57 protein-coding genes and 1 other RNA gene (2 of these 58 running past the window's edge) are annotated in these 56,652 nt (G+C 54.3%); 28 read left to right on the top strand and 30 right to left on the bottom strand.

Annotated features, from left to right (window positions below; genetic code table 11):
• A protein-coding gene (locus L2731_RS17155; RefSeq protein WP_249254639.1) for a Dam family site-specific DNA-(adenine-N6)-methyltransferase crosses the window boundary here: on the top strand, positions 1-723 show its 3' portion. 117 nt of this gene lie to the left of the window's left edge; 723 of the gene's 840 nt are visible here — the last part of the coding sequence; its start codon lies beyond the left edge, outside the window; the stop codon is at positions 721-723.
• 74 nt (positions 724-797) lie between these two features.
• Here the strand turns inward: L2731_RS17155 and L2731_RS17150 are convergent, their stop codons facing one another.
• The gene (locus L2731_RS17150; protein WP_249254638.1) at positions 798-971 is read right to left on the bottom strand and encodes a DUF2970 domain-containing protein; all 174 of its coding nucleotides are present in this window, start codon (positions 969-971) and stop codon (positions 798-800) included.
• A gap of 8 nt (positions 972-979) precedes the next feature.
• Positions 980-1,324 (bottom strand): hypothetical protein, encoded by a 345-nt coding sequence (locus L2731_RS17145; RefSeq protein ID WP_249254637.1) that lies wholly within the window; start codon positions 1,322-1,324, stop codon positions 980-982.
• A 211-nt stretch (positions 1,325-1,535) separates the two neighbouring features.
• Between L2731_RS17145 and rpe the strand changes: the two genes are divergently transcribed.
• The 3 genes from rpe to trpS are packed head-to-tail and all read left to right on the top strand — an operon-like array spanning position 1,536 to position 3,912.
• Complete coding sequence (gene rpe, locus L2731_RS17140; protein WP_160798695.1) at positions 1,536-2,210, top strand: ribulose-phosphate 3-epimerase; 675 nt, start codon at positions 1,536-1,538, stop codon at positions 2,208-2,210.
• Between the two features lie 2 nt (positions 2,211-2,212).
• Entirely contained in the window at positions 2,213-2,908 is a 696-nt protein-coding gene (locus L2731_RS17135; RefSeq protein WP_249254636.1) for a phosphoglycolate phosphatase, read from the top strand.
• Positions 2,909-2,913: 5 nt separating this feature from the next.
• Positions 2,914-3,912, top strand: a complete 999-nt coding sequence (trpS, locus tag L2731_RS17130; RefSeq protein WP_160798697.1) for a tryptophan--tRNA ligase — start codon at positions 2,914-2,916, stop codon at positions 3,910-3,912.
• 62 nt (positions 3,913-3,974) lie between these two features.
• Here trpS and L2731_RS17125 read toward each other — a convergent pair whose 3' ends face one another.
• Complete coding sequence (locus L2731_RS17125; RefSeq protein WP_249254635.1) at positions 3,975-4,850, bottom strand: LysR substrate-binding domain-containing protein; 876 nt, start codon at positions 4,848-4,850, stop codon at positions 3,975-3,977.
• A 126-nt stretch (positions 4,851-4,976) separates the two neighbouring features.
• Between L2731_RS17125 and L2731_RS17120 the strand changes: the two genes are divergently transcribed.
• On the top strand, positions 4,977-5,846 hold the full coding sequence (locus tag L2731_RS17120; RefSeq protein WP_249254634.1) for a DMT family transporter: 870 nt from the start codon (positions 4,977-4,979) through the stop codon (positions 5,844-5,846).
• A gap of 21 nt (positions 5,847-5,867) precedes the next feature.
• Here L2731_RS17120 and dolP read toward each other — a convergent pair whose 3' ends face one another.
• The 4 genes from dolP to L2731_RS17100 form a co-directional block, all read right to left on the bottom strand.
• Positions 5,868-6,437 carry a division/outer membrane stress-associated lipid-binding lipoprotein gene (gene dolP / locus L2731_RS17115; protein ID WP_249254633.1) on the bottom strand — a complete coding sequence of 190 codons (570 nt, stop codon included), beginning with the start codon at positions 6,435-6,437 and terminating at the stop codon, positions 5,868-5,870.
• A complete protein-coding gene (locus L2731_RS17110; protein ID WP_249254632.1) occupies positions 6,434-7,027 on the bottom strand; it encodes a phosphoheptose isomerase in 594 nt (197 codons plus the stop codon). The genes dolP and L2731_RS17110 overlap by 4 nt, the downstream gene beginning before the upstream one ends.
• A 68-nt stretch (positions 7,028-7,095) precedes the next feature.
• Positions 7,096-7,440, bottom strand: a complete 345-nt coding sequence (locus L2731_RS17105) for a YraN family protein (protein WP_249254630.1) — start codon at positions 7,438-7,440, stop codon at positions 7,096-7,098.
• The gene (locus tag L2731_RS17100) at positions 7,437-9,311 is read right to left on the bottom strand and encodes a penicillin-binding protein activator (protein ID WP_249254629.1); all 1,875 of its coding nucleotides are present in this window, start codon (positions 9,309-9,311) and stop codon (positions 7,437-7,439) included. Before L2731_RS17100 ends, L2731_RS17105 begins: the two co-directional genes overlap by 4 nt.
• Positions 9,312-9,399: 88 nt before the next feature.
• On the opposite strand from L2731_RS17100, the gene rsmI reads away from it, so the two are divergent.
• Together rsmI and rnpB are read left to right on the top strand one after the other, a co-directional pair.
• Positions 9,400-10,242, top strand: coding sequence for a 16S rRNA (cytidine(1402)-2'-O)-methyltransferase (rsmI, locus tag L2731_RS17095; protein WP_249254657.1), 843 nt, complete (start codon positions 9,400-9,402; stop codon positions 10,240-10,242).
• A gap of 59 nt (positions 10,243-10,301) precedes the next feature.
• Positions 10,302-10,647, top strand: an RNA gene (rnpB, locus tag L2731_RS17090) — RNase P RNA component class A.
• A 93-nt stretch (positions 10,648-10,740) separates the two neighbouring features.
• Here the strand turns inward: rnpB and L2731_RS17085 are convergent.
• The 3 genes from L2731_RS17085 to L2731_RS17075 all read right to left on the bottom strand — a co-directional run bounded on the left by L2731_RS17085 (position 10,741) and on the right by L2731_RS17075 (position 14,733).
• Positions 10,741-11,547, bottom strand: a complete 807-nt coding sequence (locus L2731_RS17085) for a substrate-binding periplasmic protein (protein ID WP_249254628.1) — start codon at positions 11,545-11,547, stop codon at positions 10,741-10,743.
• An 81-nt stretch (positions 11,548-11,628) separates the two neighbouring features.
• Positions 11,629-13,329: a ShlB/FhaC/HecB family hemolysin secretion/activation protein gene (locus tag L2731_RS17080; protein WP_249254627.1), complete on the bottom strand. Its 1,701-nt coding sequence runs from the start codon at positions 13,327-13,329 to the stop codon at positions 11,629-11,631.
• Between the two features lie 183 nt (positions 13,330-13,512).
• Positions 13,513-14,733 (bottom strand): threonine/serine exporter family protein, encoded by a 1,221-nt coding sequence (locus L2731_RS17075; protein ID WP_041511790.1) that lies wholly within the window; start codon positions 14,731-14,733, stop codon positions 13,513-13,515.
• Between the two features lie 232 nt (positions 14,734-14,965).
• Here L2731_RS17075 and L2731_RS17070 point away from each other — a divergent pair, with 232 nt between their 5' ends.
• The 3 genes from L2731_RS17070 to L2731_RS17060 all read left to right on the top strand — a co-directional run bounded on the left by L2731_RS17070 (position 14,966) and on the right by L2731_RS17060 (position 18,256).
• Entirely contained in the window at positions 14,966-15,361 is a 396-nt protein-coding gene (locus L2731_RS17070; protein ID WP_239853157.1) for an MAPEG family protein, read from the top strand.
• Positions 15,362-15,501: 140 nt separating this feature from the next.
• Positions 15,502-17,823 carry a YgiQ family radical SAM protein gene (locus L2731_RS17065; RefSeq protein WP_249254626.1) on the top strand — a complete coding sequence of 774 codons (2,322 nt, stop codon included), beginning with the start codon at positions 15,502-15,504 and terminating at the stop codon, positions 17,821-17,823.
• 73 nt (positions 17,824-17,896) lie between these two features.
• Positions 17,897-18,256, top strand: coding sequence for a YkvA family protein (locus L2731_RS17060; protein ID WP_249254625.1), 360 nt, complete (start codon positions 17,897-17,899; stop codon positions 18,254-18,256).
• 37 nt (positions 18,257-18,293) lie between these two features.
• Here the strand turns inward: L2731_RS17060 and L2731_RS17055 are convergent, their stop codons facing one another.
• A complete protein-coding gene (locus tag L2731_RS17055; RefSeq protein WP_249254624.1) occupies positions 18,294-19,244 on the bottom strand; it encodes a cysteine hydrolase family protein in 951 nt (316 codons plus the stop codon).
• A 126-nt stretch (positions 19,245-19,370) separates the two neighbouring features.
• Between L2731_RS17055 and L2731_RS17050 the strand changes: the two genes are divergently transcribed.
• Positions 19,371-20,279: a LysR family transcriptional regulator gene (locus L2731_RS17050; RefSeq protein ID WP_249254623.1), complete on the top strand. Its 909-nt coding sequence runs from the start codon at positions 19,371-19,373 to the stop codon at positions 20,277-20,279.
• 10 nt (positions 20,280-20,289) lie between these two features.
• On the opposite strand, the gene L2731_RS17045 is transcribed toward L2731_RS17050, so the two are convergent.
• The 7 genes from L2731_RS17045 to L2731_RS17015 all read right to left on the bottom strand — a co-directional run bounded on the left by L2731_RS17045 (position 20,290) and on the right by L2731_RS17015 (position 29,075).
• Complete coding sequence (locus L2731_RS17045; protein WP_249254622.1) at positions 20,290-22,188, bottom strand: methyl-accepting chemotaxis protein; 1,899 nt, start codon at positions 22,186-22,188, stop codon at positions 20,290-20,292.
• A 75-nt stretch (positions 22,189-22,263) separates the two neighbouring features.
• Positions 22,264-23,352: a porin gene (locus tag L2731_RS17040; protein ID WP_249254621.1), complete on the bottom strand. Its 1,089-nt coding sequence runs from the start codon at positions 23,350-23,352 to the stop codon at positions 22,264-22,266.
• 139 nt (positions 23,353-23,491) lie between these two features.
• Positions 23,492-24,472, bottom strand: a complete 981-nt coding sequence (locus tag L2731_RS17035) for a formate dehydrogenase subunit gamma (RefSeq protein WP_249254619.1) — start codon at positions 24,470-24,472, stop codon at positions 23,492-23,494.
• Between the two features lie 67 nt (positions 24,473-24,539).
• Positions 24,540-25,151: a TorD/DmsD family molecular chaperone gene (locus tag L2731_RS17030; protein ID WP_249254617.1), complete on the bottom strand. Its 612-nt coding sequence runs from the start codon at positions 25,149-25,151 to the stop codon at positions 24,540-24,542.
• On the bottom strand, positions 25,151-25,696 hold the full coding sequence (locus L2731_RS17025; protein WP_239853125.1) for a 4Fe-4S dicluster domain-containing protein: 546 nt from the start codon (positions 25,694-25,696) through the stop codon (positions 25,151-25,153). Before L2731_RS17025 ends, L2731_RS17030 begins: the two co-directional genes overlap by 1 nt.
• Positions 25,697-25,706: 10 nt before the next feature.
• Positions 25,707-27,920, bottom strand: coding sequence for a molybdopterin-dependent oxidoreductase (locus L2731_RS17020; protein WP_249254616.1), 2,214 nt, complete (start codon positions 27,918-27,920; stop codon positions 25,707-25,709).
• A 189-nt stretch (positions 27,921-28,109) separates the two neighbouring features.
• A complete protein-coding gene (locus L2731_RS17015) occupies positions 28,110-29,075 on the bottom strand; it encodes a LysR family transcriptional regulator (protein ID WP_249254615.1) in 966 nt (321 codons plus the stop codon).
• 548 nt (positions 29,076-29,623) lie between these two features.
• Between L2731_RS17015 and L2731_RS17010 the strand changes: the two genes are divergently transcribed.
• From L2731_RS17010 to L2731_RS16975, 8 genes are all read left to right on the top strand, one after another.
• Positions 29,624-30,319, top strand: coding sequence for a 4Fe-4S dicluster domain-containing protein (locus L2731_RS17010; protein ID WP_160798716.1), 696 nt, complete (start codon positions 29,624-29,626; stop codon positions 30,317-30,319).
• Between the two features lie 9 nt (positions 30,320-30,328).
• Positions 30,329-33,367, top strand: a complete 3,039-nt coding sequence (locus tag L2731_RS17005) for a molybdopterin-dependent oxidoreductase (protein ID WP_249254613.1) — start codon at positions 30,329-30,331, stop codon at positions 33,365-33,367.
• 171 nt (positions 33,368-33,538) lie between these two features.
• The gene (locus L2731_RS17000) at positions 33,539-34,135 is read left to right on the top strand and encodes a hypothetical protein (RefSeq protein WP_249254612.1); all 597 of its coding nucleotides are present in this window, start codon (positions 33,539-33,541) and stop codon (positions 34,133-34,135) included.
• Positions 34,136-34,674: 539 nt separating this feature from the next.
• On the top strand, positions 34,675-35,001 hold the full coding sequence (locus L2731_RS16995; protein ID WP_249254611.1) for a hypothetical protein: 327 nt from the start codon (positions 34,675-34,677) through the stop codon (positions 34,999-35,001).
• Positions 35,002-35,043: 42 nt separating this feature from the next.
• Positions 35,044-35,601 (top strand): GNAT family N-acetyltransferase, encoded by a 558-nt coding sequence (locus L2731_RS16990; protein ID WP_249254610.1) that lies wholly within the window; start codon positions 35,044-35,046, stop codon positions 35,599-35,601.
• Between the two features lie 648 nt (positions 35,602-36,249).
• Entirely contained in the window at positions 36,250-36,579 is a 330-nt protein-coding gene (locus L2731_RS16985; protein ID WP_249254608.1) for a hypothetical protein, read from the top strand.
• A gap of 158 nt (positions 36,580-36,737) precedes the next feature.
• Positions 36,738-37,103 (top strand): hypothetical protein, encoded by a 366-nt coding sequence (locus tag L2731_RS16980; RefSeq protein WP_249254607.1) that lies wholly within the window; start codon positions 36,738-36,740, stop codon positions 37,101-37,103.
• A 110-nt stretch (positions 37,104-37,213) separates the two neighbouring features.
• On the top strand, positions 37,214-37,408 hold the full coding sequence (locus tag L2731_RS16975; protein WP_249254606.1) for a hypothetical protein: 195 nt from the start codon (positions 37,214-37,216) through the stop codon (positions 37,406-37,408).
• A gap of 662 nt (positions 37,409-38,070) precedes the next feature.
• Here L2731_RS16975 and L2731_RS16970 read toward each other — a convergent pair.
• From L2731_RS16970 to L2731_RS16955, 4 genes are all read right to left on the bottom strand, one after another.
• Positions 38,071-38,649, bottom strand: coding sequence for a lipid-binding SYLF domain-containing protein (locus L2731_RS16970; RefSeq protein ID WP_249254605.1), 579 nt, complete (start codon positions 38,647-38,649; stop codon positions 38,071-38,073).
• Between the two features lie 121 nt (positions 38,650-38,770).
• A complete protein-coding gene (locus tag L2731_RS16965) occupies positions 38,771-40,849 on the bottom strand; it encodes a S9 family peptidase (RefSeq protein WP_249254604.1) in 2,079 nt (692 codons plus the stop codon).
• A gap of 101 nt (positions 40,850-40,950) precedes the next feature.
• The gene (locus L2731_RS16960; protein ID WP_249254603.1) at positions 40,951-41,829 is read right to left on the bottom strand and encodes a hypothetical protein; all 879 of its coding nucleotides are present in this window, start codon (positions 41,827-41,829) and stop codon (positions 40,951-40,953) included.
• A gap of 168 nt (positions 41,830-41,997) precedes the next feature.
• Positions 41,998-42,399, bottom strand: coding sequence for a nitrous oxide-stimulated promoter family protein (locus L2731_RS16955; RefSeq protein WP_041511807.1), 402 nt, complete (start codon positions 42,397-42,399; stop codon positions 41,998-42,000).
• 323 nt (positions 42,400-42,722) lie between these two features.
• On the opposite strand from L2731_RS16955, the gene L2731_RS16950 reads away from it, so the two are divergent.
• From L2731_RS16950 to L2731_RS16920, 7 genes are all read left to right on the top strand, one after another.
• Positions 42,723-43,577, top strand: coding sequence for a hypothetical protein (locus L2731_RS16950; protein WP_249254601.1), 855 nt, complete (start codon positions 42,723-42,725; stop codon positions 43,575-43,577).
• Positions 43,578-43,939: 362 nt separating this feature from the next.
• Positions 43,940-44,248, top strand: coding sequence for a hypothetical protein (locus L2731_RS16945; protein WP_249254600.1), 309 nt, complete (start codon positions 43,940-43,942; stop codon positions 44,246-44,248).
• A gap of 17 nt (positions 44,249-44,265) precedes the next feature.
• A complete protein-coding gene (locus L2731_RS16940; RefSeq protein WP_249254599.1) occupies positions 44,266-45,720 on the top strand; it encodes a protein adenylyltransferase SelO in 1,455 nt (484 codons plus the stop codon).
• A gap of 70 nt (positions 45,721-45,790) precedes the next feature.
• Positions 45,791-46,096, top strand: a complete 306-nt coding sequence (locus L2731_RS16935) for a DUF3630 family protein (protein ID WP_249254598.1) — start codon at positions 45,791-45,793, stop codon at positions 46,094-46,096.
• Positions 46,093-47,094, top strand: coding sequence for a serine/threonine protein kinase (locus L2731_RS16930; protein WP_283165119.1), 1,002 nt, complete (start codon positions 46,093-46,095; stop codon positions 47,092-47,094). The genes L2731_RS16935 and L2731_RS16930 overlap by 4 nt, the downstream gene beginning before the upstream one ends.
• A gap of 128 nt (positions 47,095-47,222) precedes the next feature.
• Positions 47,223-47,834, top strand: a complete 612-nt coding sequence (locus L2731_RS16925; RefSeq protein WP_011864071.1) for a thiol:disulfide interchange protein DsbA/DsbL — start codon at positions 47,223-47,225, stop codon at positions 47,832-47,834.
• A 337-nt stretch (positions 47,835-48,171) separates the two neighbouring features.
• Positions 48,172-48,384: a DUF1107 domain-containing protein gene (locus L2731_RS16920; protein WP_011864072.1), complete on the top strand. Its 213-nt coding sequence runs from the start codon at positions 48,172-48,174 to the stop codon at positions 48,382-48,384.
• 82 nt (positions 48,385-48,466) lie between these two features.
• Here the strand turns inward: L2731_RS16920 and L2731_RS16915 are convergent, their stop codons facing one another.
• Positions 48,467-48,673, bottom strand: coding sequence for a cell division protein ZapB (locus tag L2731_RS16915; protein ID WP_041511814.1), 207 nt, complete (start codon positions 48,671-48,673; stop codon positions 48,467-48,469).
• A gap of 195 nt (positions 48,674-48,868) precedes the next feature.
• Positions 48,869-49,141 (bottom strand): Rho-binding antiterminator, encoded by a 273-nt coding sequence (locus L2731_RS16910; protein WP_249254597.1) that lies wholly within the window; start codon positions 49,139-49,141, stop codon positions 48,869-48,871.
• Between the two features lie 110 nt (positions 49,142-49,251).
• Here L2731_RS16910 and L2731_RS16905 point away from each other — a divergent pair, with 110 nt between their 5' ends.
• Positions 49,252-50,025 (top strand): DUF1223 domain-containing protein, encoded by a 774-nt coding sequence (locus tag L2731_RS16905; RefSeq protein ID WP_249254596.1) that lies wholly within the window; start codon positions 49,252-49,254, stop codon positions 50,023-50,025.
• A gap of 40 nt (positions 50,026-50,065) precedes the next feature.
• Here the strand turns inward: L2731_RS16905 and L2731_RS16900 are convergent, their stop codons facing one another.
• Entirely contained in the window at positions 50,066-50,656 is a 591-nt protein-coding gene (locus L2731_RS16900; RefSeq protein ID WP_249254595.1) for an outer membrane beta-barrel protein, read from the bottom strand.
• A gap of 177 nt (positions 50,657-50,833) precedes the next feature.
• Between L2731_RS16900 and L2731_RS16895 the strand changes: the two genes are divergently transcribed.
• Positions 50,834-52,183: an esterase/lipase family protein gene (locus L2731_RS16895; protein ID WP_249254594.1), complete on the top strand. Its 1,350-nt coding sequence runs from the start codon at positions 50,834-50,836 to the stop codon at positions 52,181-52,183.
• Positions 52,184-52,405: 222 nt separating this feature from the next.
• Here L2731_RS16895 and L2731_RS16890 read toward each other — a convergent pair whose 3' ends face one another.
• The 5 genes from L2731_RS16890 to L2731_RS16870 all read right to left on the bottom strand — a co-directional run.
• Positions 52,406-53,149, bottom strand: a complete 744-nt coding sequence (locus L2731_RS16890; RefSeq protein ID WP_249254593.1) for a cupin domain-containing protein — start codon at positions 53,147-53,149, stop codon at positions 52,406-52,408.
• A gap of 170 nt (positions 53,150-53,319) precedes the next feature.
• A complete protein-coding gene (locus L2731_RS16885) occupies positions 53,320-54,384 on the bottom strand; it encodes a hypothetical protein (protein ID WP_249254592.1) in 1,065 nt (354 codons plus the stop codon).
• A gap of 163 nt (positions 54,385-54,547) precedes the next feature.
• On the bottom strand, positions 54,548-55,681 hold the full coding sequence (locus tag L2731_RS16880; protein WP_249254591.1) for a hypothetical protein: 1,134 nt from the start codon (positions 55,679-55,681) through the stop codon (positions 54,548-54,550).
• Positions 55,682-55,722: 41 nt separating this feature from the next.
• On the bottom strand, positions 55,723-56,091 hold the full coding sequence (locus L2731_RS16875; protein WP_249254590.1) for a cytochrome c3 family protein: 369 nt from the start codon (positions 56,089-56,091) through the stop codon (positions 55,723-55,725).
• Positions 56,092-56,096: 5 nt separating this feature from the next.
• Positions 56,097-56,652, bottom strand: the 3' end of a protein-coding gene (locus tag L2731_RS16870) for a flavocytochrome c (protein WP_249254589.1). The gene runs 962 nt beyond the window's last position; 556 of the gene's 1,518 nt are visible here — the last part of the coding sequence; its start codon lies beyond the right edge, outside the window; the stop codon is at positions 56,097-56,099.

Here is a 56,652-nt window from a genome sequence, read left to right as displayed (position 1 = left end):
GGCTCGGTATTTCTAAATACCCATTACAAGCGCTATCTCTTGTGCGATATCAATCAGGATCTGATCAATCTTTATCAGATAGTGCAATCCACACCGGAAAAATATATCACCGAGGCGAAGGCGATGTTTGTCGAAGCCAAGAATGATAAAGAAGCCTACTATCAGGTGCGCAGTGAATTCAATCAGACCCGGGATCCCTTCCTTCGCTCAGTCTATTTTCTCTATATGAACCGCCATGGGTTTAACGGTCTGTGCCGCTACAACTCCAAGGGCGGCTTCAACGTGCCTTTCGGTTCATACAAGAAGCCCTATTTCCCTGAAGAGGAGATCAAGGCCTTCGCCGAAAAGGCGCAGGTGGCCGAGTTTAAGTGTATAGGTTACGAAGAGGCCTTCGAGCTGACTCAGCCAGGCGATGTGGTCTATTGCGACCCGCCTTATGCACCACTCTCCACCACCGCAAGCTTTACCACCTATGTGGGCTCTGGCTTTAGCCTGGACGATCAGGCGTTGCTGGCGCGTAAGTCTCGTCATACGGCGATCGACAGAGGCATCCCCGTGCTCATCAGCAACCATGATATTCCCCTGACGCGGGAGCTGTACCATGGCGCTAGATTCGACACCATTCAGGTGCAGCGCAATATCAGCCAAAATGGCAGTAGTCGTAAGAAGGTCGATGAGCTGATGGCCCTGTATGATGACAGCTATCATAGCGAAAACGATTAAGCCCAAGCTAAGGCATTAGTTAAGGTATTAATTAAGGCATTAGCTAAGGTTTAGTTAAGACGGTTAACTGAGTGCTAGGCCAGCACGAGTTTCACGATAAAGATGAGTGAAACGACCAGGGCGATGGCCAATAGAATCCCCATCACTATAAAGGGCAGCGGCGAGCTAGACTGAAAGTCACGTATGCGGTTTTGCTCTGTCTGCACGCCAAAGAAGGCGGCTAGGGTGCTCAAAAAGAGTTGCAGCAAGAGGTTGCCTAGAGGCGCTGTTTGCTGGTGGGGGTGACATCATCCATGGGCGTGTCTTGATGACCATGGAGCAGTTCGAGCAGATCGACAAAGTGCAGTTGATTAGAACGGCTTCGGCCCGTCAGCCAATTGCTCCAGCTGACATTATCTGCCTGTTCGGCACAGCGGTTATTGGGATGACTGGCTGGGAGAGAGGAGTTGTAGCTGGTGTTGCTATCGCACACGCAGGCCAGGTTGGTTTCATTTTCACTGAGACTCTGAACGCCAATGGCAGTAAAACCAACAACGGCGGCTGTGACGGTAAATACCGTTGCCGATTTCATCTTGGCTGAAACTTTGGCCTTATCTCTCATCTCTACATCCTGTGAATATGGAAACCCCTAATCAGCGCATTATAGCAAAGGCGTTTATATTTTGAACATAATTTTTCGGTGAGGCTATTTGCCACAGGTGAAATTTACTCAATTCTGAACCAGAACACGTTTAATCGTTTATCGCCTATAGAGGCTGGACTGGGCTATAAGGTAGAATAGCGTAATTCTTATTCAGATTAGTGAGTTTATCATGCGTCCATTTCTAATTGCTCCCTCTATCTTATCTGCCGACTTTGCCCGTCTCGGGGAAGATGTCGAGGCCGTGCTGAAGGCCGGTGCCGATGTGGTTCACTTCGACGTGATGGATAACCATTATGTGCCAAACCTGACCATAGGCCCTATGGTGTGTAAGGCGCTGCGTGATTACGGTGTGACCGCCGATATCGACGTGCACCTCATGGTGAAGCCTGTGGATCGCATCATTCCCGATTTCGTCGACGCCGGCGCCTCTATCATCACCTTCCATCCAGAGGCCTCTGAGCATATCGACCGCACCCTGCAGCTGATTAAAGAATCTGGTTGTAAGGCTGGCCTGGTATTCAACCCGGCGACTCCGCTGCACTATCTGGATCATGTGATGGATAAGCTGGACGTGATTCTGCTGATGTCGGTTAACCCAGGTTTTGGTGGCCAGTCCTTTATCCCGTCGACACTGGATAAGCTGCGCCAGGTGCGTGAGCGTATCGATGCCAGCGGTTTCGACATACGTTTAGAAGTCGATGGCGGCGTTAAGGTCGACAACATCGCCGAAATCGCGGCGGCGGGTGCCGACATGTTCGTGGCTGGCTCGGCCATTTTCAACAAGCCAGACTACAAGGCGGTGATCGACGAGATGCGCGGCGAGCTGGCTAAGGTCGATGCCTGAGTATGAAAGCCCAATCTATTAAGGCTATCGCCTTCGATCTCGATGGCACGCTGATCGACAGTGTGCCGGATTTGGCGGCTGCCACCCAAGGCATGCTCGCAGAGCTTACCTTGCCCCTGTGTGATGAGAATCAGGTACGCAGCTGGGTAGGTAACGGCGCGGCCAAGTTGGTCGAGCGTGCGCTGACCTTCGCCCGCGGTGAGCAAGCCACACAGGCCGATATCGATGCGGCCATGCCTCTGTTTAGCAGGCACTATGAGGTTAATCTGCAACAGCATAGCCGCCTCTACGATGGCGTTAAGTCTGCGCTTGAGCAGTTGGTTAAGCTGGGATATCAGCTGGCGATTGTGACCAACAAGCCCTATCGCTTCACTGTGCCTCTGCTGGAGGCGTTCGGTATCGCTCACCTGTTTAATCAGGTGCTGGGTGGTGACTCGCTGGAGAAGATGAAGCCGGACCCCCTGCCGCTGACTCACCTCAAACAGACATGGCAGCTCGATGATGAGCAGCTTTTGATGGTGGGCGACTCTCGAAACGATATTTTAGCGGCGAAAGCGGCCGGTATTTCCTCGATCGGCTTGACCTACGGGTACAACTACGGTGAAGATATTGGGCTCAGCGGCCCAACGGCCGTTTGTAACACATTTAGCGAAGTATTGGCGCAGATAACAGACAGCCAAATAGTATTGGAGCAATAAATTTTATGACTAAACCTATTGTGCTTAGCGGTGCCCAACCGTCAGGTGAATTGACCATTGGTAACTACATGGGTGCACTTCGTCAGTGGGTTGCGATGCAAGATAGTCATGATTGCCTATATTGTGTGGTCGATCTGCATGCCATTACCGTACGCCAGGATCCGCAGAAGCTGCGTGACGCCTGCTTAGATACCCTGGCCCTTTATCTGGCTTGTGGTGTGGATCCTAAGAAGAGCACAGTCTTCATCCAGTCTCAGGTGCCTCAGCACACTCAGCTGGGCTGGGCGCTGAACTGCTACACTCAGATGGGTGAGCTAAGCCGCATGACCCAGTTTAAGGACAAGTCACAGAAGCATGCTAACAATATCAACGTCGGCCTGTTCGGCTATCCGGTATTGATGGCGGCAGACATACTGCTGTATCAGGCAAACGAGATCCCTGTGGGTCAAGATCAGAAACAACATCTTGAACTGACTCGTGATATCGCGACACGCTTCAACAACGCCTACGGCGAGACCTTTACCATTCCCGAGCCTTTTATCCCAGAGCATGGGGCCAAGGTGATGTCGCTGCAGGATCCGCTGAAGAAGATGTCTAAGTCTGACGACAACCGTAACAATGTGATCGGTCTACTGGAAGACCCTAAGGCTGTCATGAAGAAGCTGAAGAAGGCGATGACTGACAGCGACGAGCCGCCAGTGGTGCGCTTCGACGTCGAGAACAAGCCGGGTGTCTCTAACCTCTTGAGCCTTATGTCGGGTGTGACAGGTCAGAGTATCGCCAGCCTGGAAGCCGAGTTCGAAGGTAAGATGTACGGTCATCTTAAAGTCGCCGCCGGTGAGGCCGTGGTTGGTATGCTAGAGCCGCTGCAGGAGCGTTTCAAGGAGTACAGAGCCGATCAGAGCTTCCTCAATCAGGTGATGCATGAAGGTGCCGAGAAGGCCCAGGCCCGCGCCGAAGTGACCCTGAAGAAGGTCTATGACAAGATAGGTCTTCTGCTCTAATCGAATGTGTGAAAAAGCCGGCAGCAGCCGGCTTTTTTTATGGGTGACGTTAAGGAAAGCCGCTAGTGCTGCTGGGTCAGCCAGTGAACGAAGGCGGCGATGGCGGGTTCCTGCAGGCGACGCTGCTTGCACAGGAAGTTAAATTCAAATCCTGTGTCGATACCCGCAAAGGGCAGGGCCACCAGACGCGCTTTGGCGATATCATCCAGCACCATGAAGTCTGACGCTAATGCCACACCCTGGCCTGCGATGGCGGCCTCGATCGCCATCAGTACATGGCTGAAGAGTTGCTGCTGTTCCTCCTGGGGTTGAGACACTTTATGATGTTCAAACCAGCGCTGCCAATCCAGTCCCAGGGGGCCCTCGTCGACAGTAAGCAGCTGCTGGGACTTGAGCCAGTCGAGATCCAGCTTGTCACCGCTATTGATGAGCTCAGGGCTGCAGACGGGGATCAAACGTTCGGTGTGCAGCAGCTGCTGCCAGTAGCCTTTCTGGTTCTGTTGACCCGTGATGAACATGTCGGCGCTGCTGTGGGACAGCACAGGGTCTTCGGTGATCATATCCAGACGTACCTGAATATCTGGGTGTAAGCGGCGAAATCCGCTGAGTCTGGGGATTAACCATTTCACCGCAAAAGAGCTGTAGACCGCTAGACGCAGCGCCTCGGGTTTCTCGCCCAGCAATCTTTGGTTCAACTCGCCCAGTTCGTTGAAGATCCTCGCCGTTTCCTGGTACAGCTGTTCCCCCTTGTCGGTGAGCCTCAGGCTGCGTCCCTCGCGCCTGAACAGAGGCAGGGCGAAGTGTTCCTCCAGCAGGCGAACCTGGTGAGACACCGCACTCTGGGTAATGCACAGCTCCTGAGCGGCACGGGAGAAGTGCTGCAAACGGGCGGCAGCCTCGAAGACCTGCAAGGCTCTCAGCGGGGGGATCTTTCTCATCGTCTGTCTCGTGTCTCGGCAATCAATAAATGAATTTAATTCATCTATGATAAGAAATCATCATTTCAGCTACAGTATTTTGCTCGCTATCATGCCGCCAGATGATTCTTGATATTGGAGCCTGAGATGCAACGCAATCTGATGTTGGGCCTTGGATTACTGCTGCTGGGCAATGTGTTTACCGCCCTCTACGATGTGTCGATCAAGTGGTTGCCGGCAGAGAGCGACGCGGCGATGTTTCTGCTGCTGCGCCAGGTGACGGCGATTGTGATGATGCTGCCGCTCTGGTTGTATGCCGGTCGGCCGAGAACCGCCTTCTTGAAGTTGCACATGATTCGGGCCAACAGCGGCGCGGTCGGTGGACTCTTGCTGATCCTCGGCTTGATCTCCCTACCTCTGGCGACCGTCAGCTCGCTGTTCTATTCAGCGCCCTTGATGATCATTGTCATGGGCATGCTGTTCCTCAAGGAGCGACTCAGTGGCCAGCAGATCCTGGCGACAGTGCTAGGTTTCATCGGTATTCTTATCATACTCAGGCCGAGCGAGATGAACCTGGCGGCGCTGGCAGTATTGGTGTCGGCCATCGTCTTTGCGGCTAATCAGCTGATGCTGAGATGGCTGCCCAGCAGCGAGGCGGCCAGCGTTACGGTGATCTGCTACAACCTCTTGAGCCTGCCTTTAGTGATAGGCTTTTCCGCCTGGCAGGGATTCGCGGGCTTTAGTTGGCCCGTACTGGGTATCGCAGTGCTGAGCAACATTTTCCTGCTCGCCTATCAGCTGTTTAGCGTGCTGGCCTATCGTAAGGCCCAGGCGGGTGAGATCGCCGTTGCCGAATACAGCGGTCTGTTGTTCTGTGTGCTGTTTGGCTGGCTCTGGTTCGATGAGTGGCTGGATCCCTTAGGCTGGCTGGGCGCCGTGCTGATCGTGTTGCCGACCATACTGTTGCCTGTGCTGACGCAAAGATGGCGTAAGGTGAGGAAAGCCAGGCTCGCCTAGGCGCAGCAAGCGCCCGGCGTGCTAGCTGTTTGGCGTATCGAAGACCTTGATGACCTTGCGTACACCGGCCGTGTTACGGGCGATATCCACCGCCAGATCGGCCTGATCGCGACTCACGACACCCAGGAGGAAGACCTCGCCATTTTCGGTGATCACCTTGATGCGGGTGACATCCAGATCTTTGTCGTTGAGCATACGCGTCTTCACCTTGGTGGTGATCCAGGTGTCGTTGCTGCGGGTGGTGAAGGAGGTCGGGTTACCTATGCGGATCTGATTATGGATCTTGCCGCCCAGGTTAAGCTTTTGCACTGTGTTGATCGCCTTGTCACGCAGCATTGAGCTGGGTGCCTGGCCTATCATGAGCACGTTGCCGTTCATCGCCACACCTGTGATATTGGTTTGGTTCTTAATATCTTCGTGTGCCGCCAGGGCACTGGCGATCTGAAAATCGGCGTTGGTGTCGTCCAGCTGGGTTGAGAAGCTGCGTTCATCGTTGGCCATCATGGCCCCACCCACTGCGCCGACCATCACGGCCCCAGCGCAGCCTTGTAACAACAGGAGTACGGTTAGGATGGGGAGCAGAGCTCTCATGCCTGGTCATCCTGCGGGAAGAGGGTGCGGTCTATGTTGTCGCACAGGCAGTGGATCACTAACAGGTGCACTTCCTGAATACGCGCGGTGACATTTGAAGGCACGCGTACTTCCACGTCGTTCACGCCCATCAGGCCCGCCATGGCGCCGCCATCTTTACCCGTGAGGGCGACTATGGTCATGTCACGGCTCAGCGCCGCTTCCATCGCCTTGATCACGTTGCCAGAGTTGCCACTGGTAGAGATGGCCAGCAAGATGTCGCCAGGTTGACCCAATGCCAAGATCTGCTTAGAGAAGATCTCGTCATAGTTGTAGTCGTTACCAATTGCGGTGATGGTCGAGGTGTCGGTTGTCAGGGCGATGGCCGGTAGTGGCGGGCGCTCGATTTCGTAGCGGTTCAGCAGCTCGGCGGAGAAATGCTGGGCATCGCCGGCGCTGCCACCGTTACCACAGGCTAAGATCTTGTTGCCGCCCAGCAGACACTGCACCATCATCTCGGCCGCCTTCTCGATAGACTCGGGCAGGGCTTCGGCCGCATCGATCTTGGTCTGGATTGAGTGGGTAAAACTGTCTTTAATACGTTCTAACATGGAATGATCCTTTAAAAATAAAACTGTTTAACAAGCCTTCATTTGCCTAGTCGTGGCTTAGTGGAGCACTAAAAGGCGTTGGTGACCCACTGAATGTCATCGCCATCTATGGCCAGAAGATCGAAGCGACACTGCGCATCTATCTGATTGAGCTGCATATAATGGCTTGCCGCTCGATTAAGTCTTGCTATCTTGCCTCGGCTAACGGCCTGTATCGCACCGCCAAATTGTCTCGATTGGCGGTATTTTACCTCAATAAAAATCCATTTGTGACCTTGGCGCATTATGAGGTCAATTTCACCAAATGGGTAGCGTACGTTTCGTTCGACCAGCGTGAGCCCCTGTTGTTCCAGGTAAGCCAGCGCGAGGTCTTCCGCCTGCTGGCCCTTGGTGAGGTGCTCGGCACTCGTCATAGGGGTCTCAAGTTGCCTCGCTGGTAACGTCCCCAGCTGAGCTGACGGTTAATCGTACCATCGGGTGATACCGAAAGCAGACCGCTGCGACCCGAGTATTGGTAGCCGGGTAGGGCGCGCATCTGTGCCAGCTTGCTCACCAGCTGTAGGGCGTCGAAACCCATTACATAGAGGCGCTTCTGGCTGTTGCCCCAGGTCGGCCACAGGCGGGCAACCTCATTGGTCTCGGCGTTAGACTCGAGCAACCAGGGAATGTCGCTGATGGTTAGGTTATTCAGCTCCTGGGCGGCGGCGCGAGACTGGCTCTCGATACGGCTGCGGCTGGTGGTGTATAGCGGCACAGGCTCGGCAAACACGCTGAAGTTGACGTCGATGAAGGGCTTGAGCAGCGGCAGATCTTGGTTGCTGGCGATCATATAGATGGCGTCGATATCGCGGCGAGAGCGGAAGTCGGCCTCGATCTTACTACCCAGCAGTGTCTTGATGCGGGCGATACGCTCCTTACTGTCGATCACTCCGAGAGACTTCTGTACCGTGACTTTCATTTCGTCGCCGCGCTTGTAGTAGTGGATCTCGGCCGCCTCATGGGTCAGCTCCTGCCACTTAGCGTTAAAGGCCTCTGCCATGCGGCGGCCCACGGCGTCGTCGCTGGCCAGTAGCAGCGGCTTCTCTATGCCGTCATTATAGAGTTTCTGCGCGGCATCTAATGCCTCGTCCGTGGGCGAGAGCGCGAAGAAGAAGCGATCATTAGACGGGGTGAGGCTGTCCACATGGTTGAGAAACAGCTGAGGCATCTTAGGCTGTATAGCTGTTTGAGCGAGCGGCTGCGTCTGGCCATCGGCTTGCTGGCTGGCTTTCGCCTCCGCCTGCATCAGAGTCTCGACTTCGGATTGCAGCAGCGGGCCTATGATGAAGTCGGCGCCGGCGGCAATCGCTTGCTGCTGGGCAACCTCGGCGCCTTGGGCCGTGTCGAAGAAGTTGACCGAAACCGAGTCGTCTGGATTGGTCAGATAGCTGGAGATGATCCCCTGCTTGACCGTATCGGCAATGGCGGCTCTGGGGCCGGTGAGCGGCAGTAGTACGGCAATATTTTTCGGCTTGTAAGGCTTAGTATTAAGCGCCCGCTCCAGATCCGTCGGCAGCTTCTTGGCCCCAGGATGGCCTAGATTGTCCTGTTGCCAGTTGCCCAGTTGCTGCACCAATAGTTGCGGGTCTATGGCATAATGCTTGGCGATATAGGCCAGCTGCAGCCAACCGGCAAAGGTAGGGTTACTGCTATCCTGGCTAAAGGAGAGTAGTGTCTGTTCGTGCAGGGGCTGCAATATGCCCCAGATCTCGTCGTTAACTTCACTCGCCTCCATGCTCGGCAGGTAATTGGCCAGCAGGGTGAGTTCTTTTGCTTGCTCGATTGGCGATTTGCTCAGCTGAAACAGACGCGCCTTGAGTTGATGGTAGGAAACCATCTGCCAGTTGGCGAGTCGCCACTGGCTGGGATAATTGAGTTGGGCCAAGGCCTGAGCATAGTTGTCGGTCTGCTCCAGTACTCTGGCGCTCAGGTATCTGTGCTCGGCCAGGATCTCAGGCTTGTTGACCAGGCTAGGTTTAACGGCGGCCAGCGTCTTACCGGCATTGCCCGTATCGCCTTGGTTGATAAAGGCGTGAGCCGCCAGCAGCATGAGACGGTTCTTGTGTTCGGCATCTTTGGCCTGCTTGGCATCTGCCAGATACTGTGCAGGGCTTTGGGTGGCATTCACCAAAGAAACTTGGCTGCTGGTTTCTTTCACTGGGGTTGGCGCCGTGGCACAACCGAATAACACTGTGGCCAACACAGCGGCGGAGATTAATTTAGTTGTATTCAGTCTTTTTAACACAGGACTTCACTCTGGTAAGATGCTGGCTGTAGTTTAACCTTCTCTTACGCCTGACGAAAGTCTTGTGACAATCATTACAGAGGTAGATATGGACCTGTCGGTCGCACTTTACATAGTTCCTACGCCAATCGGTAACCTTGGCGACATCAGCAGCCGCGCCCTGGAGGTATTGAATCAGGTCTCCCTTATCGCCTGTGAGGACACACGCCATAGCGGTAAGTTGCTGAGCCATTTCGGTATCGAGACCCGCAAGACGGCGCTGCATGATCACAACGAACGTGACCGTGCCCAGGGAATCATCCAGAAGCTGGCCGCAGGCGAGTCCGTGGCCCTGATCTCCGATGCCGGAACGCCGCTTATCTCAGATCCCGGCTATCATCTGGTGTCTCAGGTACGTGAAGCTGGTTTCAATGTGGTGCCTTTGCCTGGCCCCTGCGCCGCGATCACCGCGCTGAGCGCCTCGGGCTTACCGTCGGATCGCTTCTCATTCGAGGGTTTCCTGCCCGCCAAGGAGAAGGGACGTATCGATAAGCTGACCGAGCTAAAAGAGGACCCTCGCACCTTGATTTTCTACGAGTCACCCCATCGTATCCTTCATAGCCTCACCTCTATCGTGACAGCATTGGGAGCCGATCGTCAGGTGGTGATGGCCCGTGAAGTCACCAAGACTTTCGAGACCTTCCTCACTGGCACTGCAGCCGAGGTGCTGGCGACAGTGAGTGAGGATCCCAATCAGCAGAAAGGCGAGATAGTGCTCATGTGTCATGGGCACCGCACCGACGAAGATGCTGGTGTGCCAGCTCCGGCGCTGGAGACACTTAAGCTGCTGAGTCAGGAGTTGCCGCTGAAGAAGGCCGCGGCGCTGGCAGCCCAGATCCATGGGTTGAAGAAGAACGCCCTCTATAAGCTGGGTCTCGAACTGGATCTCTAGTCGTTTGCTTAGGCCAATATAAGGTGGTGCGCCGCGGCGCATTAGGCTATAATCCGCGCCGAGTTGGCCAGACAGTTGCTGCGTTCGCAAGAACGGGGAGGAAAGTCCGGGCTTCAAAGAGCAGGGTACCAGGTAACGCCTGGGCGGTGTGAACCGACGACAAGTGCAGCAGAGAGGAGACCGCCAATCTTCGGATTGGTAAGGGTGAAAGGGTGCGGTAAGAGCGCACCGGGCGGCTGGTAACAGTCCGTTGCAAGGTAAACTCTACCCGAAGCAAGACCAAATAGGGTCCCGTATGGCGCTGCTCGCGTTGGGACCGGGTAGGTCGCTTGAGCCTGTGAGCGATTGCAGGCCTAGATGAATAACTGTCCACGACAGGACCCGGCTTATCGGCCAACTCAACCTCTTTATTTGAAAGGCCTCACAGCGATGTGAGGCCTTTTGCTTTTATGAGCCATTAGGGCTGAGTCCCATCTTTAGAATTCGCGGGCTGTTGATTTAGTACGGAATATTCATCTCCTGATACATGGCGGGATCTAGGTAGGCTGGTTTGGCATGCCATTTGGTATAGATGGTGTCTAGCTTTCCTTGCAGGAGCATTGCGGCGAAAAGCTGATTGAATTGCCTAACGGTTTGGTGAGTGACGTATTCTTTGTTGAAGGCGATGCTGTAGTAGATTTGGCGGTCAGCGCTGAAGAAGTTGAGATCTTTCAGGCCTATTTTGGCGGCATAGAAATATCCTCCCTCCCGGTTAGCATAGTATGCGTGAAAGCGCTTTTTTTGCAGCATCTTAAGGGGGAGTTCATTACCCCTGACATACACCTCTGTATCGAAAGGGATCAGCTTAGCATCGAGCAGCTTTTGCTTTTGTAGGTTAAGAGAGCGGGCGGTATTTGATGGTCCGTAGACACCCACAGTACTCTTGGCGAGTTGGCTAAGTTCGGTAATAGGATAGGACTTGAGGGAGAAGAAACCGTACTCTGTTTGTACCAGTGGTACAGAGAACCACATGGTCTTAGCGCGATCAGGATTCCAGGCTAAGAAGCGTGCCGGCACCTCACCTGTGTCGAATAAGAACTGGGCGCGTCGATTGGGACGAATTGATACCTCACAGGGTCCCGCCCACTCCTTGCAGACCTGCTCGACCAGTTCGACCAAAATTCCCTGTGCTTTTCCCGATTGGCTGAGGTAGCTGTGTGGCGCAAACTCGTGAAACAGGACTTGAAGTGGTTCAGCATTCGCCTTGGTGACAGGACAAAATAGTAGTTGAACTAGAAGCAGTAATTGTATGCAGCGGCTTTTCATTGGCACCCGACCCTCTCATCGGCAAGGTAGAGATAAGTATAGGCGCCTCATGTTTTGACTGCGTATAAATTAGTGTTGTCGTTAAAACCGGCTCCTGACCTGGAAGCGCCACTCCCAACTGTTGACCTCTTCGCCGCTGGTAAAGGGCAGGGTCAGGTCGATGTGGGCCACGTGGCCATAGCTGGAGCGAGAGGAGTAGATACGGGCGCCTATGCCTATGCTGCCGATGGGGCCCGAAGTCTCATTGTCTTGATCCGGACCGCCGCTGGCCTGGCCGATGTCGGTAAAGACAGCCCAGCCTAGTTCGGCCAGTTGATACAGGTTGATGTTGGGATAGTTTCTGATCTCGGCGCTTATCAGCCATTGATTGTCACCATGCTGATAGTCGTTGGGATAGCCGCGCACGCCCGTGCTGTCGCCTAGGGCGAAGGGGGCATCTAAATAGTTATTTTGCGAGGTGCTTAGGCGCACCTTGTAGTAGGCAGTCCACTTGGGATTGATCTGGTAGAAATACTCGGCGGTGGCGTTGACCTTAAAGTAGTCTGGCTGGCTGGTGGCAAATACCCCCTCACCGTCCAGGCTCAGCAGGATCAGCTGGTCATCGCCCTGATAGCCACGGGACGAATACCAGTTGAGGTGGTAGCCCAAGGGATCGCTGCCGGTCGTGTCCTGGGTTTCCAGGCCGAGTTTGATATAGTGTTGCCAGCCCAGGTTGATATCTTCGTTATAGTTGATCAGATAGACGTTATTGAGCACCTTGTAGTCGTCTTCGATAAATTGATAGGCGACCCAGGGATAGAGGTAGTCCCTGTCCTTCGGCAGCTCGCTGGTGGGAAATTGCGGAATATTGGTGAAGCTGTGTTTGTCCTGGGTTACCCCGACTATGATGCGCGAGCGCCAGTCTTCGACCTTATTCAGGCGCCAGCCATACTGGGCATTAGCGTATTCCACCTTGTGTTCAAACTCATTCACGTCGAAGCCGTTTTGCTTGATGGTGTCGGTGCGTAAGTCATCGATAAAGGTGCCCGAATACATGTTTTGGGTATCGAGCCTGTAGAAAGGCTTGGTAAAGTCCAGGTAAGTGGCCTGGCCGTCGCTGTTATCGTAAAAGTTTGCCGTGAGGGTCGAGTGTTTCACCCACCAGTCGGTGGGGACACGAAAGGCCAGCTGATAGCCGGTACGATCGACACTGGACTTATATTTCAGACGGGTGCGCACTCCAAGCCCCAGCAGGTTATCTTCTTTGATGCCGATAGAGAAGGTATTCTCGCCGCCGCTGTGGCCGGCGCTAAAGGTGGGCAGCAATGACCAGTTGTCCCAGGTCTCCACCAGTATGGTGTCGCCCTCCTCAGTCTCTTCTGGACTGGCATCGGGATCGCGCTGGGTAACACTGATTCGGGCGTCGCGAATATAGGGTTCCTGGCGCAGGATGCGTTGGGCCTCGTCGAGATCTTTCTGCGATACTTTATCCTGCTCGTCGAAACTGAGCTTGCTGAGCACGGTCGATTCCCGCGTGTTGATATGTAGATAATTGGCCCAGCGATGGATAAAGAAGGCGTCGGGATCCGACTCGTCGAAGATGGCGTTGCTCACCACCACTATCTTGTTGATCGGCTTCTTATCGTTGTGCCTTGCCTCTTTGTCGAGGCGAGTTCCGTCATCTGTGCTCTGCTGTGTGTTTGCCGCTTGCTGTAACTCTGTTGTTTGCTGTGGGTCGGCCACGCAGAGGCCGCTCGCCAATAGGCAGCTAAGCAGCAGAGAGTAGCGCGCACCAGTCAGCATAGCGATCATCCTTATCTTTGCTTTTATCGTTAAGGAGAACTCTGGGGATTAAAAAGTAGACACAATTTAATAACACACCCGCAACACCAAATAGTCAAGCGGCGAAGATAAAATAAGATGATGATTTTACTTGCGCAAATCCTGATGCAGGCCCAGAAGCCGCATCAGGACTTGATTGGTCAATTAGAGGGTGCGACGGGGCGGCACGGCGACGTTGGCAAAGATGAGACCGGCGATGAGTGACATGAAGATCAGGAAGATCTGCGTGCCAATATGCGACTGGTTGAGCATGGTCTCGCCGAGGATCAGGGTGTTTAGACCGATATAGGTCTTACTGCCGGGAACCAGGATCACTATCCCTTGTAGCAATGCGATGGAGGCGGGCGATTTCATCCAGCGGGCATAGAGGTTGGAGTAGATCCCCACCGCCAGGGCGCCGAAGAAGATACCGATAGATTCGCCCAGGTAGATGCCGGCCAGCATGGCCGAGAAGAAGGCGACGATACCGGCAAAAATGCCCCAGGGAGAGTCTTTCAGCCTGGCCTTGAAGATAATTACCAGCGCGGTGGACAGCAGAGGCACGGCCGACCAGATGGCCCAACGCGGCAGCGGCTCTGGCTCGAAATAGATGGCTTCGCCAAACATGGCGTTGCCTATTACCATGCCGAAAATGGCGCCGAAATAGAGTTTAAACAGCAACATGGAGGCATCCATGATGCGCGCCGTACCCGAGATAAGATCTCGCGCCGACAGCTCGGCCAGCCCCAGGGTGAGCGCCAGCCCGGGGATAAAGACGATGATGCCTGAGAGGATCACCACAGGGATATTGATATAGGGGTCGAAGTAGGCGATGCCGCAGGCGGCGATGGCGCACAAGATGGCGGCCAGGGGTTCCAGGGTCTCGGCTATGCGCTTGGAGTGCTCGGCGCGGTAGACCAGACCATAGACCATGAAGCCGAGTATCGCCGACCAGAAGACGTCGTTCCAGCTGGTACCCATCAACATGGCAAAGGCGCCGGCGGAGCAGCCGAAGGCCAGTAGGGTCAGCAGGGGACCATAGGGATTGGGCTTGTTGGCGATCTCCTCCAGGCGTTCCAGTGCCTCGGTCAGGGTGCGCTTGCCAGACAGTACCTCTTCCACCAACTCGTCGGTACGGGCCAGGGAGCCCAGATCCATCTCGCCAGGCTTAACGCGAGCCATATGGTTGTATTCCTGATCTGTGTCGTGTTGCAACACGAAGGTCATGGAGGTCGGTGAGATGAGAAAGTAGCCTTCGATGCCTAAGACTTTAGAGATCGATTGCAGATGGGCCTCTAGACGGTAGGCAGGGGTACCAAACTTGTGCAGGGCCTTACCTAATTTTATGATAAACCTGCGTTTTTCAAGAAACTCTGCGTTATCCAATTGTACAGTCCATGATGGTGAAATCTGGGGGTGATGCTCAAGCGAGCGCATCTTAACCTATCTTGTACCAAAAAGGTTAATGGCTTGGGAATTTTTTTAAATTCGGGTTAAGTTAGCCAAGGATAGAATCTACCAGCGCGTTTCGCTGGTTTGTTCGGGGCTTTATTTAGGGCTTTTATTTGTCGGTGTTAAAGACTGACTGCCATAAGTTGGTGTCATTAAGGATAGAGATATGTCGGTAAGCGTTTCGGGATTTTATATTGCTCTCACGGCCATCATGGCGGTGTTTTTTACCTATCGCGTGGTGCGCCTCAGGCGCGGACTCAAGATAGGCCTGGGCTCAGGTGGCAGTGACGACCTACGCCTGGCGAATCGGGTACATGCCAACCTCATTGAGAACGCCCCTATCGCGCTGCTATTGTTGCTGGTGGCCGAACTCAACGGCCTGGCACCGGTTTATCTACACGGGGCGGGCACCCTATGGCTGGTGGCGCGCATCTTACATGCTATCGGTCTGACTCAGGGGCGTGGCGGCTATCACTTCGGCCGTTTCTGGGGCGTGTTGCTTAGCTGGCTGGTGATACTGGCCCTGGCGGTGGTGAATCTGTTTTATTTCATCTTGGCATAGAAAATCGCCATTATTGCTGCTTTTTTGTTCACACCTGAGCGGGTTTCGCTGTTATACTCCGCCTCCTTTTAGTGGTCGTCACGCCGAGCCGCATGGCGACTACACTTACTCTTTGGTTTGAAAGTTAGGCAGTATCATACATGCAGGTCGAATCCACACTCTTTTCCCATCCCAAGTATCTGGGCCGCAATGAGAAACCGGCGCCCTTCTTGCCCATGTCGCGCAAGGAGATGGCCAAGCTGGGCTGGGATAGTTGTGACATCATTATCGTCACGGGTGACGCCTATGTGGATCATCCCAGCTTCGGCATGGCGGTGATTGGCCGCATGCTGGAGGCCCAGGGCTTCAGGGTGGGCATCATCTCTCAGCCAGACTGGTCGAGCAAAGAAGACTTCATGAAGCTGGGCAAGCCCAACCTCTACTTCGGGGTGACCGCGGGTAACATGGATTCGATGATCAACCGCTACACCGCCGAGCGCCGTCTGCGTCACGACGATGCCTATACGGCCGGTAACGTGGGCGGTAAGCGTCCGGATCGTGCCGTCACCGTCTACACCCAGCGCTGTAAGGAAGCCTTTAAGCAGGTGCCCGTGGTCATTGGCGGCATAGAGGCCAGCCTGCGCCGCATTGCCCACTATGACTATTGGTCGGATAAGGTGCGCCGCTCGGTAATCTTAGACGCCAAGGCCGATATCTTGGTTTACGGCAACGCCGAGCGTCCGCTGGTGGAGCTATCTCATCGCCTCGCGGCGGGTGAAGATGTACGTGACATTCATGACGTGCGCGGCACCACAGTGATACGTAAAGAGCCTATGCCAGGCTGGAAGGGGATGGATTCACGCAAGCTGGATCAGCTGCATAAGATAGATCCTATCCCCAACCCCTATGGTGCCGATGACGTAGGCTGCCAAAACCTCTCGGGTCCAAGCGACGTTAAGGTGTTCGACAACGACGCACCTAAAGCGATCTCCGTGCAGCCGCCAAGGCCCAAGCCCTGGGAGAAGACCTATGTGCTGCTGCCAAGCTTCGAGAAGGTCGCCGGGGATAAATACCTCTACGCCCACGCCTCGCGCATCTTGCACCAGGAACAGAACCCGGGTTGTGCCCGCGCCCTGTTCCAGCCCCACGGCGAGCGCGCCATCTGGGTCAATCCACCGGCCTGGCCGCTCAACACCGACGAGATGGATGGGGTATTCGATCTCGCCTACAAGCGGGTGCCGCATCCCGTCTATGGTAACGACAAGATCCCTGCCTATGACATGATCAAGACCTCGATCAACATCATGCGGGGCTGTTTCGGTGGCTGCTCCTTCTGCTCCATTACCGAGCATGAGGGTCGCATCATCCAGAGCCGCTCCCAGGACTCGATCATCAAAGAGATCAAGGATATTCAGGATAAGGTGCCTGGCTTTACCGGGGTGATCTCCGATCTTGGCGGCCCGACCGCCAACATGTATCGCCTGGGTTGTACCTCGGTGAAGGCTGAGAGTACCTGTCGTCGACTCTCCTGTGTCTTCCCCTCTATCTGTGGCCACCTGGATACCGATCATCAGGCGACGATCGATCTCTACCGCGCCGCCCGCGACGTGCCGGGGATCAAGAAGGTGCTTATCGCCTCAGGGGTGCGTTACGACCTGGCGACTGAAGATCCCCGCTATGTGAAGGAGCTGGCCAGTCACCATGTGGGCGGCTACCTGAAGATCGCTCCTGAGCATACCGAAGAAGGCCCGCTGAACAAGATGATGAAGCCGGGCATGGGGACCTATCACAAGTTCAAGGAGCTGTTCGATAAGTATTCCGCCGAGGCGGGCAAGAAACAGTATCTTATCCCTTACTTCATCTCGGCCCATCCGGGCACCACGGATGAGGATATGGTGAATCTGGCGCTCTGGCTCAAGGGTGAGAAGTTTAAGCTGGATCAGGTGCAGAACTTCTATCCGTCACCTATGGCTAATGCCACGACGATTTATCATACCGAGCTGAACTCGCTGAAAAACGTTAAGCACAGCAGTGAGACGGTCGAGGTGCCAAAGGGCGGGCGTCAGCGTAAGCTGCACAAGGCGCTGCTGCGTTATCACGACCCGGCCGGTTGGCCTATGATCCGCGAAGCCCTGATCAAGATGGGTAAGGAACACCTTATCGGTGGCGGTGCTAACTGCCTGGTGCCGGCGGAAACCCGCCAGGAGCGCCAGGGCTATCGTGCCAAGGGCGCTAAGACGCCCGCGGGTAAGAAGGCGGTGACCCGCTTCAGCGCCAATCAGTTCGACGAGCGTAAGGGCAATGGCCAAGGTAAGTCTCAAGCTAAGCCCGGTGCTAAGTCTGGCGCTAAGGGCAAGCCGAGCGGTCAGGCGGCAGGCAAGGGCGGTTCGGGGAAAGGTGATTCGGGCAAGGGCGGCTGGAATAAGCCCGGCAAGCGTCCGGCGAAGAACGCCTGGGGCACCACGCCTAAGCATCAACGCTAAACTGCCGCTGGTCAAAGCGACAAAAAAAGGGGAGTATCTAACCACTCCCCTTTTTTATTGCATGGAGCTTACCATGAGCGACTCAAGAGGCGACTCAAATGGCAAGGCTAAGGTCGACGGCTACAGCGACGAGAGCTTTTGGCATAAGGTCAAGCAGTTTGCCAAGTTGGCCGGGCGCGAGGTGATCGACAATGCCTTGTGTCTCTACTATGCGGCCCAAAGACCTGATACCCCCAAGTGGGCCAAGACGGTGATCTTCGGCGCCCTGGCTTATTTCATCACGCCACTCGACGCCATACCCGACCTCACGCCCGTGGTGGGATTTTCAGACGATCTTGGCGCCTTAGCCGCGGCGCTGGCCATGGTCAGCATGTATGTCGATGACAAGGTGAAGCAGCAGGCCGCCGCCAAGACCTCGGCTTGGTTCGACTGACGCCTCGATTGTCAGCTTGATTGAAAGCTCGATTGCATTAGCCCGCCAATCGCGCCCGAATTAGCCAGTCGTTCAGGCTGATGGCCATAGCGCCGCCAAAGCTCAGGGAGATGAGATTCGCCGCCACCAGCTGCTCGCCGCTCAGATCTTGGCTCTCCCAGGAGAGGCTCGGCGCGGCAATGGCATCACTTATCACCTCGCACTCGAAACCTCGAGTGACGGCGCTGCGACACAGGGTCTGAACACAGGCCTGGGCCATGGCCCCGACGACCACTAGCTTGTCTATGCCCATCTCGATCAATGTCTGAGACAGAGCTGTGCCGATGAAGCTGTCCACATGATGCTTGATGATGACGGGCTCATTGCCCTTGGGCGCGACCATGTCGGCGATCTCCACACCCTGGGTGCCTGCCTGGAAGAAGCTCGCCTCGGGATCCTTGAAGATATGCTGTACATGGATCACCGGCAGTTGATTGCTGCGAAAATGATGTAGCAGCTTGGCCGCGTTGGCCGCCGCCCGTTCGCAGTTATCCAGCGCGAAGCGGCCACCCTTAAAGTAGTCGTTTTGCAGGTCTACCAGCACCAGGGCGCTGCGCATCTGTGGCGGCAGCGGCTCGCTCAGCTGGGTCAGCACGCTGAAATCATCCTCTTCCAGATACCACTGGCCATCGTCGGCCAGGGTCCACAACTCCTTGCTGATAAAACCGCTGGCGATGTTCATGCGCCAGTTGGCCGACAGTATCGCCTGCCTGTCGCTGAGCACCTTGATCTCGACATTGCGATAGACCAGCTCCCCTGGATTCTGCTGGGCAAAGCCGAGCCAGAACTGGCCGATCGCCTCTATGCCATCGAAACGGCCGAAGGGGGAGACCTGCATCTGCGCCTCAGGCAGATAGCGGGCGATACAGTCGGCAAAGGCTTGACGGTTGAAATCGGCAATCCAGGCTTGGCTGGCTTGCATGACGGCTTGGCGGATAGATTGGCTCATGTTGGCTCCTCGTTAGCTACTCGAATTAGTCGTTGGAACTAGTTGTTAGGGCTAGTCGCTTGAATCTGTTGAGACGCCAGTCTATTGTTATTTCTTATTGTGATATTTAGGTCTTGGTTGATAAGAATGTTCAGAAAAAACGAACAAAAGCGGCTGGCATATCAGATGCTGGTCTTCGATGAGGTGGTCAATCAGGGCTCCTTCACTGCGGCGGCGGATGCGCTTGGTCATACCAAGTCAGCGGTGAGCCAGTATGTGAGCCAGCTGGAGCAAGATCTCGGCATCAAGCTGCTGACCCGCAGTACCCGCCAGCTGCATCTCACCACTCAAGGGGAGGCGATGGCTCAGCGCAGTCGTCAGCTGTGGCGCCTGCTGACTGAAACCCTGGAGGCGGCCCACGACCAGCAGGCGGTGCCCGGTGGCCGCATGGCGATCACCGCGCCCCTGGCCTTCGAGGCGCCGCTGCTCACCCCCATCATTGCCGAACTCTGTGGTGAGTTTCCGCAGCTGCTGCCAGAGATGCATTATGACGATGCCCGGCTGGATATCTTGCAGCACAACCTAGACATGGCGATCTCCGTCGGGCCACAGAAAGACAGCGGCTATCATGCGATTCCTATCGGCCGACTCGACAGCGTCCTGGTGACCGCCCCTAGCTATATCAACCGCAGCGCCGCCATTACGGCGGAGAGTCTGCGGGGTCACAGCCTGATCGTCCTGCCCTGGCAGCGACCTCTGGTGCTGCAAGGCCCTAGCGGTCTGGCCTTCGAGGCGGTTAAGGAGATCAAGGTCAACACCTCCATCAGCGCCATCAACAGCGCCATTGCTGGCGTTGGCATTGCCCTGGTACCCTCTATCTTTATCGAGGCTGAGCTTGCCCAGGGCAAGCTGCAGCGGGTGCTACCCGAGCACAGCGGCCCGTCGCGAGAGGTGTTTGCCATTCACGCCTACCAGCAACAGTTGCCCCTGGCGCTGCGTCTGCTGGTGGAGAGGTTGAAAGAGGCCTTCAGGCAGAAGGCCCCGGTGAGTGGTTAGTGCTTGAGACTTAGTCGAGTTTGAACTGTCCCACTATCTGTTCCAGCTGCTGATTGGCGGTAGCCAGGTTGACAGTTTCGTTGCGGCTAGACTCGCCGCTGCGAGCCAATTCGTTGGCCATGTCGCAGATGGCGCTCATGTTGCGGGTGATCTCGGCCGAGACAGAGCTTTGCTCTTCGGCGGCGGTGGCGATCTGGGTGTTCAGGTCGTTGATCTGATTGACCGAACTGCCGATGGCGTCGAGATCCGTGGCTACTCTCTCTGTGGTGCTCGCGGTTTCCAGACAGGTCTGCTTGGTGACCTCCATCGAGTGGATCGCGCTGTTAGAGGCGTCTCTGAGATTGCTTAGTGTCTCCTCAATTTCTGCCGTGCTGTCCTGGGTGCGCGCGGCCAGGGCCCGCACCTCGTCGGCCACCACGGCAAACCCCCGTCCCTGCTCGCCGGCTCGAGCGGCCTCGATGGCGGCGTTGAGGGCTAGTAGGTTGGTTTGGTCGGCGATGTCGCCAATCACCTTGAGCACCTGGGTGATATTGATGGTGTCGCGGTCGATCTGGCCTATCTTGTCGGCGGTATGTTCCACCTCCCTAACCAGGCGGTTGACCGTCTCTGTGGCCTGGGCCACTACCTGCTTCGATGCCAGCGCCTGTTCGTTGGTGAGTTGAGTAAAGGAGGCGGTCTCGCTGCCATTTTGGGCGACGTCGTTGGCGGTGGCGCTCATCTCTTCCACCGCGGCGACTATCTGCTCTGTCTCTTTGGTGTGAGCCGACAAGATGTGGCGATTGGTCTCTGTCTCCCCATTGAGTCGCTCGACACTGCCAGAGATATGGGCCGAGGCCTGCAGCACCTCGCGCATCATGGCCTGCAGGTTGGCGATAAACTGATTGATCCCCATGGAGATCTGCCCTAGATCGTCCTCGCTATGTATCTCGAGTCGTTTGGTGAGATCGCCGTTGCCCTTAGACAGTTCGGTAACCATGGCCTTGAGCGACAAGATAGGGCGATAGAGGAGGTACAGGACCCCAAGCAAGATGCTGATGGCGCATAGCAACATGACGGCGGAAGAAACTAGGGCGCTGGTAAGGGCCTGATCGACCACGGCATAGGCGTTCGATTTATCCAGGCCGATGAAGAGGAACCACTGCTTGCCATTAACCAGGGGGATGGCTTTAGAGAAGCCCAGCTTATCGACGCCGTCGATGCGATATTCCTGCATCACCTCGTCGTTGCCGATGATCTTCTGCTGCACCTGAGGCAGACCGAAGTCGCTGAAGCGGCTGCCACTGACTAGGGTGGGGGACTCAGACGCCAATACCTTGCCAGTTTGATCTGTGATGAGGGCGACCGCCCCGGGATAATCGATGGCGCTGACAACATCATGAAGATAGGTGAGTTCTATATCACCCAGCACCACGCCGTCGCCCAGATTCTTCAGGATGGAGATCACCTTGTGGCCTGTACCGTCGTCTATGTAGATGTCGGTGACCTCCAGCTGAGTTGTGGCCTTACCCTGCTGATACCAGGGGCGGGTTCTGGGATCGTACTTGCCGGGGATCGCCTTGCCGTTGAGCCACTTGTCGCCGGTTTCGGTGGAGTAGGCGCTGCCGTCATCGAAGCCGAAATAGATGCGGGCGACCCCGGAGAGATCTGTGGCGAGACGCGCGGTGTTGACATAGTTGTCCTGGTAACTCCCCAGACGGTAGTGCTGGGCCAGTTCATCCATGGCCTGGGCCTTGGCGCCAAACCAGGTGGCAACCTTGGCCGACTCGTTACGGGTGACGCCGGTGAGTTTGTCGTTAACCCTGGCGATGGTGGCCTCTTTAATCTGGACGTAGGAGAGCCAGTTCGAGATCAACAGGCAGAGGGCGACTAGGGTGACCATGGAGGCCACGAGTGATTTCTTGAATCCCATCAATTACTAACTCCATGAGGTGTGGAATAGAAGAGGCCAGAGATGGCCTCTTCTGGAGGGAGCCTGGTCGGGAGGTTAGCCTTTCCAGTTTAAGTTGAAGTCATAGCGGAAGCCGACGGTAACGGCGCGATCGTCGTTTAGGTTGTCGTAGTTCTTATCCAGGTACTCCAGGTGTACGCGCACGTTGGCCAGTGGGTTCCATTCCAGGGTGGTGTTGAAGCCGTCATAGTCCATAGAGCTGATATCCTCGATACCGTCTTTAAACTGGAAGTAGCCCAGCTTGATCTTGTACTCGTTGCTGAGTGGGTAGGCCAGGGCCGTATCTAAGGTGCTGCCGCTGCGATCGCCATGTTGCACCTGATTGTCGAAGTTGTATTGCTTGTCCTGGTAGCTCGCGGCCAGGTAGAGACCGTTGTCGAAGGTGTAGGCGACCACGCCGCCCATGGTCTGGTTGTCGCCGTTTACCTGGCCGTTCTCCAAACTGTCTTGGGTGACATAACCCAGGCCAAGATGCAGGGCACCGACATCGTAACCTACGCCTAGGTTGACGAAATCCGCGCCTGTGTCGCCCTTATCGCCGTCAAACTGGGCGCCGGCCATCCAGGTGAAGCCGCCAGTGACCAGCTTGTAGGTGACGAAGTTGTCGACGAAGAAGGGACTTTCATGGTCGTAGGCGTAAGGGCTGTTGCCGTGGTTGAAGATATCCACGTATTCGGCGATCAGGCTGTATTGGGCCGGACGCTGTTTACCTATGCCCACCTGGCCGTAGGGGGATGCGATGGCCACATAGGCCTGTCTCGCCTTGCCGAAGTTGCCTGAGTTGGCGATATCGACACTCCATTCACCCTGGGCGATGGCGCGCCAGCCGTCGGCAAACTCAGTGCTGGCCTTGATGCCGACCCGAGAGAGGGCGTCTCTCACGTCCCAGGTTTCATCAGTGCTGTCGTCGAGGTAGCTGAGTGTCGGACGAATCGAGCCGTACAGGCTGACTTCGCTGTTCTTGAACTGTGAGGGAGCGGCCTGAGTTTCCAGCTGAGCGATACGCTGGTTGAGCGCCTCGACCTGCTCGGCCAGGGGCTGCTCGGCGGCGTAGCCGTTAGTGGCGGTGAGTGCCAGCGCGGTGGCGATCATTGAGGTGCGAAAAACAGTATTATGATTTTTCATGGCTTTCTGCCTTCAATAGGGTTTTCTTGGCATGCGAGTCTCCCTCCTGCCATCGACTCGACGGAGGATAGGGGCGCCGCAGGCGTTTAAAAAAAGGGAGTTAATAGGCCCATGACATCTGCCATGGGCCGGGTTTTGGTTAAACCTTGCCAGCCTTCTTCAGGTCGGCGAACCAGAGGTTGTGATGCTGTTTGGCCCAGTTTTCGTCACAGTAGCCAGAGGTCATGTTTGACATGCCGCCTTCGGACATCACAGTCGCCATGAAGATATGCACCACAGAGAAGGCGCTGATGATGACGGTTGAGGCAATATGCAATACCAGCATCAGGTTGGCCGTGTTCTTGGTGACGCCATAGGTCTCGGGGAACATCATCGCCAGGCCTGAGACCACCATGACACCACCGAACAGGGCGAATACCCAGAACCACAGCTTCTCACCCGCGTTGGCAAAGCCCGCATCGGGGTGCTGTTTCTTGCCGAAGTTGATGTAGCCGCCCAGTACGGCAAACCATTTCAGGTCATAGCTTGCGGGGAACTGCTTAGGCGCCCACATCAGAACCATAAGCACATAGCCGAGGATGAAGGGGAAGGCCATCAACTCATGTAGGCTGCTGGATAGACCCACCAGGGCCGACCAGGAACCCGCGTTCATGCCGGGCTCAAAGTAGAAGCGGCCGCCGCCTAGTACTAAACCAGTAAGGATCAGCAGGATACAAGGGATGGCACCCAGCCAGTGCACACTGACGCTAAGGCCAGACCAACGCTTGATCAGCTTACCCGAGAAGCCATGGTCCAGCTTAGAGACGCCGTTCACCACTACAAACACAATAAATAGTGCGGTGACGCCAAATAGACTGGCAAACAGGGCGAAGGCGATGGTATCGGTCGCGCCCAGGTAGCCAAGCAGCGACTCGTCGGCCTGCTGTGGAATGGACGCAGGCATCAGCAGCTCAGGCTGAGTCGGCATGCCACGGATCTCAGGAATATCACCAGGAATGGCGTGCTCCTGAATGGTTTGCCACTGCTGCGGCTGCAGGGTGGCGGTCTCTTCGGCTAGCGCATAACTGGATGCGAATAGACCGAGCACAATAAGGCTTAACCATCTTATTGCTTTACTCATTGAAAACTCCTTGCGACATCGCTTGTCGCGTTGGAATCTGCCTGTCGCCAGGTAGATTCGTCGATCATTAGGCGCCGTCTAGGCTGGGCGCCGCTTGAAGTTGTTGATTGATAAACTGCAGTAGCTCCTGAGCCAACAGTTGCCAGAAAGGTTGTTTCGCATGTTTGGCTATGCCCTCGCAGAAGGGAGTTATCCAGCGCCCTAGATGGGTTTGTAGAAACTCCGCCGCGAGCTCATTGAGTGCCTCGACATGTTCACTGTTTTCAAGCGTTTGTTGCTCGGCGGCCATGGCATGCAGGCAGTAGAGGAACTCGAGTTCGTTACCAATAAAGTCGGCCGGCTCGTTGAAGCTATCGTCGATGACCAGACCAATTTGTTGGTAGAACTCGGCCACACGAACGGTCTCCTCGGTGAAGATCTGATGATTGCCACTGAGGTAAACCGATTCATAGGGGGCGACTAACAGCTTGTATGGCCCGATACACATGCGATTAAAATCAAATTCCAATTCGGATGCGTCGTCACTGAACTTGCGTGCCTCTATGAGTAGCGGACTGTCTGGCGACTCCTGCTCCAGATAGGCGATTAAGCCTGCGAGAGCCTGAGTATCCGAGGGCGCGAACATCATAGATTTAAAGGCATGGTAAGCCATTGCCGTTGGGCCATATTCTGCTGTCATTATGCGCGTTCCTTAATGATCACTAGGTTAGGTTTGGTGATGCAATCGCCATAGCCTATGCCTTGCTTACTTGCCGATGGACGCTTGAGCACCTCTTGCAGATTGCCGACATCCAGGCACTCTACCGGGCAGCCACTCACACACGCGGGTTTCATGCCGCGATCCAGCAGTTCCACACACATGTTGCACTTGTCTGCCTTGCCGTCGTCCTCGCGGATACTTACAGCCGCGTAAGGACAGGCGCTGGCACACAGGCCACAACCCGTGCACTTCTCACGGTCCAGTACCACGATACCGTCATCGCGCACATGGTAGGCTTTCGCCGGACAGACCATGAGACAGGCTGGGTTTTCGCAGTGCATGCAGGCGTGGGATAACCAGACATCGATAGCGCCATCGTCACGCTGTACTTCATAGCGATCGACTTTACGGAATCTATGGTTCTCGGGCAGTTCATTGTGGATCTGGCAGGCAACGGTACAGGCACCGCAACCGACACAGTTTTCTTGTCTGAACACAAAGCCCACTTTCTTATTTAACGACATCGTTTACTCCTTAGGCTTTGGCAATCGCGACGCGAGTGGAATGATACGCAGAGCATCCACCCATATCGGTCAAGGTGTCGGTGGTGAGGTTGTTGGTACAGCTGTCTTTGCCCTGTGGGTCCATGCGACGCCAGTTATTCTTCGGCGCCATAACTGTTCCTCTGACCACCTGGGTAGAGACCTGAGCGATAAAGTGAGCCTCACCACGTTGGTTGCTGAGCCTTACCCTGTCGTTGTTCTGAATGCCCAACTCTTTGGCATCTTCGGCGTTGATCTTGGCGAAGTAGGCCGGGAAGTTACGAATGTACTTCACGTTGTAGAAAGAGCTGTTGGCACGCTGCGGAATGGCAGGAGACAGCAGACGGAACGGCAGTGTCTTCTCTTCCTGTACCATCTCATCTTCCGGCAGGCCGAAGTCGATCACTGGGTGGTAGCCGGCTTCTTTCATCATTTCTGAGTAGAATTCGATCTTGCCGCTTGGCGTCTTATATTTGCCATCGCCGAAGTAAGGGCGTTGGTCATAGACGGTGACAAACTTGTCGCGAATGATCTGCTCATAGGTGATGTTATTGTGTCTGAAGGCGGGCTCTTCCGTGTCGAGGAAGTCACGCAGGATCTGCTCATAGTCCACACGCATCTCAGGGAAGCGGTCTAGCCCCATGCGGGCGCCCAGCTCCTTGAAGAAGATCCAGTTGTCTTTAGACTCGCCGAGTGGTTCGATCACCTTCTCAGAGGTCTGCATGTGATAGCAGTTGTAGTCGGTACCCATGTCTGGGAACTCGAACTGGGTTGCTGCCGGTACGATAATGTCTGCCAGCTCTGCGGTGTCTGTCATCAGGAAGTCGTGAACCACCAGGAAGAGGTCATCACGCATCGCGCCACGGCGACAGGCATTCGAGTCCGGAGCAACCGAGACGAAGTTACCGTTGTAGTTGATCACCGCCTTAATCGGTTTGATCGGCTTGCCATAGGCCGTTGGGTTCTCTGGGTCGAGCGCCTTGGCGATCTCCGTCATGTTGACGTGGCCAACCGTGTCTGGGTTCGGGTGAATATGATCCGCACGGCCCTTGCTGTAGTTCAGGCTGTCATCGGCCTGGGTGTTGTCATAGATGAAGCCGTTACCTATCTTGCCGTACTGGCCGGCAACCGCGTGCATCATGGCGATGGCGCGAGACATGCGGGCACCGTTGTAGTTACGCTGCATACCGTAACCCAGACGCAGTACAGACAGCTCTGACTCGCCATAGACGCGGGCGAATTCGAACATCTTGGCCTTAGGCACGCCGGTGACACGCTCGATCTCTTCGTAGCTCATGGTGTTGAGGCGCTCGAGCAGCTGGTCGTAGCCAAGGGTGTTGGCTTTGATGAACTCGAGATCCGCCAGATCATTTTCCACCAGGTACTTCATGATACCTGTCGCCAGGTGGGTGTCGGTACTCGGTTTTGGCTGTAACCAGATATCGGCCTGAGAGGCGATAGGGGTGCGCACAGGGTTAACCACCAATAGCTTGGCACCTCGGTCACGGGCCTGGTTGATGAACTTGATGCCGTGCACGTTGGTGGCCGTCTCGTTCTGGCCCCAAGAGATGTAGCAGTTGGTGTAGATGTTGTCGTATGGATCCGGGCCCTGGTAGGTACCAGTCACCGACTTCAAGCCTTCATAGGCGGCGAACACACACACCTTACGGTCGAGCTTGCGGGCACCGACGGCGTTGAAGAAACGGCTAGGTCCGCCGTATTTACCGATAACCCCTTCGTGGCCCGAGTAGCTGTAGGGCAGGATAGAGTCGGCGCCGTGATCTTTAATGATCTGCTGCAGACGGCTGGCTATTTTGTCATAGGCCTCATCCCAGGAGATGCGGCGCCATTTGCCTTCGCCTTTCTTGCCCGCGCGTTCCATCGGGTGGAGGATACGGTCGGCGGCATAGGTGTATTGCACATAGGCATGGCCTTTCACGCAGGGAGAGGTACCCATCTTCTTCAGTTCTGAAGCGCCTTCCACGTAGGTCATGCGGCCGTTTTGTACCGTGAACTTCAACAGACAGCGGTCGGCGCAGTTACGTTGGCAGGTGTGGTACTTAATTTCTCCTTGGCGTTTCAATAGTTTGTCGGGCGCGCCGCCTTTTTCGCCTGCACTGGCTATGCCGGGCATAAGGCCGGATAGCGAGCCGACGACGGAGCTGGCTCCGACACCTTGCAAGAAGGTGCGTCTGTTCATTTTCATAAGTGTTCCCCATCTTGATGCGTCTTAAGACGCTTTTTACAGACATTGCTCAAATGTTTGTGAGTCAAAGACTCGCTGCATACCTGTTTTGTTATCGTTTTTCGATTTAAAAAGATGGCAAGACCAGCTGCGAAAGGGGTATGCAAGGGTGCCTCAAGTAGCCTGTCGGTCTCGCCATCAAAACCTTTGTCAGCGTTCCGCCGCCCTGCGCCAGGCGCTTTCCAGGCCGCAGATGAGCTTAGACTTCACCCAGTTGAAGGCGGCCGACTGATTGACGTTGCCATATAAGAGGTAATTGCCTATCTCGCGGTTTTCCCGGCGACGAATGCGGCAACGCTTGGCCAGCTCTTCGGGCAGCTTGACCCACTGCACTGCGGGTAACATGTCGACGAACTGGCGGGTAAATTCGTTGCAAACTAAGGTGATGGCGTCAGACTCGCTCAACAGGCGCATGGCGGTGGCCACGCTGTCGGTATAGCCGTCTACCTCCATGCACAGCTCCTCTTCGCGGCAGAGGTTCACCAGCAGCGGGCAGCTCAGGTCGTCATAGTTGTCTATCTCAAGGCAGGCATATTGGGTGATGTTGTCCAGGGTGAGTTCCTGCTTAAGGATCGGATGGCCGCTGCGCGCTAGGATGTAGAGATTGTCGGTGGCGGAAAACATCTCGGCGTTGAGGTTTTTACCGTTGAAGCCTTCATAGACCACCACGAAGTCGACATCGCCATTGGCGAGATCGCTGCTGCAGTCATGGGTCAGCACCCTGACATCAAACTTCATGTTGGGCGCCTCGGTGAGGATCTCGTTGCGGATCACCTGTTGTACCGGGTAGATAAACTCATCGTAGGCGTGAATAACATATTGGCCGCCCGATTCTTCCGGGGTAAATACCGAGTGCTGCATCTCGAGTTTTTGATAGTGAGCCACCAACTCTCTGGCCATAGGGATCAGCTGGTGGGTCTTCTCCGTCGCGACAAAACCGGAACAACGACGAATAAAGAGTGAGTCTTTAAATATGTCTCTTAAGATCTTGAGGGTGCGGCTTACACCTGAAGGCGTAATACCCAGTTCATTGGCAGCCTGATGGCTCTGCCCGTGTTCATAGACGGCGATGAACACTTTTAATTGATTGTAATTAAGTTGGTCAATCTTATTCATGGTTGTGAACTGGGTAAATATATTGAGTTATTATCATCTATATATATCTACACACGTTCAGTGTTGAAAGTCACATTTTTTATATGGTCATTATTTAAAGTTTGCATTACTTCTCATGTTTTAATATCTGCATTTTGCAAAATGCGATATTTAAAATTTGCAGACTCTATATATCTTTCAGGGTAACTGGTACGAACGAACAACTTGTAGGCGGGCTATAGGCTAGGCCTTGCTATCTCTAGGGTACGACTAAGTATCTGTTTAGGTGGGATAACTGTTCGATTTGTGAACTTTCGATTTTATTTCACCAAATTTAAATTTATTTTTAATATGAGATGTTCGTCTTTTTACCGCTACTATTATACCCGCGCTCTATAAATAATTTCATCGAATTTATATTTTTATTTTATTCGTGATCTCTATTTGGTTTTCAATTTATAGCTTTATTGTCTGTTGCAAGTTTTATTATTGCCTGTGTATTTTAAATAATAAGAAACCTTCCAGAAGTCATGTTTTTATTTTAGAAAAACATAGTTAAGGAACTCGTTATGTTAGATCGGCGCTCGATATTAAAAATGGCGGCAGGTGGAGCACTGCTCTCATTGGTGCCCGCCAGCACGCTACAAGCGAAAACCCTTGGGAAACGCTATGCCATGGTGTTTGACGTCAGACGTTGTACCGGCTGTCTCTCTTGTACCGTTTCATGTTCCGTTGAAAATCAAACCGAGGCGGGTCGATGCCGTACCCGCGTCAATCAGGCGAGCCTGAGTCTAGGCGAGCGCATCGCCACCCTTGCGGTGCCGAATCAATGTAACCAGTGTGATAATCCTGTTTGCACTCAGGTCTGTCCGGTGGAGGCGACCTACAAGCGCAAGGAAGATGGCATAGTGGTGATTGACCATGAAGAGTGCATTCATTGCCAGCTGTGTGTCGATGCTTGTCCTTATGGTGCCCGTCGTAAAGACGAGAGCCTGGATAACCCGCCCGAGAAGTGTAATTTCTGTATTCACCGCGTCACCCAAGGGCTGTTGCCTGCCTGCGTCGAGACCTGTATCGGCGGCGCCCGTACCTTTGGCGATCTTAACGATCCCGACAGCCAGGTCTCTAAGCTGGTGCGGGACAACAAGGTCTACGCCATGCTGTCCGAGGCTGGCACCTCGCCCAACATCTTCTACATTGGCTTACCGACATCGACCGATGATCAAGCCATTTTGAATCTCAATTACCTCGATTGGCAGCGCTAGGAGTCAAAGATGGATAGACGTAAGTTTTTAACTCAAGCCGGTCTGGTATCTGCCGCGACCATCACAGGTGCCGCATGCAGTCGAGTCGATGCCGAGTCTGAGCCTAAGAAGACCCAGGACATTTCACGCTTTGGTCATCCCGTGGCGGCCGAGGGTGGCTTCGATAGCGAGGGTAAATGGCAAAAAACCGCAGGGGTGCGCACCGCCTATTCCCGCTGCTTTAGCTGTTACAACATCTGCGGCCTCAGGGTGCGTGTGGATGAGAAGACGGACAGAGTCTTGAAGGTGGGAGGCAACCCCTATTGTGAGAACAACTCTGGCTCGCCGCTGCCGCTGAGCACAGAGGTGAAGCAGAGCTTTATCGCCCTGGCGGGTGAGGCTGGGCTGAATAATCGCGCCACCACCTGTGCCAAGGGAGCAAGCTGTGTCGATTCGGTGGACGATGAGCGCCGGGTGACCCGGGTGCTGAAACGCGCGGGCAAGCGCGGCAGTGGCGAGTGGGTCACCATCAGCTATGAACAGGCACTTGCCGAGATCATCGAGGGGGGCGATCTCTTTGGCGAAGGTCATGTGGATGGCCTGCGCGCCATTCGCCAGCTGGATCAAGAGGTGAAGCCGGGCCACAGTGAATTTGGCAGTAAAGCGAATCAGCTGTTTGCCACCTTCTGCGCGGAAGACTATTTGCGCGGAAGCTTCTATTCTCGCTTCATGATGCAGTCATGGGGCACGGTTAACCTGGGGACTAAACACGCCTACTGCGGCGCCGCCCAGGCAACGGGTTATAGCCTGGGGATGGCGGCCGGATTCGAAGAATGGCTCAACGATGTCGACTGGGAAAACGTCGAGTATGGCCTGTTTATGGGCACCAGCCCAGGCTCCTCGGGTGTCAGCCTGAACCGCGTCGGTCGAGGTCTTGCCAACAGCCGTGTGGATCGCGGCTTTAAATATGTGTGTGTCGACCCCCTGCTGCGTACCACGGTCGCCGCCGATACCAATGCCACCTGGCTACCGGTCAAACCCGGTCAGGATGCGGCATTCTCCTTTGGGGTGATCCGCACCATGCTCGAGGAGCAGTGGTTTAACAAGGCGCACCTGGAAAATCCGAGCCAGAAGGCGGCCGAGGCCGCGGGTGAGCTTAACTACACCAACGCAGGTCACCTGGTGGTGATGGATCCTAAGCACCCAGAGTATCGCAAGTTTGCCAAGGCAAAAGATTTCGGTTTAGGTGGCGACGAGGCGCTGATCATCAAGGCGGGCACTCAGACCTTAGCGTCGGCGGAGTCAGGCGATAAGGCCGAGCTGTTTGTCAGTAAACGCCTCACCGACAGCCGTGGCCGTAAGGTGACCCTGATGTCGTCTCTCTATCTGCTGCGGGCCGAGGCTCAGCGCACCAGCATGGAGGAGTACGCCAAGCGCAGCGGCATTGCGATCAAAGAGATGCGTCAGGTGGCGAAAGATCTGGCGCACTATGGCCGCAAGGCCTGTGTGGCAGGCAACGGCGGCACCAACTCATCTGACGGTTTCGTGATGGGCTGGATCTGGGCGACACTTAATACCCTGGCGGGTTCCCACGATGCCAAGGGTGGCGCCATCTATGGCAATGGCCCTATCGGCGGCATGGAAGGCTTGTATGATCTGGCCAACATCGAAGGTGGCGTGTCGCTGGACGGTATCGTCAACGCCTGTCGCGATGGCGCCTACGAGGCCTCGACCGAATATCGTCTCAAGGTGGAGCAGGGCAAGAACCCTTATCCCGCCAGCACCCCATGGCATGAGGTGCTGCCCGCCATGAATGCGGCCGAACAGTGGACCAGCCATGCCAACGGCGACCCCTATAGCGCCAAGGTGCTGTTCAACTGGCGCAACAACTTCCTCTACAGTGCGGCGTCTATCAGTCAGGAGGTGGTGGCCAGCATCGCCGATCCTAAGCGACTGCCGCTGGTGGTGGGGATTGACTGTCACATGAACGAGACCAACCGCTACGCCGACTACCTGATCCCGGACCGTTCTATGCTCGAAGAGTATGCGGCGGATCGCATGTGGGGCGCCCATAAACTGGGCGTGGTGGCGGCATCGCCTGTGGTGACCCCGAGAACCGAGAAGAATGAGGCGGGTGAGCATATCTGCATGGAGCAGTTGCTGATCGATATCGCCCTCAAACTCGACTTGCCTGGCTTCGGTAAGGGTGCCCTGGCGACCAGTGATGGCCGTAAGGTGGACCTGTTAACCTTCGAAGATTGGCACGCCAGATACCTGGCCAACGTGGCGGCGCAGTGTGAGCAGCTGCCTAAGGTGACCGAGGAAGATCGTCTCTGGGCCGGGTTGGATTACGCCATGAAGCCACTCAAGCCAAGACTTACCGCCGACGAGGCCGCCAAGGTCGAGGCCTTGCTGTCACGCGGCGGCTACTACCAAGATGACGATCGCTACGAGGGCGACTTCATCAAGGGCGCGGGGGCCAAGTGTCTGCAGATCTATCATCAGGAGGTGGCGCAGCTGCGTCATGCCTACTCGGGTGAGTTTTATCCGGGCACGCCGACCCTGCAAGAACATAAGTTCTGGAACGGCGATACCTGGGAGAGCCATTGGCCCCAAAGCGAGTATCCGCTGCTGTTCTCCAGCTATAAGGCGACGGTACGCTCTAACTACGCGGTGGCCTTTAAACGCATCGGCGAGATCAGCCCGACCAACTTCGTCTACATGCATAGCGATACGGCCAAGACCCAGGGGCTGAGTGATGGTGACCAGGTGCGCCTAATGACCGCTAACGGTAAGCCCTGTGTCGGCACTTTGCAGACAGATATCGGGGTCGCCAAAGGCGCCGTGTGTGTCTCCCATGGCTTTGGTCATAGCGAGGGCTTCGGTGGTGACGATCGCATCATCAATGGCAAGCGGTTACCCGGTATTGCCAGCCGCGCCGGCGGGGTGGCGATCAACCAGATGATCCCGGCGGACCCGACCCGTAACGGCGCCGCCAGTATGCTCAACGATTACTGGACCGGAGCCAACTGTCGTCACGGTATTCCGGTGCGGGTGGAGAAAGCCTAATCCTTGAATCGAATCATTAACCAAGCATAGTTTTAACCATAGTTTTTCTAAACATAGTTATCCTGTAAACCTTTCCCCCGTCGCCTCGGCTTCGGGGGCTTTTTTTATTCAGCTTCAATTTATCTCTTCGTGCTAGTGTGAAGGTTCAATTTGATGGAGCATAAAAACAAGATGACTCATTCCCTATCACTATCCTTATCACTATCTCTTGGCGCTAGTTTTTCCCTATTGTTAGCCGCCCCTACAATGGCGACCACGACCAAGCAGAGTCAATTTTTCGATGCGATTGCCGCCCATTGCGGCCAGGCCTTCGAGGGCAAGGTGACCGCGGGCAACAGCGCCGACTCGGCTTTCAGTGGTAAGAAGCTGGTGATGCATGTGCGCGAGTGTAGCGACAGCGAGCTCAAGGTGCCGTTTCATGTGGGTGAGGATCACTCTCGCACCTGGGTGATCACCAAGACAGACACAGGACTGCGTCTCAAACATGACCACAGACATCAAGATGGCAGCGAAGACAAGGTCACCATGTATGGCGGCGACACCCAAGATGGCGGCAGCGCCGAGCTGCAATCCTTCCCCGTCGATGCTTTCTCTATCGACAACTTCAAACAGAATGGCCTGACCCAGTCGGTCACCAATGTGTGGCACATGGGGATCACAGACAGCCAGTTTATCTACCGCCTCACCCGAGAGAATCGCGACTTTAAGGTGACGTTTGATTTGACCAAGCCGGTTGCCTTGCCGCCGACTCCTTGGGGGCATGAGTAGCCTTGCAATGAAGGCTGGGCATTTTGTTTTGATGCCTGGCCGAGTTGGTATTTGATAGGGTTTTGAAGGTCTAACCTTCTCTGATATCTAGCGCCTGCCCGGCGAGGGATGTGCAAGCACTCTTTTGGCACGGTGAGTGAAGCAAAGCTTCGAGTTTACGAACGAGAGGCATGGATGCCGAACTGGCAGTTAAACAGGGACGTTGTTGGAGTGGGTCCGTATACGCTTCACGGCGGTACTGACCTACATGGATGTTGGGAATGCCAAAAAATGTATGGAACATTTTTGGCCATGCCGCCGAGGGCCAAAAGTGTGCTTACACTAGGTATCCATCGTCTCTTCGATTTAGCGGTTTTGTTGCCGTTGCGGATTAAGTTTTACTGGTTTCGGTAGAGGGGAAGCGGTGTGCAGGTTTGTGGGTGTTGTGCTTGCAAAGGGGGGGTAGAGGAGTAAGCTGGTGGGCTTTCAGAATGGAGTTAGGTGATAATCCTTATCTCTTCTTGCCAAGGATTGCGTCCCTCGTTTCGCATAAGGACATAATGAATACGCTGTTTACCTACATTAAGGCTATCCATCATCAAGCGAGTGATGTGGCCATCATAGATAAGCTCACTAAAACAAATTGTTATTGCGATGATGGTGTGAAGGTTGATGAGGAAGAAACGAGCTATCGCTTCGATAACGACGTGGTGATACGCCACCGGGTCGAGCGTGACAATGCGCCGAGCGAGCAGCTGTGCGAAGAATGCTGGATAAGCTATGAGGTGATCGATAGCGCGCAGCATGCTATCACCCCCTGTAGAAAGACCTTTCATAACGCCTGCCAGGAAAGCTTCTGGCTAAAGATGCAGGCGAGCATCGCCTAATCACACTAGGCTTTAATGTTCCCCCTTTGAGCAAGACCTCCCATGACGACTGAATTGACTACCGAGCGCACCCGCATCCGCCTCTTGGAAGGTCACGAAGCTCAGATGCTGCTGCGATACTATCTTGAAAACCGTGAACATCTGGCCCCCTGGGAGCCCGAACGCCGCGACGATTTCTTCACGCTTGCCCATGCCCAATCTGTCGTGGCCGAGAATACCCGCCTGTATAAGACGGGACTCGCCTTCAGATTCGCCATCCTGAACCGAGAGCAGACAGAGATCATAGGGCTGTGCAATATCACCAACCTGGTGATGGGGATTTTCAAGGCGGCTAATCTTGGTTACTCGGTAGCCGAGCGTTATCAGGGCCAGGGTTATATGACCGAGGCGCTGCGGGCGTTACTCGACTGGATGTTTGACGAGGTGGGGCTGAACCGCGTGATGGCCAACTACATGCCGCACAATGTAAGCAGCGCCCGCTTGCTTGAGAGGTTGGGATTTGAGCGTGAAGGCTATGCCAAGTCATATCTCAAGATTGCAGGAGAGTGGCAGGATCATATTTTGACTGCCAAGTTGAATCCCAATCGGGATAAAGTTTAGGAGGTGGAATCCTCCTTTGATTCTTATCTGGAGGGGGAAGGTTCCCCTTAACATGGTGATGGTTTTTTGGGATTGTTGTTTCTGGCGGAACTGCTCTTTGATGGATTTCTGAAGGTCGAACCTTCATTGCTATCTATCGCCTGCCCGGCGGGGGATGTGCAAGCACTCTTTTGGCACGCTGTGAATATGTCCTTATACGCTTCACGGCGGCGTCCATGCCGCCGAGAGCCAAAAGCGTGCTTACACCTGTATCTAAACGTCTCTTCGATTTGACTGTGTTTAGTGTGATGAGGGAACCAAAAGCTTGCCATCGACTATTACTCTGTAGCAGTCAATACGATTAGTTTTATATAACTCTAACGTGTGCGTGGTAGGTACACCATTGTCGTAATCTGTAATTTCGATAATTCTACGAAGCTCAGGTATGCGTTGAACCGACACATCCCCCTGTTCGCATTGTGCCGAGGCAGTATTTACTTTACTGTATGATTTACGAAAATTTTTTGAGTCTTACTAGTGCGTCTATACATGCTTGGCCTCCTACCAGACAAGGTAGCGTACCTTGCAAGGTCTCGCTAATAAGTTGTTAGCATCCCCAAGCGTAGATTGTATCTTAACGTTGGACTTTAAATTACGAAGATATGGAATATGTTTAATTTACTAGTTACAGGATCTGCTGGGTGGGGCTCGTCTCGTGACACAATGTCCCAAGGGCGAGCTCTCGAATTTACTGCTAGGCATATTGAGGAAAAATTTATGCAAGGCAGTGTCTTAGATATTGAAGCAGTTTTGCGATTACCAACAATTTTCGCATGTGAAAATAGCCGGGATGGAAATCATATACCAGCTCGCGTTGGTACATTAACCAGGGTTCAGCTTTTGAGCGGGGACTATCAATTAGAGTATGTTTTAGATCCAGACATCCCCCCATTCCAAATGAAATATTATTTGGTTCTGCGGCAAGAGACCTTGATATAAATACAACGGCTTCCATCCCCGAATCTTCAAGGAACCACTGGTCGATAAAAGATGTCGACCTATTTAGAACAATATTAAAACACCAAAGTGGTTTTAGGGTTCAGCCAAAGGAATTTAGCATACCAAACGTCGCCGTAGATGGCAGTTTAGTAGCGGTAATGATGCCTTTTGCCGGGTTTGACTCTGTTTACCAATCGATTCGAATGGCATGTTCTGGTGCGGGATTGAATTGCTTGAGAGCTGACGATATTTGGGAAAATTCTTCAATCATCCAAGATATATTTAGTTTGATTTATCGTGCGAAAATAGTTGTTGTTGACTTCTCAAACAAAAATCCAAATGTAATGTACGAAACTGGTATTGCTCATACTCTAGGAAAAACCGTGATCCCAATAGCTCAGTCCATACAGGATATACCATCTGATATGGTTCATCATCGAGCTTTGATATACCACAATAATGGTGAGGGCTTGCAATATCTAGAGCGAGAATTAACTGAGAAGCTAAGAAATTCGCGGTTTTAACACAATGCTAGTAAAAAATGCTAACAAAGTGCTGCTAGGGACAAACCTACGCTGCACTTCGGTTTGCCCCAGAGCACGGCGTTATATGTAATCTGAAAATCGGAGGGTGGATGGATAGCAGAGGGTTGTTAGGTATCTATATTGCTTTCGCAGCGATTTCGTCTGCGGTACTTAGAATTCTGTTAAAGGCTGACTCTGTTGCTGCGAACATACTTGTCACATTATTGGTGTTTACGACTGCTTTATTTGCTTGGTTGTTCCACAAAGAAAAGCGCAGCAGCCGTGCAGATTATGATTTAGATTGAATGGGTTTGATTATAGCGCCTAGCAGCTATGCTTATAGTTGCTTAAGTTCACACCGGCCACCAAAAGTGTGGCCTCTACGGGACTGCCTACGCTTCGCTTTGGCGGCTCCTTAGCAAGGCGTTACCCAACAGAAATTTCTATTCGAAAGCCAAATTTTAGCGCGGTAAGCCTAACGGGCTTTTGTCCAAATGAGCTTTTGCTTTTGATTGTCCGGTGAGGATCAAAGCGGTCTAATCGAAGAGACGATAGATACCAGTGCAAGCACGCTTTTGGCTCTCGGCGGCATGGACGCCGCCGTGAAGCCTCCAGGGACGGAATCTCGGCGTGCCAAAAGTGTGCTTGCACATAAGCCTGCCGCAGGCAATTTATACACCATGAAGCCATGGTTCAATGTTAACCTTCCAAATATCAAAATAAGTTTGATGCTCAGTTAATAAGCCCTTCGATGAAATGCAGCTAGATAGCCTAGTGTTGCACATTCCGCAGGCAATAAGTTCACCATGAAGCCATGGCTTCAAATCCCCTTTATAAACCCCTGAGCTGGTCGAAGATTCACCCCCTAGAAAACCGAGCTGATTCACTATCAAGCCGACTATCGGAGATGTCCCAGAGATTGGAAGAAAGGAGGGAGGGAGCCATCTGACTCCCTACCAGATGCCCGTTATTTGGGTTCAAAGGTAAAAGACTGCCCGGCCAGTGCGGCCTCATACATCAGGCCACCTTTGGCGGCGGTGAAGATTGCCATGCCGTTGATGTAGGCGGCGCTGGCGGCCTTGTTGCTGCCGGACTTGCCTGCGCCCGCCGAGTTACCTGTGGTGCCCACCTGGGCGTTGGCACCGACATTGATGGCGACGGCCGAGGCGGTGGCGCCAAACTCGAAGCTGCCGCTGGTAAATTCTTGATAGGATTTGGCATCCTTGAAGAAGATGATCTCGCTATAGGCCTGTCCGCCGAGCTGAAAGCCGATGGAGAGTTGTGACAGGCTGGAATCGCCGGTATGCACACCGCCCTTGTAGACCCGGCCCTTACCGTAGGCGGCACCTATGCCGATACCGCCCTTGCCGACTGTGGGAAAGATGGCGTAGCCATAGGCGGAGTTGAAGAACTTCTGGGTGTCGGGGGCTTTCTTGAAGTTGGCGATGGTTTCGCTATAGCTGTCGGCGGCAAGTGTCATGGGGGACGTCAATAATCCCAATGCCACATAACAGCTTAGAATTAAGGTAGACAGATACTTTTTCATGATGACCTCCATTGATTTGGATGGTTCTAGCATAGTCCTCCTGAAGTGGGATGAAAATCAATTTTGCATAAAAAAGCGCCAATATTGGCGCTTTTTCGATTGATGTCAGCTCGGGTTCAGTTTATTTGGCTTCGTCCTGGTTTTTGCCCAGCACATAGTGCTCGAACCACAGCTTGTCCCAATCCATCTTGGCCTGTCTGTGCTGGTATTTGCTCAGACCATGGCCTTCACCCGGGTAGACCACTAGCTCGACCGGCACATTCAGGTAGTGCTTGAGGGCGCGGTAGAGGCCTTGGGCATGACCCAGAGGCACACGCTGATCGTTTTCACCTATGTGGATCAGGGTCGGTGTCTTGATCTTGTCGGCGTGGGTCAGCGACGAGCCATGGGTATAGGCCTCTGGCTTCTCCCAGGGCAGGCCCTGCATGAAGTTGATCACATGGCCTGGGGTGTCCTCTAGCATCCATTGCAGACGCTGGTCGAACACGCCGGCACCCGAGCTCGCTGCCTTGAAGCGGTTGCTGGTGCTGATGAGGGCGTTGGTGAGGTAGCCGCCGTTACTCCAGCCCATTACCGCCATCTTGTCACCGTCGGCGATGCCTTGGGCGATCAGATGATCGACGCCGGCCATGATGTCGGCCACCTCGATCTCATGCTCCTGGCCCACCAAGTCCGTGAGGAACTTGTCGCCATAGCCGGTTGAGCCGCGGTAGTTAGGCGACAGCAGCGCCCAGCCGTTGGCGGTGAAGGTCGAGCGGCCGTAGGATCTGTGCTGCAGCGCATAGGGGGTGGCCGAGGTGGGGCCGCCGTGGATCTGTACGATCAGCGGCAGCGGGCCATCGCTCTTCTTATAGCCTGCGGGAAGATCCAGGATCCCCTCGACCTGGCTGCCGTCGGGCGCGGTCCATTTCACCACAGAGATCTCCGGCAAGATCCAGCTGTCGGTCTGCGGGTTGATGTTGGTCAACCGCTTGTATTTGGCCTTCTTGCTGGCGGCATCGGCGATGAAGAGATCGCTGAAATGATCCAGGCCGTTGTGGCTGAAGGCCAGTTTCTTGCCATTGTGGCTGAAGCTGTAGCTGCCCATGACCAGATCGCCCGCCAGCACAGTGCGTGTGTCGCCTTGTGCCCGGCTATCTATCTCGCTACAGAAGAGTTTGACCCTGGCATGGTCGTAGCCGCGATAGCAGAGTTCGTCGCTGCCCGGACGCCAATGGATGTCGCTTGAGTTGAAGGTGACATCGCCCTCGGCCTTCACCTGGATTGGCTTGGCCTTGTTATCCTCAGGCTTAACCACAAACAGCTTGCCCGGGTGGCCGTCGAAGTCGATGCGAAACGCTAGGCGTTGGTTGTCTTCATGCCAGGCCAGGCCCAGTAGCCAGCCGTAAGGTGAGGGCGCCTGCTCGCGCCAGGCGCTGTCTTCCAGCACCTTGTTCTGTTGTGACTGGGTGTTGTACACCTCGATGTTCGACCAGCCTTCGAGGTTGACCAGTTCGTTGTCCTGGGTGGTGATACGGGCAATCTGGCTGGCGTCCTGGTTGACGCTGAAGTGCCATACCACCTTGTCATCGTCCAGCACCAGGCTCTGTTGGTAGTGCTCGAGATCTAACTTGTAGAGCGGGTTGGTGGTAACCTTGCCGTGGCCATACTTAGGTGCGCCATGCTTGGCGCGGACCTTGGCCCAGATATCTTTGTCTGTGGTGCTCTTGTTGGCGAGGAAGTAGAGGCTCTTGCCGTCTTGGCTGAGCTGAAACTCTTTTACCCCTTCGGCCTCTTTGGTGACAGGCACGGCCTCAGTGCTGCCAAGGGCGATTCTGAACACCTGCGCCTTGCCGTTGTAGGGAGCCTTGTTGTCTTCACGGCTCTGCTTGACCAGGTAGTAGATGGCGCTGCCGTCCGGGCTCCACTGAGGGCTGGATTCGCTCTCGTTGGTGAAGGTCAGGCGGTTGGTCTTGCGTGACTTGGTGTCGATAAGCCAGAGATCTTTCTGCGCCTTGTCCAGCTCCTTGTCCCAGCGGGACTCCAGCCAGAGTGCGTGTTTACCATCTGGGCTGAGCTGAACATTGCCCATGTTGCCTATGGTGAAAAAGTCATCCGTGGTGATCTGGTGAGTACGCTCGGCGGCCAACAGGTTGCCGCTTAGTCCCATGGCGCCCGCACAGAACGCTGCCAATACGGTGAGTTGATATCCCCTTCCCATCTTGATCCCTTCTCTAGTGATTGCTTGAGTATTTCTTGTTAATTGAGGTGTTTAAGCTCGGATACATTAACGTAAAACCGCCCTGGTATAAATTGGGTTAATTATTTTTTGTTGGAATGCATCAGTTGTTGCAGATAATTGAGTTCTTCGGCGCTCAGCAGCTGACGGCTGCTGTTTGGATGAGCTTGGGCTTGTAGGTCTGGGGAGAGCCGGCCCCTGAGATAGGCCGACATGGTGATCTGCTTGAGGCCATAAAGCGCCAACAGGTAGAGGCTGAGGAGTAGAAACAGCCGGGTACTCGCCTGAGCCGCCAGGCTGACCTTGTCGCCCAGCAGGTAGGGCATGATAACTAAGGCCATGCGTACCAGCCAGTTGGTCAACATGGCCAGCGTTAGGGCCAGCAGCCACCTGAACTTGATATCCTTGAGGCTGTCTTGATGGGCGCGGTGTACCCGTCCCTTGAAGCGGCGCAGCAGGCGCAAGATGGCATAGAAATAGAGGCCGGTCTGCAGCACCAATAGCAGAGGCAGCAGGGTGCCCAGTAGGGTGACATGGTTAAACTGGGCGAAGCTACTGGTAGCCAGTAGCTGGCGCATCTCGCTGCTGAGCAGCACGCTGAGACCGATCAAGAGTACCAAGATGATAGCCGGCGCAAAGTGCCGCGACAGGCCGATAGAACCCTTGATGTCGTGCAGGCTGCGATAGCAGTAGAGATAGAGCATGGGCATCATCAGGAAATAGGCCGGAATCAGCAGGATAAACAGCTGTTGCAGCGGCAGCGGTGAGTTGTCTTTGTTGAGCAGGCCGGTAAGAAAATAGAGCGCCAGCAGGCTGAAGATGGCGCCTAGTAGCTTGTGATTGTCGTTGCGGTCACGGTAGAGATATCTGAGGTAAAGCCCCAGGCCGATACAGTGCAGGCCACCCAGTAAGGAGAGCCACCAGTATCCTTCGAATAACAAGCCGTGAGAGTGCGTATCCATAGCCTCATTGTTGACTTAAAGTGGCCGACGAGGCAAGCATGAAGTGGCATTTCGAGGCGAAATCTCACCTAGGGTTAAGGCCCTGATCTCACCTTGGAAATAACGGGTTAACTTAAGGTGATTTTTGGGCCTTATCGTAGCGTTTATTAGTGGGTTTTTCGCTCTGGGTTAGGAGGACTGCTGCTTCTCCTTGGCCAGGCGAAGGTGACGATTGGACGCCGCCGCGGGTGGCTTACCCGGCACCGGACCGCGTTCGGCCCACAGGTGGCGAATGGCCATGATGGGGTGGGGCAGTAACATGCGTGGGCCGGCATAGATCATGATCTCTCTCGCCTTGGCCTTTGGCTCAGGCTTATAGCAATGCACAGGGCACTTGTTGCAGGTGGGCTTGTCCTGGCCGTAGGGGCAGCGATCTAACCTGGTGTGGGCATATTCAAGAAACTCGCTGCACTCTGGGCAGTTGGGCACATCGCCCTTGGCTGGGCAGTGGTCCTTGCAATAGATATGTACCATGGCGGCGATCGTCTTGAACTCTCGCAGCAGCTTACCACTTAGGATCTCTTGGCTCATGATATATCCGACTCATTTACTAGGTTATAGCTAGCCTAGCCCGAGGGAAGCCGGAACACAAAAGCAAGGCGTGAAACTATGAAGATGCGCACAAAATGCTATTTAGTACCCGCCATGTTTGACCAAGGGATATGAGCAAGGAAAGGGGGATTTTTGCCCCCTAAGCATGATTTTACCTGCTGTTTTTGATACCCGAGCGAAAAAGAGGTATAAATATTTGATTTATAGCAAGAGAATCGACTAATAATATCGGTTAATATCTAGACATATTTGCGATATGAAACTGCCTGATACTGGGCGCGATTAATCAACGGTGGATGATAATGAAATATATAGCCATTATTTTGCTGGTAGCGGTGGGCGTTTACCTGTACAAACGAGCGCAGCGACTGGCACAGGAAGAGCAACAAGCAACCCAGAAACCGGTTGAGAAGGTAGTATCGGGCGAAGCCGTGGATGTGCCGAGCCAGGAAGCGGAGAAGGTGGTCTCGACGCCAGCCGACGAGGGCGTCACCTTCGAACCTGTCGAGCCCGTTGAGACAGAGGCTGTTGAAGAAACTGTTGTCGAGCCTGCTGAGCCGGTAGAGAAGGCAGAAGCCGTTGAGGCTGTCGAAGAGCCGGTCGAAGTGGTTGAGGCTGCTGAAGAGACTAAGCCGGCCGAAGTGGTTGAGGCGGAGAAAGCCCCTGAACAGGCTGTTGCAGAGCCAGAGCCAGAGCCAGAGCCAGAGCCAGAGCCAGAGCCAGAGCCAGAGCCAGAGCCAGAGCCAGAGCCAGCCTTCAAGATGCTGGCGGTGACCGACGAGTCCTGGGCCAATGACAAGCTGACGGCTTCCTTGGCCCAGTATCGCGCCGAGCCTGAGACTGAGGGTAAGCATGTGGCCCTGCTGCAGGCGATTGCCGAGTGTTACAAGCAGCGCAAGCAGGAAGATTACCGTGAATATGGCGCGGCATTGTCGCCTTATTATCAGTCGCTGTTTGCGGCCCTGCCTGAACCTACCAAGGAGAAGGGGGTCGGCTTCATGCAGTTGGCCACCCTGCTCAACGACTGTGGTGACTTCGATGGTGCGATCAAGACATGTCAGGCGGCCATAGGTTATGGCCTCTCAGACGGTACGGTTACCGGCTTCGAGGGGCGTATCACCCGTATCGAGAAGGCCAAGACCAAGGCGCAGTCCTAGGCAGTAATCTACTGCACTTCGGCGATTAGCCGTGTAAACTAATCAAGCAATACTAAAGAGGCGAACCGAGTGTCGCCTTTTTTATGTCTGGAACATTTATGCCATTTGCCCAGGGATGGAAAGGAAATGGCGTTATGTCTGGAACATTTATGCCCTATCCGCAGGATGACTGGTAAGAGTCCCAGGGATGGAAAGAAAATGGCGTTATGTCTGGAACATTTATGCCCCATCTGTAGGATGACTGGTAAGTGCCCCAGGGATGGAAAGAAAATGGCGTTATGTCTGGAACATTTATGCCTCTGGTCTATAGACCATAATCGCGTTCGTTTAGATTGGATAATCTGAGGTAACAGGAGATCAAAATGCGCAGCATGATGGCTTTCGCGGCGTTACTATTAACTATGACGGCTTGTACCCAGGTGCCACAATGGACACTCTTCTATTTTCCCGATGCCGAGTCGGGCGCCGCCGAGGCGTTGCTGCAACAGGGAGAGCTGGATCAGCATATCTCTGGCTATTATCAGCAGCTGGATCAGTGCCTGGCAAAGGGCGCCGGTATGGTGAAGCTGAGTCAGACGGGCAGCGGCAGTTATCTGTGCGGTGAATTATGTCAGCGCAATGAGGCGGGCGAGCTTAAGTGTCAACGCCTGGAAACTCTGGCAAGCCAGTGAAGCATAAGGGTTAGCCAATGAAGTTTAAGCAAGATTATTTCGACCAGCTAAGCGGGTTTTATTCCCAGGTGACCCCTCAGGGGCTGCCGCGCCCTCAGTGGCTGGCATGGAGTGAAGATGCCGCCGCGCTAATTGGGCTTAAGCAGCCCGATGACGAGTTGCTACAGGGGCTGGCGGGCAATCAGGCGATCCCGGGTGCCAGCTATTATGCCCAGGTCTATAGCGGTCATCAGTTTGGCGGCTACTCGCCTCAGCTTGGCGACGGCCGCTCCATCATTCTCGGTGAGGCCGAGGGTCCACAGGGCTACTGGGATGTGGCGCTCAAAGGCGCGGGCATGACTCCCTATTCCCGCCATGGCGACGGCCGCGCCGTGATGCGCAGCGCGGTGCGCGAGTTTCTGGTTTCCGAGGCGCTGCATCATCTCAATATCCCCACGACACGCGCCCTGGCGGTGATCGGCTCTGACCTACCCGTGTGGCGCGAGACTCAGGAGACGGCGGCCATTACCGTGCGTCTGGCCAAGAGCCATATCCGCTTCGGTCATTTCGAGTTCTTCTGCCACAGCGAGCAGGGCAGCAAGGATAAGCTCAAGCAGCTGCTCGACTTTACCCTGAGCCAGCACTACCCAGAGCTGAGCCGTGATCAGGCCGGCTACATCGCCTGGTTTAATCGTGTGGTGGCCGATACCGCCAAGCTGATCGCCCACTGGCAGGCCGTCGGCTTCGCCCATGGGGTGATGAACACAGACAATATGTCGATCCTCGGCGATAGCTTCGATTTCGGCCCCTTCGCCTTCCTCGATACCTTCGAGGAGGACTTTATCTGTAACCATTCGGATCCCAATGGTCGCTATGCCTTCGGTCAGCAGCCGGGCGTCGGCCTGTGGAACCTGCAGCGTCTGGCCCAGGCCCTAGTGCCGATTATCGCCTCGGACGATCTAATCGCCGCCCTCAATACCTACCAGCATCACCTGGTGCAGGCCTATCTGGTCTTGATGCGCGATAAGCTGGGCATCAAGTTGGTTGAGCCGGCAGGCAGCGAGCAAGATGAGGCCGACCTGCAGCTGATCGGCGGCTTTACCCAGCTGATGGAGGCCAACCGCTTGGATCATACCAACACCTGGCGCCGCTTCGCCCAGCTGGACCCCAATAGCCAACACTCGTCCTTAAGGGATGACTTTATCGACCTCGCCGGTTTCGATACCTGGTATCAGGCCTATCGCGAGCGCCTGGGACAAGTGAGTGATGTGGCCGGCTGGCAGGCGGCGCGGGCACAGGTGAATCCAAAGTATGTGCTGCGCAACTATCTGGCTCAGGAGGCGATTATCGCCTGTGAAGAGGGCAATACCCAGCCGCTGGCCGATCTGCACCAGCTGCTGACACGTCCCTTCGACGAGCAGCCGGAGAAGGAAGCCTATGCCAAGCGTCCACCCGAGTGGGGGCAGGGGCTTATCATGTCCTGTAGTAGCTAGCCGCCTGAGATAGCCGCGCGTGGGCCTAAAAGAATCAGTTTGAAGAGGCAGGGATAACCCTGAGTAAGTTATGAATCAAGAGTTGAAGATCAGCGCCATTAAGGTCGAGCCCCAGGCCAAGAGCCTGTCGATTCTGGCCGATGTGGATTTTGACCGCTTCGATCCTTTTGCCGAGGCGCTCGTTAAGGCGCTGGATTGCCGGGTGATCCAGCGTCATTGGGGCGCCGACAGGCATCAGTGGCTGCTGGAGTTCGAGGGCAGCCTGTTGCAGCTAAATTATGAGTTTTACGGCGATGTCTGCTGGCTGTCTGTGGAGCGCGACGATGAAGTCGAGGTGCTCGTCTATCTGGCCAGCTTATTGGAGTCACAACTATGACAACGTCGATGCAAGGGGCAGGGTTTCATTTTCAGGCGTTGACGCCGGATCTCATCCTGGATGCCATCGAATCTGTGGGCATCTACCCAGAGACAGGGCTTTTGGCGCTCAACAGCTATGAGAACCGCGTCTATCAGTTTCGCTGCGATCTGGGTAAGCGCTATGTGGTGAAGTTTTATCGCCCCGAGCGTTGGAGCAACGAGCAGATCCAGGAGGAGCACGACTTCTGCGCCGAGTTGGTGGAGGAGGAGATCCCCGTGGCGGCGCCCGTGATCATCGAGGGGCGCTCATTGCAGGAGTATCAGGGTTATCGCTTCGCGCTGTTTCCCTCCATGGGCGGGCGTGCCTTCGAGGTGGATAACCTGGAGCAGCTCGAGGAGGTGGGACATTTCATCGGTCGCATTCATCAGTTGGCCAAGCAGCGTCCCTTTAAGCATCGTCAGACACTGACTCCTAAGCTGTTGGGCGATGAGTCTCTGGCGTGGCTCAAGGGCTCAGATCATGTGCCACCTAGCCTGGAGACCGCCTACTTCACCATAGTGGAGCAGGTGCTCGACAAGGCCAAAGCCATCTGGCATCACTACCCCTGCGAGGCGATACGCCTGCATGGGGATCTGCACCCCAGCAACATCCTATGGACCCCAGACGGCCCAGGATTTGTCGACTTGGATGACGCCAAGATGGGACCTGCGGTGCAGGATATCTGGATGATGCTCTCGGGCGAGCGCTCGCAGCAGACCCTGCAGCTGGAGGTGTTGCTGGAGGCCTATGAGGAGTTCTGCGACTTCGACAATCGCCAGCTGCATCTGATCGAGTCGCTGCGGGCGATGCGTATGTTGCATTACAATGCCTGGCTGAGTCGGCGCTGGCAGGATCCGGCCTTTCCGATGCATTTCCCCTGGTATGGCGAGGAGAAATATTGGGAGCAGCAGATCTTGGCGTTCAAGGAGCAGCTGGCCAAGTTGGACGAGCCGCCGCTCACCCTGATCCCCTATTAGCCCGGCAAACCTGGCTGTAATTTGTAACAGAAAAATGAACTTATCCGCTTGAGGTGGACTCCAAACCACTTTAAGGTATGGTCAATCTATTTGTCATAGTGGTGCTTAGGCACTGGGAAGGAAACATAATGAAAAAAGCGTTATTGGTAGCACTGGCACTCTTAGTTGCCCCTATGGCGGCACTGGCCGCCGATTACAAAGAGGGAGTTCATTACACAGTGATCAACGATGGCCCAGCTACGGCTAAGCCAGAGATCGCCGAGTTTTTCTCTTTCTACTGCCCACATTGCTACAACTTTGCCAAGACTCAGGTGCCTAAGATCAAGGCTAACCTGCCAGAAGGTGTGGTGTTTAAGCAGAACCATGTTGAATTTATCGGTCGTGAAATGGGTCCAGAGATGTCTCGTGCCTTCGCCGTAGCGAATCAGCTGAAGGTTGAAGACAAGATGGAACACGCGCTGTTTGCCGCTATCCACGACAAGAAGCAACGTTTCGTTAGCCGTGACGATATCCGTCAGCTGTTCATCGCCAATGGCGTAGATGGCAAAGATTTCGATGCCGCCGCCAACTCTTTCATGGTGAGCGCACAGATGGCGCAGATGAAGCGTGCGACCGAGAATGCCAAGCTGTCTGGAGTACCTGCCCTGGTGGTAAACGGCAAGTATCGTGTGGAAACCGGTGCGATTAAGTCTTATGACGAGTTGCTACAGATCGCTTACTATCTGACTAGCTTGAAGTAATAGCTAGCTTGTCATCGAAAGGGGCTTAGGCCCCTTTTTTGTTGCCCAGAATAAAAAAAACCGTATTTCCGGTCGCTATGGAAATACGGTTATTGAGCTAAAAAGCTCTATTTACCCTGAGTAACTATTCCAATCTACCAGTGTGTCAAAAATTTGGCAAGTGACAATTTTTGTTTAGGCTAGTCTATTAGTCTGATAGACAAGGTAAAAATTTCGCACTATGGCATGAAGGTCAAATTTAGCGAAAAAAATGCTCAAAAAATTGAAACTAACATGGTAAAAGACCTGTCGAATCTAAGTATAAAAATAAGAACGCAGAGTCTTGCTTGGAGGTCTCATGAGAGTTTTTCCTGTCTACGCGCCGAAATTGATTGTTAAACATGCCCGCATTTTTGTTTCTGGGGTGATCTGGGTAAAGGACCTGGGACGATTAGAGTTCGAGAAAGGAAAATTTTTGCTGCCGCGTCAGAGCCTGCCTCAGGTAAAACGCGCCATCATGGAATTGAATGAAATGATTGAGCACCAACATAACGAGGCGAAGACGGCTTAGGTCTTCGCGCATCGAATGCGCTTATCATAAGAGCTTCTGCCTCCTTGTATAAGCGCCTCTCCTCTGAAGTTATTCGCTAAGGTTATTCGCTAACTTCGTCGTTCAGCAGACCCACAAGCCCGGTCACTTTTTCGTTCCAAGAGTTGAGATCTTGACTCAGCTGTTGGTTCTGTTCGTTCAGGGTGTGGTTCTTCTGCTTCTCTTCTTCAAGCTCCATTTTCAGTAGCTCAATGGTTTCGAGTGCCGCTTGGATTTTTGTCTCCAGCTTGGACAGTAGTTCAAGGCTCATGGGGAGGTCCTAATAGTTTCTGGATGGTGCTTCGATTCTATCAGTGCGGCTATCTGAGTGAATAGCTAATTCGTGCTAAATGTCTAAAAATCCATCTATATATGGATTAAACATTGTTTATTTCGTCGGCGCGGCGAGCATACTGCGCTAAAGGGCTTGTAAGTGACTCGCCGGCGGCCCCTGGCGTTAATCTTGTTAGGGTTTCTTGGCTGCGGCGATCATCACACGATCGAACGCCGCGCCCTGGATTAAGGGGGTGATGGCCTGAATATGATCCAGGCGGATCGCCTGCTCGCCCGCCTCGTTTCTCACGGTCAGGTACTCGCTCTTATCCGCCTGGGTGGTGAGTGTGATGGCGGTGGCACGAATGTCGCCTTCTGAGGTCTCGATAAGCAGTTGGTAACCCCTGATGCAAGCCAGCTCCAGGTGGTCGTGAACATGACAGTCTATGATGCGATAGGGTTCCATAGGTTTTCCTTTGATTGAAGAGGGCATCTTTGAGTGTAAACGGTCCGTGAATGTAAATGGTTCGGCGCCGGGTCTCTTAAGTAGATGCCTATCATCTTGGAGGATAACCCGTGCCGAGTAAACTTGCCTTATTGCTCTTGCTCAGTCTGTTTACTCAGCCGCTTTTGGCGGCGCAGACGCAGACGCAGTTTCACAAGCGCAGTGGTGAGCTGCAACCGCTTGTGATAGAGCTGTTTACCTCTCAAGGCTGTAGCAGCTGTCCGCCCATGGATCGTTGGCTCTCGGGTTTCAAGCGGGAGACCGGCCTGTGGCGCGATTACTTTCCCTTGGCCTTTCATGTGACCTACTGGAACTACCTCGGCTGGCGGGATCCCTTTTCCAGGCGTGCCTTCAGTCGCCGCCAGTATGACTATCTCAACCACAAGGGCATCTCCCAGGTCTATACGCCGCAGCTGGTGATCAATGGCCGCGAGTGGCGCCCGGGTGGCCAGGGTTTACTGCCCGATGAAGCCGTTATGCGCCCGTTAGTGGGCAAGCTAAGCGTGACCATAGCGGGGCAAGCTGTGACGGCGACATTTGACAGTCAGTTGCCCAGTAATGAGGGGCTCTCGTTGCACCTAGCCTTGCTGGGCAGTGGTATGGCGACTCAGGTTGGCAGGGGAGAGAATCGCGGCAAATATCTGCGAGAAGATTTTGTGGTCTTAAGTCACCAGCACTTTCGAGGCATTGACGCTACCCCGGTAAGCTTCTTAGGCACTTTGGGTGCCTTACCCGGTGAGGCCAGAGAGGCGAAGCGCTTGGCCTGGGTAGCCTGGGTAGAACAAGATTATCTCCCCCTGCAGGCGGTTGGGGATTGGCTGGAGAATGAGCCAATAGATGAATAATAAAAAAGCCCCTTGCGGGGCTTTGTTGTAAAGACTTGGCTTAGAAGCGGTAGTCTACAGACAGGTAAACCTGCTGGCTGTCGTCTAGTGAGAATGATGCCTTGTCACCTGATTCTGAGGTGAGGGTCTTGTCATAGTCTTGCTTCAGGTAACGGTAGCCGATCTCTGTGCTCACCTTGTCGTTGATCTTGTACATGAAACCGGTTTGACCACCCCATACGAAGTTGTTTTTTGATTCCAGCATATCGACATCTGGACTCGTGTGGTTAACACCCGCGGTTGCACCGATGAACCAGTTGAACTTGTTGTTCGCATCCAGGCCGACCAGGTAGTCGTAAGACATCAAGAAGCTCTGCTGCTTAGCGAAGTCATCTGAGTTGTAAGAGTAAGTACCGTATACGCGGTTGTTGTCATTGAGGTAAACACCGCCACGTAGCTCATAGATCATGTCGCTATCTGAATCTTTGAAGGTGCCCTTGCTGAAGCCTGGATCGACCGCTTCGGTGATCTCTGCCTTGTAGTTGTTCTCTTGTGAACCGATACCGCCACCGATGAACCAATCAGCGGCCATAGTTGGCGCTGACAATGCTGCGGTGATGACTGCGGCTACTGCTAATGTCTTCTTAGTCATAATATGCTCTCTCTTAAAAGGTGGTGTTGTTTTCGTTGAGGGCATAGTAAGTTAGCCTTGCTGAACCAAAACTGAATGAGATCTGCAAGTTAGATTGCAGGTGTCGTGTCTATAGATGTGGCGCCTGTGGAGCTTAAGGTCCCCGATGAGCGTCGAGACAAATGAAGGAGTGAGACGATGAAACTGGTGTTTGTGCATGGATGGAGTGTCACCAGTACCCAGACCTATGGCGAGCTGCCCCAGGCGCTGCTTAAGCTGGCCCCCGAGGCGCTAGATCTGGATATTCAACACATCTATCTGGGGCGATATATCAGCTTTAACGACGCGGTGACGCTGGAAGATCTCAGTATCGCCTTCGAGTCGGCACGCCTCGCTGAGCTGGGGGATGAGCCCTTCTCTGTGATTACTCACTCCACCGGCGGTCCACTGATTCGCCACTGGTTGTGCCGCTATTACCAAGAGGCAGCGACGACGCCGCTACAACACCTGATCATGCTGGCGCCCGCCAATCATGGCTCGGCATTGGCGCAGCTGGGTAAGTCAAGGGTGAGTCGACTCAAAGCCTGGTTCGATGGTGTCGAGCCGGGTCAGCGAGTATTGGATTGGCTGGAGCTGGGCAGCGACGGTCAGCATCAGCTCAATCTGAGCTGGCAGCAAAAGGATTGGCTTAGCAGCGACGTCTATCCCTTCGTGCTCACTGGAGAGGCCATAGACGGTGCGCTTTACGACTATATGAACAGTTACACCGGCGAGGCGGGGTCTGATGGCGTGGTGCGGGTGTGCGCCGCCAACATGAACTTTGTCTATGCCAAGCTGGCGCAGCAAGTGGGCGTACTCTGCGACAGCTTCGACGGCGAGTGCGCCGAGACTCTGGCGCTAACGGAGCTCACCCAGGCCGTTGAGCCTTGTGTCTTAGGGATTGTGCCTAAGGCGAGTCATAGCAATCGCAAGATGGGAATCATGAACTCAGTGACCCAGAAAAATGCCGCTAACAAGCCTGTGGTCGCCGATATTCTCGATTGTCTGAGGGTAAAAGATCGCCAGGGGTATCGTAAGCTGAGAGAACAGATGGCGCTCGAGTCCGAGGCGAGTCGTAAACCACCCCGTTACTGCATGCTGGTGGTGCGAGTGTTCGATAACCTGGGCCATGCCGTCACCGACTTCGATTGCTATCTCTTGGCGGGCGATGAGTACCATGCCTCGCGGTTGCCCCACGCCATGGTGCTGGATAAGCAGCGTAACAGCGTCAACGGTAACGTGATCACCTTCTATTTGGATGCCAATAAGCTCTCCAAGATAAAGGCGGGTAAGCTGGGGCTTAAGCTGATCCCAAGGCCCGCAGAGGGTTTTTGCCATTACAAGAGCGCCGAGTTTCGCTGTGAGCCCGAGCAGTTAACCCAGCTGTTTGGCGCCGATCAGACCCTGATGCTCGATGTGCAGCTTGAGCGCTATATTGCCCCCAATACCTTCGGCTTTGCTAAGATTGGCGAGAAAGCGGACTTTAAGCAAATACCGCCGCAGGATTAAAGGTGGATAAAACAAAATGCGGAGCCAGAGGCTCCGCTTTTTAGATTGAGTAGACGAGCTTATACCAATCGTAATAAATAATTGATCATTCTAGCTTGTTAAAACGCTCGATAACTGTATTAGTATTTTTAATTGTAGAATAACTACTTATCTAAAAATCCTGCTTTGTTCTCAAGCGTTTTTCCTGCGCTATTTCTGATCACATGTTTACTGTGATTGGTATTATTTCTTAAAGAAGGCTTCGTTGGTGCCGTAGGGGCCTAAGTTAAGATCACGCTTACGGATGGCATCGACGCGATCGAAGGCTTCTTCGGCAACACGCAGGTTTTTCACGTCTTTACGCCAGTAGTATTTGAAACCGTCGAAGTGGGCGTTGTTCGGATACCAGTAGATCACCCCCAGGCCTTTCTCAGACATGATAGGCGTGTTGTGGATAGTGGCGCCTGGAATATAGAAGTATTGGCCGGTGCCGAGTTTCTTAAACTGGTTGTCTGCCAGGGTTTGTCCCTCGCCGTTGACCACGTAGTAACATTCTGGTTGACCGTGGAAGTGAGGCGCATGGTCTGACTTGCCACCATCGGTAATACCAATCACCACAGGGCTATCAGATAGCTCTTTCCAGATATAACCCACAGGGGATTTAGTGCGGTCACAGTCTTTGACTTCTAAGATGTTGCCGTCATCATCTAGGGTCTTACAGAAGCGTTGATCGGCGGCGATACTGTCGTTGGCTTGAATCGTGGTGAAGTCGATCTTGCCCGCTTCCCAATCGGCAATATAGGCCTCGACCTCAGGGTTACTGCACTGCTCTGGCATAGTGTCTTGCGGTGAGTAAGGTGTGCTTTCGTATGGTACAGGCGTCATCTGCTGAAACGGCAGCTGCGCATGGTTACATTGTGGGCCCTGGGCCACGGCGGTTGTTGAAGCCAGAGCGGCCACACCTAATAGCATTTTTAATTTCATCATTCCTGTCCTATTGTTGCAGCCAATGGCCGCGTTATTTTGGGTGTAAATTTGTGTATGGACTAACGATAAAGTGATTAGTTTGTTGTAAAGGTGAAATGGATCACGCCACTTTTTTAACAGCAAACTTATTCGTGACTCAGCTCGCGAATAATCTTACCTATCGCCGTCTATTACAGTGAGAATTGCATACTCAACTGGGCATAGTTTGAGGCCCCGCGGGGGCTCGGGGCTGTCGTGTCAGTGCTGGCGTCCTGAATCTCATAGCGCCCGAATTCGACCCCGACGCTGAGCGCCGGCGTGAGATCGGTAAACAGGTTGACGCCCCAATGGTAGCGGTCCGTCTGTTCGGCCTCTGTGGTGGTGCGCCCATAGAAGAGGGTCGAGCGGCTGCGTTCGCTCCAGAAATGGCGATAGGCAAACATGCCCGATAGCGACGTCTCTATCTCGCCCTCTATGATGTCCCTGGCTGCATCTGTGCCTACGTAGCGCCCCAGGTTGCCGTAGTGCAGCTGTAGGCGCAGATCGTCTCGTCCAAAGGTGAACAGCTTGGCCCCCACCGATAGCCCGCTGCCCCACTGCTTGCTGTCGTTGGCGTCGAGGTAGCGGATCAGTGCCGATACCGACACATTGCCCCAATCACCCGCCTGGTTGTAACGAATAATTGTGTCGGGGAGGTAATCGTTGCTCGTGTCTATCCACTGGGTTTTATCCTCATTATGTTGGGCCGTGGTGCCATAGGTGTAGGGGTTTTCCAAGGCAAACTGCCAGTGGGGCGTGCTATAGCGAAATAGCGTCTGTCTGACCATGGCCTGACCGACCAAGGGGCCGCCGAGATCGGCGGTTTCGGCAAAACTGCTGGTGTTGACCAGGGTGGACCAGGTTTGTCCGGCGGTGATGCCTTGATACTGGATGAAGGCATGCCTGAGTCGGGGCGCATAAGAGTTCGAGATGATAGGGTTGCCCTGGCTCGAGCCGACAAAGTCTATCTCGGCGAAGCCAAAGATCTGCTCATGATTGAGTTTGACGTTGAAACGGCTCTCCTGAGCGCTAAATTGAGTGCGCTTAGCCGGATCGACGACCCGGCCGCCGCCGCTCCAGCTGTCTTGAAAGGCGATGTTACCGTCGACATAGCGTGCATTGGCCTTGAGAAAACCACCCAGTTCGATGCTGGTGGCGTGAGCCGAAGTGGCTGAAAGACTGAGGCAGAAGAGGGCACAGCTTAAGTATGTTTTCATAGTCTTGGCGTCGATTGATGGAGAAAAATTAAAAAAAAAGCCCTATCAGATAGGGCCAGATTGAAAATGCGTTATGCGTGGGGAGCGGCATCTAATCTCAATAAAGGGAAATGGCAGAAACCCAGTGAGAGCGACCAGGTTTCTGCCGGGCACTTATGCCAGGTTAGAAATAGTAACCAAAGTTAATGTTGACCCGTTTGTCCCAATCGTCGCCAACCTCTGGAAGCCCCACATGGTCATTGTTAGCGGTTGAGAAGGTCATGTTCTTACCCATCACGAAGTCGACCATGGTATAGGTCGGGCCGGCGGCGATGGCACAGCCAGTGACGTTTTGCATGCTGTTGTCATAGCTGTCATCGGCAACGTCGGGTGTCATCACACCGAAGTCGTTGTAGCACTTCACGCTACCCCAGTCGGTGTTGAAGGTCTTGGCAAGGTTCACGCTATATGCCTGACCCTTACTGGCGATTTCATATTGCCAGCTCACCACTGAGACCCCAATCTTGTTTGGGTCGACGGCGTCGGCGGCGTCGTATTCATACTGCATGGCCTGCAGTTGAAGGTTCCAGCCCTTGTAGCTGCTGTCTAGGTGCAGCGCGACTGCATAACGGTCACCGTTGTTGCCCGTCTTGCTGTTATAGATCTGACCATACTGCACAGAACCGCCAACCGTGGTCGAGCCGCCTTCATGCTCCAGGGTGTAGGTTTGGCGCACGTTGAACTGGTTGGTCTCTTCGTTGTTGTACTCGGTGCCGTTGATGGTGCCCGTGTAGAGATCTGTGGCGTAGCGCTTGTTCTCTGCCGGGCCGTACTCAGGGTTCTTGTAGAAGGCCAGGTCTGTGTGCCAGCCGTTCTTTTCATAGATAGCCTTGATACCTACATCATGATCATCTTCGAAGCCCAGGTAGTAGGGGATGCCGAACCACCAGCTGTTGGAGATGAAGTCGCGGTTACCAAAAGGCACCTTGTTAATACCGAACTGCAATTGCCAGTCGGGGTCGATATTGTAGTAGCCATAGCCATACTTGACGTAGTCGGTACTGGAGGTGAAGCGGTATTCTGCCGCCAGGCCCCAGTCGCCTTTTTGGCCGTTGAACTTGATGGCCGCCATATCGAAGGTCAGATCACCGCCCTTGTCCTTAGAGGCCTCGCTATAGTCTTTATAGCCATAGTTAACACGTACTGCACCGCCAACATTGATACCGTCTTCGTGTTCCCCGGCAAACGCCGTTGAGCCAGAAAGGGCTATCGCGGTGGCGACCATAGACAACATAAACTGAGTGGTCTTTTTCATCATCATTACCTATTAGTATTTTTAAGTATTTACGTCAGAATTTGTTACATCTCACCGAACCAGGTGCGGTGACATTCGGCGCAGACTGGCGCCTTCTTCTCGTGTTCGCCATGACAGGCCAGGCAGCTCGCGCCTTGGTTATAGTGCAGAGACTTATGGGGATGGGCCTCTGGGATGGCCAGCTTGCTTTCGTCTACCGGAATGCTATTGATCTCGCCGTGACACTCGACGCAGGCGGTATCTTTGGCGTTCTTCTTGCCTGATCCCTGGTGACAGCCCTGGCAGCCATCTTGGTAGATAAACTCGTGGTTGGTGCGTCCCTGAGTCTTGCCCTTCATCTTGACGAGATCGCCGGCGTAGACGCTTGAAGACAGTGCCAGTCCCAGTAAGAGGGTTAAAATACATTTGTTCATAGTGATTAAGCCTGCGCGTCAGATTTGATGGTTTCAGAAACGACGATTCCCATCGCCAAACATTCGAGACAAGAGGTCGAGCTGAGTCTGGCCTCGCCGTGAACGCCACCCGTGGCCTCACCAATGGCATAGAGCTTGTTGATGGGTGACATGGAGCGGCCATCGATAACCCGGGCACCGAGATCTGTCTTTAGACCACCCATGCAGTAGTGCACCTTAGGCCAGATGCGCGAGACTACATAGGGGCCGGTCAATACCTCGGCCGTGTCCATCTTGCGGTTGAATAGCGGGTCTTTACGGGCGTTAACATGGCCGTTGTACTCGCTGATGGTGCGTTTTAGCTCGGCCGCCGGGATGTTGAATTTGCTGGCTATCTCATCTAGGCTGTCCAGTTTCCAGGCCATCTTGTCGCGCAGCGCACGCACCACACGGTCGTCGTCCTTGTACTTTTCGTAGTTGAACAAGACTACTGGGTAGGCCGGACTGTTGTCTGGATAACGGTTTTTCATGATTGCTTCGGAGCAGGTTTTACGGTCTGCACGTTCGTCCATGAAGCGTTTT

It is taken from the genome of Shewanella aquimarina (assembly GCF_023349185.1).
GTDB classification, from domain to species: domain Bacteria; phylum Pseudomonadota; class Gammaproteobacteria; order Enterobacterales; family Shewanellaceae; genus Shewanella; species Shewanella aquimarina.
Note: the sequence above shows the minus strand (reverse complement) of the source record. Positions and strands in the feature narration are given on the sequence as shown.

Bases quoted from the DNA above. Each gene is read 5' to 3' on its own strand.
- L2731_RS16955 (WP_041511807.1), bottom strand. From the start codon at position 42,399: ATGAGCCAAGAGATCCTAAGTGGTAAGCTGCTGCGAGAGTTCAAGACG.
- L2731_RS17060 (WP_249254625.1), top strand. From the start codon at position 17,897: ATGAGCGACTCAAGAGGCGACTCAAATGGCAAGGCTAAGGTCGACGGC.
- L2731_RS17110 (WP_249254632.1), bottom strand. From the start codon at position 7,027: ATGTTAGAACGTATTAAAGACAGTTTTACCCACTCAATCCAGACCAAG.
- L2731_RS16980 (WP_249254607.1), top strand. From the start codon at position 36,738: ATGATGCCTTTTGCCGGGTTTGACTCTGTTTACCAATCGATTCGAATG.
- L2731_RS17065 (WP_249254626.1), top strand. From the start codon at position 15,502: ATGCAGGTCGAATCCACACTCTTTTCCCATCCCAAGTATCTGGGCCGC.
- L2731_RS17050 (WP_249254623.1), top strand. From the start codon at position 19,371: ATGTTCAGAAAAAACGAACAAAAGCGGCTGGCATATCAGATGCTGGTC.
- L2731_RS16890 (WP_249254593.1), bottom strand. From the start codon at position 53,149: ATGATGAAATTAAAAATGCTATTAGGTGTGGCCGCTCTGGCTTCAACA.
- L2731_RS17135 (WP_249254636.1), top strand. From the start codon at position 2,213: ATGAAAGCCCAATCTATTAAGGCTATCGCCTTCGATCTCGATGGCACG.
- L2731_RS17005 (WP_249254613.1), top strand. From the start codon at position 30,329: ATGGATAGACGTAAGTTTTTAACTCAAGCCGGTCTGGTATCTGCCGCG.
- L2731_RS17000 (WP_249254612.1), top strand. From the start codon at position 33,539: ATGACTCATTCCCTATCACTATCCTTATCACTATCTCTTGGCGCTAGT.
- L2731_RS16960 (WP_249254603.1), bottom strand. From the start codon at position 41,829: ATGGATACGCACTCTCACGGCTTGTTATTCGAAGGATACTGGTGGCTC.
- L2731_RS17055 (WP_249254624.1), bottom strand. From the start codon at position 19,244: ATGAGCCAATCTATCCGCCAAGCCGTCATGCAAGCCAGCCAAGCCTGG.
- L2731_RS17080 (WP_249254627.1), bottom strand. From the start codon at position 13,329: ATGCTGACTGGTGCGCGCTACTCTCTGCTGCTTAGCTGCCTATTGGCG.
- L2731_RS16895 (WP_249254594.1), top strand. From the start codon at position 50,834: ATGAAACTGGTGTTTGTGCATGGATGGAGTGTCACCAGTACCCAGACC.
- L2731_RS16935 (WP_249254598.1), top strand. From the start codon at position 45,791: ATGAATCAAGAGTTGAAGATCAGCGCCATTAAGGTCGAGCCCCAGGCC.
- L2731_RS16985 (WP_249254608.1), top strand. From the start codon at position 36,250: ATGTTTAATTTACTAGTTACAGGATCTGCTGGGTGGGGCTCGTCTCGT.
- L2731_RS16975 (WP_249254606.1), top strand. From the start codon at position 37,214: ATGGATAGCAGAGGGTTGTTAGGTATCTATATTGCTTTCGCAGCGATT.
- L2731_RS16970 (WP_249254605.1), bottom strand. From the start codon at position 38,649: ATGAAAAAGTATCTGTCTACCTTAATTCTAAGCTGTTATGTGGCATTG.
- L2731_RS17020 (WP_249254616.1), bottom strand. From the start codon at position 27,920: ATGAAAATGAACAGACGCACCTTCTTGCAAGGTGTCGGAGCCAGCTCC.
- L2731_RS17085 (WP_249254628.1), bottom strand. From the start codon at position 11,547: ATGAAAAGCCGCTGCATACAATTACTGCTTCTAGTTCAACTACTATTT.
- L2731_RS16990 (WP_249254610.1), top strand. From the start codon at position 35,044: ATGACGACTGAATTGACTACCGAGCGCACCCGCATCCGCCTCTTGGAA.
- rsmI (WP_249254657.1), top strand. From the start codon at position 9,400: ATGGACCTGTCGGTCGCACTTTACATAGTTCCTACGCCAATCGGTAAC.
- L2731_RS17010 (WP_160798716.1), top strand. From the start codon at position 29,624: ATGTTAGATCGGCGCTCGATATTAAAAATGGCGGCAGGTGGAGCACTG.
- L2731_RS16875 (WP_249254590.1), bottom strand. From the start codon at position 56,091: ATGAACAAATGTATTTTAACCCTCTTACTGGGACTGGCACTGTCTTCA.
- L2731_RS16910 (WP_249254597.1), bottom strand. From the start codon at position 49,141: ATGGAACCCTATCGCATCATAGACTGTCATGTTCACGACCACCTGGAG.
- L2731_RS16920 (WP_011864072.1), top strand. From the start codon at position 48,172: ATGAGAGTTTTTCCTGTCTACGCGCCGAAATTGATTGTTAAACATGCC.
- L2731_RS16945 (WP_249254600.1), top strand. From the start codon at position 43,940: ATGCGCAGCATGATGGCTTTCGCGGCGTTACTATTAACTATGACGGCT.
- L2731_RS17045 (WP_249254622.1), bottom strand. From the start codon at position 22,188: ATGGGATTCAAGAAATCACTCGTGGCCTCCATGGTCACCCTAGTCGCC.
- L2731_RS17015 (WP_249254615.1), bottom strand. From the start codon at position 29,075: ATGAATAAGATTGACCAACTTAATTACAATCAATTAAAAGTGTTCATC.
- L2731_RS17035 (WP_249254619.1), bottom strand. From the start codon at position 24,472: ATGAGTAAAGCAATAAGATGGTTAAGCCTTATTGTGCTCGGTCTATTC.
- rpe (WP_160798695.1), top strand. From the start codon at position 1,536: ATGCGTCCATTTCTAATTGCTCCCTCTATCTTATCTGCCGACTTTGCC.
- L2731_RS16995 (WP_249254611.1), top strand. From the start codon at position 34,675: ATGAATACGCTGTTTACCTACATTAAGGCTATCCATCATCAAGCGAGT.
- L2731_RS16900 (WP_249254595.1), bottom strand. From the start codon at position 50,656: ATGACTAAGAAGACATTAGCAGTAGCCGCAGTCATCACCGCAGCATTG.
- dolP (WP_249254633.1), bottom strand. From the start codon at position 6,437: ATGAGAGCTCTGCTCCCCATCCTAACCGTACTCCTGTTGTTACAAGGC.
- L2731_RS17145 (WP_249254637.1), bottom strand. From the start codon at position 1,324: ATGAGAGATAAGGCCAAAGTTTCAGCCAAGATGAAATCGGCAACGGTA.
- L2731_RS16940 (WP_249254599.1), top strand. From the start codon at position 44,266: ATGAAGTTTAAGCAAGATTATTTCGACCAGCTAAGCGGGTTTTATTCC.
- L2731_RS17040 (WP_249254621.1), bottom strand. From the start codon at position 23,352: ATGAAAAATCATAATACTGTTTTTCGCACCTCAATGATCGCCACCGCG.
- L2731_RS17025 (WP_239853125.1), bottom strand. From the start codon at position 25,696: ATGTCGTTAAATAAGAAAGTGGGCTTTGTGTTCAGACAAGAAAACTGT.
- L2731_RS17070 (WP_239853157.1), top strand. From the start codon at position 14,966: ATGTCGGTAAGCGTTTCGGGATTTTATATTGCTCTCACGGCCATCATG.
- trpS (WP_160798697.1), top strand. From the start codon at position 2,914: ATGACTAAACCTATTGTGCTTAGCGGTGCCCAACCGTCAGGTGAATTG.
- L2731_RS17125 (WP_249254635.1), bottom strand. From the start codon at position 4,850: ATGAGAAAGATCCCCCCGCTGAGAGCCTTGCAGGTCTTCGAGGCTGCC.
- L2731_RS17030 (WP_249254617.1), bottom strand. From the start codon at position 25,151: ATGACAGCAGAATATGGCCCAACGGCAATGGCTTACCATGCCTTTAAA.
- L2731_RS17105 (WP_249254630.1), bottom strand. From the start codon at position 7,440: ATGACGAGTGCCGAGCACCTCACCAAGGGCCAGCAGGCGGAAGACCTC.
- L2731_RS16930 (WP_283165119.1), top strand. From the start codon at position 46,093: ATGACAACGTCGATGCAAGGGGCAGGGTTTCATTTTCAGGCGTTGACG.
- L2731_RS16965 (WP_249254604.1), bottom strand. From the start codon at position 40,849: ATGGGAAGGGGATATCAACTCACCGTATTGGCAGCGTTCTGTGCGGGC.
- L2731_RS16925 (WP_011864071.1), top strand. From the start codon at position 47,223: ATGAAAAAAGCGTTATTGGTAGCACTGGCACTCTTAGTTGCCCCTATG.
- L2731_RS16885 (WP_249254592.1), bottom strand. From the start codon at position 54,384: ATGAAAACATACTTAAGCTGTGCCCTCTTCTGCCTCAGTCTTTCAGCC.
- L2731_RS17120 (WP_249254634.1), top strand. From the start codon at position 4,977: ATGCAACGCAATCTGATGTTGGGCCTTGGATTACTGCTGCTGGGCAAT.
- L2731_RS16915 (WP_041511814.1), bottom strand. From the start codon at position 48,673: ATGAGCCTTGAACTACTGTCCAAGCTGGAGACAAAAATCCAAGCGGCA.
- L2731_RS16950 (WP_249254601.1), top strand. From the start codon at position 42,723: ATGAAATATATAGCCATTATTTTGCTGGTAGCGGTGGGCGTTTACCTG.
- L2731_RS16880 (WP_249254591.1), bottom strand. From the start codon at position 55,681: ATGATGAAAAAGACCACTCAGTTTATGTTGTCTATGGTCGCCACCGCG.